Origin of the sequence: Aeromicrobium sp. Leaf291 (assembly GCF_001423365.1) — a bacterium.
Taxonomy (GTDB): Bacteria; Actinomycetota; Actinomycetes; order Propionibacteriales; family Nocardioidaceae; genus Aeromicrobium.
This window is the reverse complement of record NZ_LMNM01000002.1, coordinates 56980-113282: the sequence shown is the minus strand read 5'-3', so window position 1 is coordinate 113282 and position 56303 is coordinate 56980. Positions and strand designations below refer to the sequence as shown.

The following is a 56303-nucleotide window of genomic DNA, read 5'->3' as shown; positions in this document are numbered from 1 at the left end:
ACGTGGTCGGTCTGGGCGACCTCGAGCGCGGAGGCGAACGCCTGCTTCGCGTCCGCGTCGGTCATCGATCCGCCCGAGGGAGCCTGCGCCACGATCCGCGCGATCGCGCCGTCGGTCGAGGCGTCGGGGCTGCGGTCCTTGATCAGGTCGAACGCACGACTGGACTCGGTGTTGGGCAGCTCGAAGGAGTTCGACGTCGGCCCCGAGAGGGTGAGGGCCCCCACGCCGCCGAGCGCGAGCAGCGTGACCCACACGCCGATCACCCGGAACCGTCGCCGGAAGCTCCACCGACCGAGCCGGTACAGGTGCCAGGCCATGAGCGCCCCTCTCTCGGGCGGGGCCCGAAACCTCGTACTGAAAGTTTCTCCCATCTTCGCACGAACACCCGGTTCGGGCTATTCTCCTGCCATGGGGCTGCGTGAGATGAATGCCACACGGACGCGAGAACTGCTCGCCGAGACCGCGATGGCCCTGTTCGTCGACCGCGGCTACGACGCCACGACCATGGAGGACGTCGCGCACGAGGCCGAGGTCGGCATCTCGACCGTGTACCGCTACTTCCCCTCGAAGGAGCAGCTCGCCACGGCGTTCCTCGGCGACCCCGGTCTCATGGCCGACGCGTTGGCCGCCCGTCCGGACGACGAGGACCCGGAGCTCTCGCTCGGCCACGCCCTCACGGCCTTCCTCGAGCACACTCGACGCGCCAACCGACACGCCGACCGGTTCCAGGAGCTCGTCGCCACCAACGCACGGGTCCGCGGTCGTGTCATGGAGTGGCTCGCGGAGTCCCAGGAGCGACTGTGCGAGGCGCTGGCCGCACGTCACGGGGTCGAACCCGACGACCTCGCCGTGGGCGCCACGGCCTGGCTCGCGATCTACGTGCTCCTCAAGACCGACGAGCAACCCGGGGACGGACGGACCGCGAGCGAGGTCGGACGCGACGTGATGCGGCGTCTGGCCGCAGGACCCCTTCGCGCACCGCTCGCCCCCGACGCCTGACCGGTTTGGCACGATCGATCCGTGACCACGCCCCAGACCGGTGGAGAGCCCAGCCTCCCCGAGGACGCCGCGCCCGGCCCGGCGCAGGACGCCGTCGCGCTGCTGCTCGATCAGTGCGCACGGACGTCGGCAGGACGACACACCGATCCCGCGCTCGTGGCCGCCGTCGTGGGCGTCGAGCGAGTGGCGGACCTCGTCGGGTCCCGCGACACGCAGACGCTGCGTGCCGCCGTGACGGACGGTCTGGCGGGGCCGCGGGACTCCGACCTCGGTGCGCTCCTAGTCCAGCTCCGACAGTCGATCGCCCTGGCACTCTCCAGGCCCGGCCCCGACTGGAAGGCGGACGCGACGGTGCTCAATCCCGCCACGGGCGGCCATCACGTCGCCACCGACCTGGACGTGCTCCGCACCGCGACCCGGGCCGCGACGCTGTCGTACGGAGCAGCTCCCTACTACCGGGACCGCTACGGTCGCCGCGGCGCGCAGTTCTCGGTCTCGGACTCCGCCTGGATCGCCCACCTGGCCGATGCGCCGCGCGAGACGGCAGCGCACCAGGTGACCTGGCTCAGCACCATGCTGACCCACCGCGGCATGCCGACCTGGCTCATGGAGCGCCACCTCGCGACGATGGTCGACCAGCTCGGCGGGGCGGGGCTCGCGGTCGGCGCCCTCCCCCACGCGCTCACCGTGCTCGCGGCCCGTCGACGAGCCGCGGTGGACGACGACCTGCTGGAGCAGGCGGAGACCTGGGTCCGGGAGACCGTGGTCGCACCGCCGACGGCACCGACCGGGCGGCTGGTCGCGGCGGCCGTGGCCGACGTCCGGTCCGGCGTCGCCCCCAGCTCCGCTCCCCTGATGGACTGGCTGACCCACGAGGACCGCGCGGACACGGCCGACGCCTCCGCCCTGCGCGTCGTCCACGACAGGGTCGCGGCTGCTGCCGGGACGAGAACAGGAGAACTCCCATGACCGCGTTCGGACCCGAGGTCGTGGCGGCGGTGCTCGAGCACATGAACGCCGACCACCGCGACGACAGCCTCACCATCGTGCAGGGCCACGCCGTCCGGCGCGCGACGTCGGCGACCATGACCGGGCTCGACGCCGACGGAGGCGACTGGAGCGCGGTGGTCGACGGCGTGCCCGTTCCGGTGAGGGTCCCCTGGACCGAGCGCGCGGTCGAGCGTGCGGACCTGCGACGCGAGATCGTGCGTCTGCACGACGCAGCACGCGAGCAGCTCGACGCCGGCTGAGCCGTGGTGGGGCAGGATCGGGCCGTGGACATCCGACCCGAGCTGCTGGAGCTGCTGGCCCGACGCGCCCTCACCGAGGACGCGGCACGCCCCGAGGCGGTGGAGCGGCTGCACGCGCGCGGCGGGCGCACGGCCCGCGAGAACGTGGCCGCCCTCGTCGACCCCGGCAGCTTCGTGGAGTACGGCCGCTTCGTCACGGCGGCGCAGAGCGACCGCCGCAGCGACGACGACCTGCTCGACCGCACCGTCGCCGACGGGATCGTCGGCGGTCTCGCCACGATCGACGGCCGAGCCTGCGCCGTGCTGTCCTACGACTACCTCGTGATGGCCGGCACCCAGGGGATGCGCGGCCACGCCAAGACGGACCGGCTCCTCGACGTCGTCGCCCGGCTCGGCCTGCCGACGGTCTTCTTCGCCTCGGGCGGCGGGGGCCGGCCGGGCGACACCGACATCCCCCTGGTCTCCGCGCTCGACGTGACCACCTTCGCCGCGTGGGCCAGGTTGTCGGGCCGGGTCCCCCGCGTCGCCGTGGTCGACGACAACTGCTTCGCCGGCAACGCCGTGGTGGCGGGCTGCGCCGACCTGGTGGTCGCCACGTCCCGCGCATCCCTGGGGATGGGCGGTCCGGCGATGATCTCCGGCGGTGGCCTCGGCGAGGTGGCCGCGGCCGACGTCGGCCCCCTCGACGTGATGACGGCGAACGGGGTGGTCGACGTCGTGGCCGACGACGACGAGGCGGCCGAGGTGGCTCGCGACCTCCTGGGCTACTTCCTGGGTCCCCGCGAGGACTGGTCCGCCGCAGACCAGACCCCGCTGCGGGACGCGGTGCCCGAGGGCGAGCGACGTGCCTACGACCTGGCGCCGATCCTCGAGACGATCTTCGACGACGACAGCGTCCTGCCGCTGCGGCCGGGCTTCGCCCCCGAGCTGTGCACGGCGCTGGCCCGCCTGGAGGGGCGCACGGTCGGCGTCCTGGCCAACGACACGCGGCACGTCGCCGGGGCCGTCACCGCCGACGCCGGCGACAAGGCGGCCCGCTTCCTCCAGCTGTGCGACGCGCACGGGTTCCCGGTCGTCTCGTTCGTCGACACCCCCGGGATGATGGTCGGCCCCGAGGCCGAGCGCACCGGTCTGGTGCGCCACACGTCGCGGCTCCTGGTGGCCGGGGCGTCGCTGCAGGTGCCGATGATCGGCGTGGTCCTGCGCCGGGCCTACGGCCTCGGCGCGCAGGCCATGCTCGGCGGAGGACTGCACGAGCCGCTCATGACCGTGGCCTGGCCCGGAGCCCACCTCGGCGCCATGGGGCTCGAGGGAGCCGTGCGGCTGTCGATGCGCAAGGAGCTCGAGGCCATCGAGGACGAGGCGGAGCGTGAGCGCACCGTGCGCGAGCTGACCGCGCTGGCGCAGGCCCACTCCGGAGCCCTGAACGTCGCACGGCACGCCGAGCTCGACGACGTGATCGACCCTGCCGAGACGCGGGGGTTGCTGGTGCGGCTGGTCGACGCGGCTGTGCGCGACGGACGGCTCGTCGGGTCCGGACGCACCGTCGACACCTGGTGACGGCGGTCGTCGCGGCGAGCTCGGGTCGAGACCCCGGGGCCGACCGGTCCGATGCCGGCCGGCCCCTGCGCTCGCGTCCGCCGGCGGCGTGGCTCAGCCCTTCACGCACAGCAGCGTGGTGAGCCGCGCCTCGACCGACACGAGGTCGGTCTGCGCCGCGATGACGGACTCGAGGTCCTTGTAGGCCGCGGGGATCTCGTCGAGCACCCCCGCGTCCTTGCGACACTCCACCCCCGACGTCTGGCGGGCCAGGTCGTCGATGGTGAAGGTCTTGCGGGCCCGGGTGCGCGACATCGTGCGTCCCGCCCCGTGCGAGGCCGAGCAGTAGCTGCGCTCGTCGCCGAGCCCCCGCACGACGTACGACCCCGTCCCCATCGACCCGGGGATGAGCCCCAGGTCGCCGCGGCCTGCCCGGATCGCTCCCTTGCGGGTGACGACCAGGTCCACGTCGTCGTACCGCTCCTGCGCCACGTAGTTGTGGTGGCAGGAGATCTCGCGGTCGTACCCGACCTCGCGGCCGGCGCGACCGAACCAGGTCGAGACGACCTCGCGGACGAGCGCCATCATGACCGCGCGGTTGCGGGCCGCGTAGTCCTGCGCCCAGTACAGGTCGCGCAGGTACGCGTCCATCTGCGGGGTGCCGGCGAGGAACACCGCGAGGTCGCGGTCGGGCAGGTCCAGGTTGTGGTCCAGACCCTTCGCGGCCGCGATGTGGCGCTCCGCCAGCTCCTTGCCGATGTTGCGCGACCCGGAGTGCAGCATGAGCCAGACGCGCCCGGTGTCGTCGGACGTCACCTCGATGAAGTGGTTGCCACCGCCGAGCGTGCCCATCTGCTTCATGGCCTTGGCCTCGCGGTCCTGCACCGCGTCGTGGAGCCCGCGGAACCCCGCCCAGAAGCCGCGCCAGTCCCAGGCCGTCCCGCGCCCGTCCGTGCGTCCCCGGCCGAGGCCGAGGCGGTCGACGTCGGGGGCGACGTCGTGGGCGTGGAACCCGACCGGGACCGCGCGCTCCACCGCGTGGCGGAGCGACCGGAGGTCCTCGGGGAGGTCCTCGGTGGTCAGGTCGGTGCGGACGGCGGTCATGCCGCAGCCGATGTCGACGCCCACTGCCGCCGGCGACACCGCGTCACGCATCGCGACGACGGAGCCGACCGTGGCGCCCTTGCCGAGGTGCACGTCGGGCATGACGCGCAGACCGTGCACCCAGGGCAGCCGCGAGATCGTGCGGAGCTGCTCGAGCGCTGCGGGCTCGACGTCCTGCGGGTCGGCCCACATGAGGGTGTCGGCGACGGCGCCGGGGAGCGTCGTCGGGAATCCGGAGGCGTCGGCTCCGGGGGTGCTCGTCGTGGTGGTCATGGTGGTTCGCCTCCTTCGGCGGTGGTGAGGTGCTGGTGTCCTGCTGGTGGTGCTGGTCTCCCCAGGACGACTCGAACGTCCGACGTCCCGGCTCGCGACCGGGCCCTCTCTCCAGCTGAGGTACGGGGAGGTGGCGGGTCGCGACCCGACGACGTGGTGCAGACGTCGTCAGGCCGCGGCCGTCTTCCTGGGCCTGCCCCTGGTGGGGACCGCGTCCAGGGGGGTCCCCTCGGCGAGGAGGACACCGCCCCACACGCCGCTCTCGGCGCGTGCGGTCCCGAGGCCCAGGCAGGTGTCCCTGAGCGCACACGGCGCGCAGACCGCCTGCGCCGCGGCGAGCCGGGCGTCGTCGGTCGGGAAGAAGAGGTCGGGGTCCTCGTCCTCGCACGCCCACCCCGTGACCCCGTGGCGGGGCGTCGGGTGCGCGAAGGCCGCGACCACGCCGTGCGTGGTCAGGACCGACGTCGCTGCGGACTCGGTGCGCAGCGACACGGTCCTGGCCCGTGTCCTGCGGTTCTGTGTCGTCATGTGCTGCCACCTCCTCGGTGGTCTCGGGTGTCGTTCAACTGTGGGAATGGGGATGGAAGGGGGATGGGGTGTGGGGACGGAGCGGTCCGGACATGCAGAAGGGCCGCCCCGGCGAGTCCGTGCGACTCGTGGAGCGGCCCTGTGCCGGGTGCGGGTGGCACCTAGGTCACGGGTCGCTCCTGGAGCAGCTCGTCGTTCTCGGGTCGCTGGATGGACGGCATGCCCTTCACCACGACGGCAGCACCGAGCACCCGGACGGCCGAGGGGCCGAACGAGCCGTGGCTGCTGCGGTACGTGGTCATGGAGGGTCCTGGTGCGAGGTGGTCGGTGCGACGCCCGGGTGAGCGTGCAGGACCACGGTAGAGGTCGGCGTGCACAGCCGCCAAGCGATTAACGCCCCCTACCGACGACACCGTCCGACGACCGGTCCGTCGGGCCGGGTCGCGCCCCCGCGCCTAGGCTCGAGGCATGGCCACCCTCGTCCTCGTCCGGCACGGTCGCACCACCGCCAACGCCTCGGGGGTGCTCGCCGGCCGCACGCCCGGCGTGCTCCTCGACGACACGGGCCGCGAGCAGGTGGCGCGCACCGGCGAGAGGCTCGCCGTCGTCCCGCTCGCGTCCGTCGTCTCCAGCCCCATGGAGCGGTGCCGTCAGACGAGTGCGGCGATCCTCGAGCGGCAGTCCGGCTTCCCCGCCGCGCCCGTCGAGGACGCCATCAGCGAGTGCGACTACGGCGACTGGCAGGGGCGACCGCTGAAGGAGCTGGCCAAGGAGCCGTTGTGGTCCACGGTCCAGTCCCACCCGTCCGCCGCCGTCTTTCCCGGCGGTGAGTCCCTCCCGGCCATGCAGGCGCGTGCGGTCGAGGCCGTGCGGCGTATCGACGCCGAGGTGGAGGCCGAGCACGGCGCGTCCGCGGTGTGGGCCGCCGTGAGCCACGGAGACCTCATCAAGGCACTGCTGGCCGACGCGCTCGGCATGCACCTGGACCTGTTCCAGCGCATCCAGGTGGACCCCGCCTCGATCTCGATCGTGCGCTACACCACGTCGCGGCCCTACGTGCTGGCGCAGAACACGCACGCCGGTGACCTGGGATGGCTCGTCCCGAAGAAGCAGGAGACGTCGACCGACGCGGTGCCCGGCGGGGGTGCCGGGCCCGGCAGCGGGCAGAGCGCGGCCGCCGCTCCCGAGGACCTCGACGACGGTCCCGCCGAGCTGGCCGGGCCCGGCCGGTCCTGACGTCGTGCCGCACCCAGCGACGTCTGGGGTCGGACCCTAGAGTGGTGGCATGGCCACCATCGTCCACGGATTCGACTGGCCCGACCGCTTCGTCGTCGGGACCGTCGGCACCCCCGGCTCCCGCACGTTCTTCCTCCAGGCCCGCTCCGGGGCCGACCTCGTCAGCGTGGCGGTCGAGAAGGAGCAGTCCGCTGCCCTCGCCGACCGCATCGACGAGGTGCTCGACGAGCTGATGGCCGAGGACGGCAACCCGTTCTCCGTCCCGACCGTGGCGCCCGACGGGCTGGCCGACCACGAGCCGCTCGACGAGCCGGTGGCGGAGCAGTTCCGTGCCGGTGCGATGGGGCTGGGCTGGGACCCGTCCACGGCCCAGATCGTGGTCGAGGCCTTCCCGGTGCTCGACGTCGAGGCCGAGGCCGACGAGGACGGCGTGGTCGAGATCGATCCGCCCGAGGCCCTCGTCGTGCGCATCCCCGTCGGCAGTGCGCGGGCGTTCGCCAAGCGCACCCGCGAGGTCGTGTCGGCCGGGCGGCCGCTGTGCCCCTTGTGCCAGACGCCGATGGACCCGTCCGCCGACCACGTCTGCGAGCTGCCCGACGAGTTCCGGTGAGCGACGCCACCTCCGTGGACGAGCCCTGGGCCGAGGAGTCCGACCTCCTCACCGGTGAGCTGGTGCTCACCGGCCGCGTGATGCCGGCGTCCAACGCCACCTTCGTGGGCACCATCGGCGACGTCGACGTCGTCTACAAGCCGGTCTCCGGCGAGCAGCCGCTGTGGGACTTCCCCGACGGCACGCTCGCGGAGCGCGAGGTCGCCGCCCACCTGGTCTCGGAGGTCACGGGATGGCAGGTCGTCCCGCTCACCTGGCTGCGCGACGGACCGCACGGCCCGGGCATGGTGCAGCTCTGGCAGACCGTGGACCCCGCGCAGGAGGCGGTCACGATCGTCCCGGCCGGCACGCTGCCCCCGGGCATGCTGCACGTGTTCGACGGGTACGACGGACGCGACAGGCGTGTCTCGCTCGTCCACGAGGACACCCCCGCCCTGCGGCGCATGGCCGTCCTCGACGTCGTGCTCAACAATGCCGACCGCAAGGGCGGGCACGTGCTGGAGATGGCCGACGGACACCGGCACGGGATCGACCACGGGCTCACCCTCCACGCCGACCACAAGCTCCGGACGGTCCTCTGGGGCTGGCTCGGGGAGCCGCTCGGCGAGCAGGAGCTCGACGGCGTCCGGCGCGTGCGCGCGTCGGTCGACGACGAGACCGACGGCCTCGGCGCGGTCCTGTACGACCTGCTGAAGGTGGCCGAGGTCGAGGCGCTCGCCGCACGCTGCGACCTCCTGCTGTCCGAGGGCACCCTGCCCGCCCCGTCGGGTCCCATGCCCGCCGTCCCCTGGCCCCCCTTCTAGGAGGTGGCTCCCGTGGAACCTCGCCCTGACACCCTGCTCGTGGGCTGCGGCCGGCTCGGCGCCGACGTCGGCCTGCGGCTCGCCGCCCTCGGCCACCGGGTGGCCGGCATCCGTCGCAACGCCGACCTGGTCCCGGCACCGATCGTCGGCGTCGCCGCCGACCTGGCGCAGGGGACGCCGGACCTCCCTCCGCTCGACCTCGCGCAGCTCGTGGTCGTCCTGACCGCCCGACCCCGCACCGAGGAGGCGTACCGCGCCACCTACGTCGATGGGATGCTGCGGGCGCTCGACGCCGTGGAGGCCCAGGGGGCGCTGCCGCGTCGCGCCGTGCTGGTGTCCTCCACCGGGGTGCACGCCGACGCCGACGAGGTCGTCACCGAGGACACCCCACCCGATCCGGGCGACGGACCCAGCAGGATGCTCCTCGAGGCCGAGCGGCGCTTCGCCGAGCGTCTGCCCACCGGCACGGTGCTGCGTCTCTCCGGGCTCTACGGGCCCGGGCGCGCCCGCATGGCCGACCAGGTGCTCGCCGGGGAGGTCGGCGACCTCCACCGGTGGACCAACCGCATCCACCGCCACGACGCCGCCACTGCCGTGGTGCACCTGCTCACCCGCGTCGACGACCCGGCGCCGGTGTACCTCGGCACCGACGACGAGCCCGCCCTGCGCGGCGACGTCGCCGCCCACCTCGCCGGTCTGCTCGGCGTGGACCCGCCCGCCGCGGTCGACCCGGCTAGGGGTCACGGCAAGCGCATCTCCAACGCGCGGTTGCGTGCCACGGGCTGGATCCCGCGGTACCCGACCTTCCGAGAGGGCTACACCGCCTGAGTCGTCAGGCTTGCTGGAGCTCGACGCGGTTGCCGAACGGGTCGAAGGAGTGGAACCGCTCGACACCCGGGATCTCGCCGTCCGAGCGCACGCACGCGTGACCTGCGGCCTCCAGGACGGCCTCGACCGCGACGAGGTCGTCGACGAGGAAGGCCGGGTGCGCCTTGCGGGCCGGCGCGAACGGTTCCTCCACCCCCAGGTGCAGGACCGCCGAGCCCGACGTGAACCAGCACCCGCCCCGGGCGGCGAGCACGGGCGGCTTCGTCTCCTCCGTCATGCCGAGGAGCACGCCGTAGAACCCCCGGGCCGCGTCCTCGCCCCCGGTGGGGATCGCGACCTGCACGTGGTCGAGTCCGATGATCGTCATGCGCCCTCCCGATGGTCCACCGCTTCGCCGCCACCATCCTGCCCGACGGTCCGGCGGCGCTCGACCTGCCGTGCCACGTGACCCGTCCTAGCGTGGAGGGGTACCCATCCCCACGCTCGAGGAGCCTCACGTGACCACCATCGCCATCGTCGGAGCAGGACGCGGACTGGGAGCGGCGGTCGCCCGTCGCTTCGGCCGGGAGGGCCACGCCGTCGCGCTGCTGGCCCGCAACGCCGAACGCGTCGACGCGCTCGCCGCCGACCTCCGGGCCGAGGGCATCGACGCCCGCGGCTGGGTCACCGACGTCCGCGACCCCGACTCCCTCGCCCGCGCCCTGGAGCAGGCCAACGAGACGCAGGGCCCCATCGAGGTGCTGCAGTACAGCCCACTCCCCCAGAAGTCGTTCCTGCGGCCGCTGCTGGAGACCACCGTGGACGACGCGCGCGGCGCGATCGAGTTCTCCGTCTACGGCCCGCTGGCCGCGGTGCACTCGGTGCTGCAGAACATGCGGTTCGTCGGGAAGGGCACGGTGCTGTTCGTCAACGGCGGCACCGCCGTGCGTCCCGCGCCGAAGTTCGCCGGCACCTCGCTCTCGTTCGCCGCGCAGTCGGCGTACGCGCAGATGCTGCACGACACGCTCGCACCCGAGGACATCCACGTCGCCCAGCTGGTGATCCCCGGAGCGATCGAGGAGGGTCACCCGCAGAAGGACCCGGAGGTCCTCGCCGAGACCCTCTGGTCGATGCACACCCGCCGCGACGAGTTCCGCGTCTTCGCCACCGAGATGGACGACGAGGTCAGGGAGACCGCCACCTGATCCCGCCTCGACGAGCCGCCGTCTAGTGGCAGTGCGAGCCCTGTGAGGACGCGTCGCCCTCGGCGTGGCACGACGACGACGTCGCCGGCTCGACGTCGAGCGAGGGGTTGCGGTCGAAGAACCCGACGGGCTTGAGCCAGAAGGAGACGATGTCGGCCGGCATCACGGGCCAGTCCTCGGGGCGCGTGATGTGGTGGATGCCGAAGACGTACCAGAGCACCACGTCGGTGTCGGTCGTCGAGCGGCCCTGCTGCACCCACTCGGGCAGGCCGTGGTCGTCCTTGCTCTGGTTGACGAACTCGCCCGCGGGCCAGCGCTCGTCGGCGTCGTGCGGGGTCACCCACACCGTGTGGCCGATCACCTGGGCCCGTTGGAACACCGGCGACTCCGGGTGGAAGAACGACGGGATCGCGCCGCCGGGCACCAGCTTGTAGGCGACCGGGGTGCCCAGGCCGTTGAGCGACCGCTCGTTGACGACCTTCCAGGCCCGCTGGCTCTCCCACCTGAAGTCGTCGTGACCCTCGACGGCGATCGGCGTGCTGACCTGCCGGATGCCGAGACCCAGCGGGTTCTCGGGTCCGATGGGGTCGATCACCGTCTCGCTGCGCTGCACCGTGTTGGTGCGGCCGTCGGGCTCGAGGTCGAGCCGCGCGACGAGGAAGTGCTGGTGGTACGGCGCGTACGTCCGCTCGTCGACCAGGGTGCCGTGCGGGTGGGCCTGGCCCTCCTCCACGTGCGTGACGACCATGATGCCGGTGGCGCGCACCTCGCACTCGATGTTGCCGTCCTCGTAGAACCGCCAGTAGACGATGTACTCGTAGTTGGCGACGGTCACGTGGAACGAGACCACGAACCGGCGCTGGCGGCGGACCTCGGCGCCGGAGTCGTGGTCGACGTGCTTCCAGCCGATCGCACTGTCCTCCTCGTGCAGGCAGATCGCGTTCGTGATCGTGTACGGCTCGCCCGCGCTGTCGTGCATGACGGCGTCGAGGTAGCGGATCTCGCCCAGGCAGTCGCAGCCGAGCTCGAGCGACTGGGTCATGAAGCCCAGTCCCCACTCGCCGATGTCGAAGGCGGTGCGCCGGTAGTGGTCGACGCTCGGGTCGCGGTAGGGGACGACCATCTCGGCGAAGCTCAGCTGGTGGGCCACCTGGCGCGTGCGGCCGGCGTCGTCGTAGGTGACGGCGTTGATGGTCATGCCCTCGCGGTGGTTGAACCCGACCCGCATGGTCCAGTTCTGCCACCGCAGCTCGTGCCCGTCGACCTCGAAGCCGATGCCCTCGGGCTGGGTGATCTCGAGCGGCTTGCGCGGCGGCCGGTGGCCCTTCAGCCGGTCGGGCACGTGGCGAGGCACGTACTCGCCCATCACGTCGGGCCGCGACACGGTGTGCGTGTCCTCGATCGCCAGGAGCTCCATCGTGTTGATGTCGATCACGCAGTGCAGGCCGTTCACGGGACCGGCGTAGGGGTTGGCGCCCTCGGCGGCCCTCACCCAGGTGTCGGACCAGCCGATGCGCCGGTCCTTCCACTGCTCGGGCATCACGGCGTCGCCGTAGGTCCAGGTGTCCATGAAGACCAGCGAGAGGTCGGTGATGCCCCGCTTCGCCAGCGCCGCGATCACGTCGGGGTGGGCGCGCAGGGCGGCGTCGGCCTCCTCCCACTCGTCCACGGTGAAGTTGGCCTGCACACCCGGCACGTGCTCGAAGCTCAGCACGGCGTCGGCGGAGAGGTCGACCCGGCCGCGGAAGGTCCGGTTGGTGGCCTGCTCGAGGCAGAGCACCTCCACGACCCGGGCGGGGGCGGTGCCGTCGGCGGCGTAGATGTCGAGGTCGGCCTTGGCCGGCTGGAGTCCTTCGATCGAGCAGTAGCGCCATCCCTCCCCCACGCCGTGCTCGGCGGAGAGCAGGGCCGTGGTCGCGCGGAACTCGTCGGACGTGAGGGGATCAAGCGGATGGGTCACCTGCTGATCATCTCCCTCTCGGGGGGCACCTGACCAGGATCTCGTGGCGATGTCACCGGATCGTCACGGATCCCGTGCTCGCCGAGGGGGCTGCGCGACGCCGCCGGCCGGGCCCCTGGGCCCTCGACACGACGCGGAGCCCGGGTGGATCCAGGACCGATGCGGGACCGCGGGCCCTCCGTGACGGGCCGGGACGGGACCTAGGTTCCAGGTGTGTCGATCTCGGGCCCTCGCCGCCATGTCCTGCCAGCCTTCCTCCAGCGGGCCACCGCACCTCCCCCGCGCGCACCGCGCGGGCAGGGGACCCTCGAGGTCGTCGGCGTCGTCGTGCTCGCCGCGGTGCTGGTGGGTGCGGGCGTCACCGCGGTGCACGCCAAGGCACCCCAGGTGACCACCACGGTCCGGTGCGCCATCGCGAAGGTCCTCGCGGCGGCCGGGGGCGGCGCGGCCTGCGCCGACGGCGAGCAGCCGGGCGGGGACGGTGAGCAGCCGGGCGAGGGCGGCGACCAGCCGGGTGGTGACGACCCGGTCGATCCCGACACCCCGATCCTCAACCCGGAGGACCCCTCCGACCCGCGCTGCAAGGACGCGCAGCCGTCGAGCGGACCCATCGACGGCGAGCACCCCACACTCGTGCAGGTCGGCTGCCGCAACCTCTACGTGCCCGAGGACTGCCAGACCGAGTGGGACGCCTACCGCACGGCGACGGAGGGCGCGGCACGCGCCAAGACCGCCGGAGCACTCGGCACCTGCGTGGGAGACACGTACGACCGGATCGAGCCGCCGTGCGTGACGTCCTCCAACAGCGAGGTCGACCGCTCCGAGGTCCGCATCCTGTTCGTGAAGTTCGGCAGCTCGGACGGCATGCTCGTCGAGGACCTCGGCGACGGAAGGGTCCGGGTGCACCTCCTGGAGGGCACCGAGGTCGGCGGCGAGGTCTCCGGCAGCGGCAAGGGCATCGACTTCAGCGTCGGCGGTGTCACCGGGTACGAGAAGGGACAGACCTACGAGTTCCACGACATGGAGAAGGCCCAGGAGTGGCTCGACTGGTACCAGCAGTACCGGACCATCGACGCGAACGTCCAGGGCCTGATGCAGACCAGCACCATCTGTCCCCGACCCGGGCAGTGCCCACCGAACCCGTACCACGTGCAGCAGGCGCAGAAGCTCATGGAGCGCAAGAAGGAGCTGCAGGAGACCGAGCCGGAGCACCACGACCTCGCGACGTCGTCGGTGCGGTCATCCAAGGTGAAGGTCTCCGGCGGCGTCAGCTTCCCCATCTCCACGTCCAAGGGCAAGGGCTCGGGAGGCATCACGCCCGGCATCTCCGGTGACTACACCGGCGAGGTCCAGGTCGAGCAGCGCGACTGGGCCGACGGCAGCTTCACGGCGTCGTACAAGTCCACCGACCTCGGCGGCTTCCTCATCGGCGTGAAGGCGGGCGGCAAGGCGACGAAGGACAAGAAGGGCGGCAAGGACGGCGAGCAGGAGGACCGCGGCGGGGCGAAGGGCGGCGACGCCCTCGGGGCCGAGTGGGCGGGCAGCTCCTCGACGTCGGTCACCTGGGGGCCGGACGGCAAGCTCGGCAAGCTCATCGTCACCCTCGACGACCAGGCCCTCGACAGCATCAACCGCGCCGGCATCGACCTGTCCGTCGCCCTGCCCTACGGGTTCGGGCTCAGCGGCGCCTACGAGACGAAGAGCAAGGAGGGCAAGGCCACCGTCACCGAGATGATCCTCGACTTCGACCAGCACCCGGAGCTGCGTGACGAGCTGGGCCCCCGGATCGACGAGATGTTCCCCCGCGACAAGGACGGGAACCTCAAGAAGGGCGACGTCGACGTCGAGTTCGACGACGAGGTCGAGCAGACCGACGGCGGCGACCCCGTGCAGGACGTGCTCGACGAGAAGGCGAACGTGCGAGACCTGGAGTACGACGTGGCCGAGACCGAGGAGACCGGCTCCGTCGGGGTGGACTTCGTGGGCATCGACCTGTTCAAGGCCTCGTGGAGCCACGTCGAGTCCCAGAAGGACCTCACGGGGTCGTCGTTCGAGATCACCGACGTCACGGGCACGCGGCAGACGGTCAGCCCGGCCCCCAAGTGCAAGGCGCTGCCGTTCACCCAGCCCGACGACTACTACACCGGCGAGTTCTCCGACCCGCCCGTCGCCCGGATCTGAGCGCTTCCGCCCCGGTCCTCGGGGCGGGAACGCCAGTGGATGGCGCCGATCGACAGCATCCGCAGCTGCGTGGTCGTCATCCGGGCGACCTCGCGGTCAAAGGCGGCGGTCCGTGGACCCTGCAGGAGCCGTTCGGCCGCCGCGACCATCGCCGTGACGATGAGGTCCGCCGAGGTGCGCAGGTCGTCGTTCGACCAGTGCACGGCGCCGGGCAACCTGGCGAAGTCGGTGGCGATCTCGGCCTCGAACAGGTCGAGCTCGTGCCGGATGGCGGCGCGCACCCCGGGCACGCCCCCCACTCGTTCACGGCTGATGAAGCCGAAGTGCGCCGGGTCGGACCGGACACGCTCGACGAGGACGTCGACGGACTGGCCGATCACGCCCCCGACCGACGGCGCCGCGCTGCGCACGTCGCGGATCATGCGCCGCAACGACGAGAACGACTCGTCGACGAGGGCCAGGCCGAGGTCCTCGGCCGAGACGAAGTGCCGGTAGAACGCCGTGGGGGCGATGCCCACCTCGCGGGCCACGTGCCGCAACGACAGGGCCGAGAGAGAGCTCTGCTCGGTGAGCACGAGGGCCGCGTCGAGGATGGCGCGACGGGTGCGCTCCTTGCGCTCGGTGCGCGTGGGCAGGGCGTCGGGCTGGTCCTCCATGCGGCCGAGCGTACCTGTGTCGGTGGACACGTGACCACCGTTGCCCCCGCCTGACCTGCGCAAACACGCGACGTGCCTGCCGTCACAGGGGCAACACGTTGACATTCGGAGTGTCACATACCGACAGTTGGTGGACAGGTGTCCACTAACGCACCTCGACCCGACCCCGAACTGCGAAGGACCGACCATGACGGCGACCGCCACGACCGGCCTCCCTCCGCTCGCCCAGCGCGTGCTCGGCTCGCGCCTGCTCGCGTCCCTGACGTCTCCGCACGGCGTCGACCACTACCTGCGCCAGGTCAACCCCATGTGGGCCGCGACCGACGTGCGTGCCCAGGTCGTGGACGTGAAGCGCGAGACGGACGGCGAGCACCCGGTCGCCACGCTCACGCTCGAGCCGACGAGCACGTGGCGCGGTCACCGCTCCGGCCAGTACGTGCAGGTCGGACTCGAGATCGACGGCCGTCGCACGACCCGCTGCTTCTCCATCTCCTCGGCCGCGTCGCTCCCCGGCGAGCAGTTCACGATCACCGTGCGCGCCCACGAGGAGGGCGTCGTCTCCAAGCACCTCGTGCGCGAGGCCCAGCCCGGCCTGATCCTCCACCTCAGCCAGGCCGAGGGCGACTTCACGATGCACGAGAGCGCCGCGACGCCGACCAACAACCACCTCGTGATGATCTCGGGCGGCTCCGGCATCACCCCGGTCATGTCGCACGTGCGGACGCTCCTGCGCGACGGGTACGACCACCACGCGCAGCGCAAGGTCACGTTCGTGCACTACGCCCGCTCCCCCGAGGACCAGATCTTCGCCGATGAGCTCGCCGAGATCGCCGCCAACGACAACGGCGTCACGGTGCACCTGCGCTACGGGCCCCACCTGTTCGACCCCGAGGAGCTGCGGCTCATGGTCGGCGACTTCACCGACCTCGACACGTGGGTGTGTGGCCCGGCCGGGCTCGTCGAGCTCGTCCAGGAAGCCTACGGCGACTCGCCGCGCCTGCGGCTGGAGTTCTTCAAGCCGCCGGCGTTCGCCCGCGAGGAGGACGCCGAGGGCACCGTGGCGTTCAACGTCGCCGGCTCCACCGTCGCGAACGACGGCTCGAGCCTGCTCGAGCAGGCGGAGGCCGCCGGCCTGACGCCGGAGTTCGGCTGCCGCATGGGCATCTGCTTCTCGTGCGTCTCGCGCAAGACCGAGGGCACCGTCCGCAACATCCTCACCGGCGAGACGTCGTCGCTGCCCGACGAGGACGTCCGCATCTGCGTGTCCGCGCCCGTCGGCAGCTGCGCCGTCGACCTCTGACCTCACGACCCGCCTCCACGACCTCGTCGAAAGGAACCGCCATGACCACGATCCCGTTCGTCCCCCGCCTGAAGAAGTCCAGCACCCGCGCCTCCGCCCCCAAGGTCCCGAACCTCACCCCCGAGCAGCTCGAGGACTTCGGCAACGAGATGGACGCCCTGCGCCAGCGCATCCTCGCCGACCTCGGCGAGGAGGACGCGACCTACATCCGCAACGTCGTCAAGCGCCAGCAGCAGCTGGAGGTCGCCGGTCGCGCCCTCTTCTACGTGCCCCCGGCCTGGCCGCTCGCCGTCGCCGCGCTGAGCCTCTCCAAGATCCTCGAGAACATGGAGATCGGCCACAACGTCATGCACGGCCAGTACGACTGGATGGGCGACCCGAACCTCAGCTCGCGCATCTACGACTGGGACAACGTGTGCCCCGGCGAGCAGTGGAAGTACAGCCACAACTACATCCACCACACGTTCACCAACATCCTCGGCAAGGACCGTGACATCGGCTACGGCATCCTGCGCATGGACGAGGACCAGCCGTGGCACCCGTACTACCTCGGCAACCCGGTCTACGCCGTGCTGCTCATGCTGTTCTTCGAGTGGGGCGTGGCGATGCACGACCTCGAGGTCGAGAACATCGTCAAGGGCAAGCGCAAGATCGAGGAGAACGCGCACATGCACTCCGCGATCATGAAGAAGGTGAAGAAGCAGGCCCTGAAGGACTACCTGGTCTTCCCCGCGCTCACCGGTCCGCTGTTCCCGCTGACCTTCGCCGGCAACGTCACCGCCAACCTCATCCGCAACGTGTGGGCCTTCAACATCATCTTCTGCGGTCACTTCCCGGCCGGCGTCGCCACCTTCACCGAGGAGGAGTGCGAGGACGAGTCGCGCGGGCACTGGTACTACCGTCAGCTGCTCGGCTCGGCCAACATCAGCGGCGGCGACCTGCTCCACATGCTGTCGGGCAACCTGTCGCACCAGATCGAGCACCACCTGTTCCCCGACATCCCGGCGCGCCGCTACCGCGCCATCTCGGTCGAGGTCCAGGAGATCTGCGAGCGCTACGGCATCGAGTACAACACCGGGCCGCTGCACAAGCAGCTGTTCAGCGTCGCGAAGAAGATCTGCCACTTCGCCCTGCCGGACCGCAAGCCGAAGGCGACCGAGCCCGAGCGCGTGGACGTGCCCGCGGCCGCCTGACCGTTCCCCGACACGACGCCGTCGCCCCACGTGGGCGGCGGCGTCGTCGTGTCGGCTCACCCGTCCCCACCGCGGTCTACGCTGCGGGCATGGCACACAAGATCGCGTCGATGCCGTTCGGGTCGGTGTACCCGCACTACGTGACGAAGGTGGAGAAGAAGGGCCGCTCCGTGGCCGAGCTCCACGAGGTCGTCACGTGGCTCACCGGCTTCGACGACGACGCGATCGCTCGGCACCTCGAGGCCGGGACGACCTTCGAGGACTTCTTCGCGGCCGCGTCGCTGCACCCGAACGCCTCGCTGATCACGGGCTCGATCTGCGGCGTGAAGATCGCCGAGATCGAGGACCCGCTCATGCTGCGGGTGCGCTACCTCGACAAGCTCGTGGACGAGCTGGCCAAGGGCCGCCCGATGGAGAAGGTGCTGCGCACCCCCTGACGCCGCACGGGGGTGGCGCCCCTGTCCCACCCGCCGGACGCACGATTCTGCCTTTGCGCGCGAGACGCCGAACGATGCTGCGTTCGTGACGGGATCCCGTCGCGGACGCAGCATCGAACCGGCTTTCGCGCGGGAACGCAGAATCCTGTGTCGTGGCGCGGGCGACCCGCTACCGCAGGGCGGCCGCCAGGTCCGACTCCGGCACGGTCGGCAGCATGAGTCGAGAGCCCGACCCCTTCCCGATCGTGACGGTGTTGAGGGCGGGGATCGATGGGAGCGACAGCGCCGACTGCCCCACGAGGGAGACCTGGATGCGGTGCCCTGCCTTGAAGCGGTTGGCGATCGGCCACAGCTCCACGTGGTAGTCGCGGGCGGCGCCGGGGAGCGCGAGCCTCGGGTTGCTGTAGTCGCCGTAGGGCTGCACCAGGTTCCCGTCGGAGTAGAGCGACTTCTCCTCGACGACGCCCGGGAACGCCGAGTTGAGCCGTCCGACGGTCATGGGGTGGGTCGTGCCGTCGGGCCAGACGTCGGAGACCACGGCCCAGATCGGCGTGGAGACGCCGCTGGTGGAGAGTCGGACGTCGAGCGTGCCCGGACCGATGGCCGTCACCGACTCCTTCAGCGGGGCCGACGTGAAGGTGAGCCCGGTCAGGTTCGTCAGCTTCATGTCGGTCAGGAACGGGATCCACGTGGTGAGCTGGTTGAGCGGTGCGCCCAGCGTGGAGATGGTGTGCGGATCGACCTGCGTCGGGAGCGACGTGAAGGCGGCGTACGACTGCCGACTCGTCGTCGCGTCGGGCTCGATCGTCAGGCTGCCGTCCTTGGGCGAGGCGCTCGTCCCGGCTCGCTTCGCGGACAGGGAGAGCGGCGTCCACGACGTTCCTGGCAGCGGCCACGACGACCCGTCGTAGCGGAGGAACTGTCCGTCCAGGAACTGCTCACGACCGCCGTCGGCCACGAGCATCTGCACCGCCGGCTCGTCCTCCACGCCGTTCTGGACGCCGAGCACCCATCGGTCGAGCCACTTGTCGATCTGCGCGGCACCGTGATCGGTCCCGCGCGGGGCGCCGTCGTGGGCACCGACCACGAGCAGCTGCGCCGGCGTGCCCTGCGCCTGCAGCTGCTGGAACGCCTGGTAGTCGCCGCGCGGCTCGACGTCGAAGACGCCGTCGATGAGGAGCGTGGGCACCTCGTTCGCGTCGCCGCGGAACCCGCGCTCCTTCCAGTAGGTGTTCAGCGTGGGGTTGAGCAGTCCCGCACTGAGTCCGGAGCCGAGCAGCCCGAGCACGGTCTCGGTGCCGGACAGCGGGTCGCGGGAGAGACGCTGGTCGGCCTGGACGAGCGCGAGGCCGCCGATGGCCGAGAGCACGGCGAGTCCGGGGACCGAGTTGGGGACGCCGCCGGGGACCAGCAGGTCGCGGTACAGCTCGAACGTGCCCGACCGCATGACGGCGGCCTTCACGCACGGCAGCTCCTGGTGCTGGGAGTTGAAGTAGGTGATCGCGCTGGCCGAGAACCCGACCACGGCGAGACGGCCGTCGCTCCAGGGCTGGGAGCATGCCCACGCGAGGGTGTCGCGCACGTCGCGCTGCGTCTTCGGCCCGAGGACGTCGAACCCACCGCCGCTGTCACCCGTGCCGCGGATCTGGACGGTGAGGAAGTTGTACTCCTCCCCCACGCTGAAGCTGGCCCCGCGCTCGCCGTAGGGCGTGAACTCGACGACCGTCGGTCGCGCCTGCAGGGGCGCAGCGCCGCTGACCGCCGCCGCGAGCGACGCGCCGGTGCTCGTGGTCACCCGCACCTTCGTGGTCTCGGGCTCTGCCTCCGCGGCGTTCGCCGGCGCGCCGAGCGCTCCCAGCACGAGCGCGGTGGTGGCGGCGACGAGCAGTGACCGGGAACGAGTGACCATGGGGACCTCCAGATAACTGGTGCGTCCGTACCAGTAACAGACCAGTACGTGTGTACCAGTTCTCGGCCGTCCTGCCAAGACCTTCGTTCAGACCGGGTCCCCCGCGGCACGTCGTCGCACCATCGCCAGGACCCCGGCGTCAGCCCGGAACACGATGCCGCGCACTCGCCCGTCCTCGATCGTGAAGTCGAAGGCGACCTTCGCCTCGCCGCGGTGGATCCATGCAGCGCCGGGACGGTCTCCGACGAAGACCGGGAAGGCGGCGTGCGCCCCACCCCGGAAGAAGCCCGCGACGTCGCCGGCACCGTCGAGCCGGCTCGGCGTGCCCAGGGCCACGGCCGCGGCGTCGCCCTCCACGACCACGCCCGGGGCGAGCAGCTCGAGCAGCCGCTCGAGGTCTCCCTCCTTCGCCGCCGCCATGAACGCGTCGACCACCTCCCAGGCGGCGAGCCGGTCCTCGGGCACGGGCGCGCTCACCTTCGCCCGTGCCCGCGAGGCGAGCTTGCGCGCCGCGGCCGGGGTCGTGTCGAGCATGGCGGCGATCGTCGCGAAGTCGAAGGCGAAGCTGTCGTGCAGCACGAACGACACCCGCTCGGCCGGGGTGAGCCGGTCGAGCACCACCTGCAGCGCGATCCCGACGGTGTCGGCGAGCACCACCTCGTCGACCGGGTCGGCCACCGTGCCGCCCGGGCCGACGTCCTCCACGGGGATCGGCGTGCGCGCTCGGAGCCGGTCGAGGCAGAGGCGTGACGTGACCGTGGTCAGCCATCCCGGCAGGTTGTCGATCGCCTGCTCCGTGCCGTGCAGACGCAGCCACGCGTGCTGGACCACGTCCTGCGCGGCGTCGTGGTCGGAGAGGATGCGCGCAGCCAGCCGCAGCAGCCGCGGGCGTTCGGCCTCGAAGGCGGCGGTGAGGATGTCGTCGGAGGGCACGTCGTCACACTTTCGTCGTCCGGATCGTCACCACCATGACGCACGCCGGACCGAGCGTGTGACACGACGACCCACTTCCCCGGCGGGAGGTGCTGCGAAAGGATGGACCCATGAAGAGCATGACGTGCCAGGACCTCGGCGGACCGTGCGACCTCGTGCACTCCGGGGAGACCGCCGACGAGGTGATCGTCGCTCAGGACGCGCACCTGAAGGAGCGCGAGAAGGCGGGGGACGCCGCCCACCAGCCCGCCCGTGACGACATGAAGGGTCGCTGGCGCCGGCCCCGCAAGTCGCTCGGCTGGTACAACGACGTGAAGAAGCGGTACGCCGAGCTGCCCGACGACCCCGCCTGAACCGACCCGAACGTCAGGTGCGGGCGGCCACGACCTCGCGGCCGCGGGTGGATTCCGCGAAGCGCGCCACCATCGTCCGCAGCTCGTCGGCCCCGACGTTCGCGCCGAACGGCTCGGTGCCCGGCTCCAGCCGGACTCCGTCGGCCAGTCCGCCGATGACGACAGGGTCGAAGCCCAGGTCGTCGACCAGTGCGGCCACACGGGAGACGGCGTCGGCGGAGTCGCCGGCGACCGCGATGGCTCGACGTCCGGGCGCACCTGCGGGCAGGGCGCCGTCCTCGAGGTCGTGGTAGCCCATGTGGTTGAACGCCTTGACGACGTCGGCACCGGCGAGGAACGCCTGCACGATCTCGCTCGTGGACGTGCGGGGGTCGGTCAGGTCGTCGCGCACGCCGTCGACCTCCCACCAGTAGTTCATGGCGTCGACCACGACCTTGCCGACGAGCGCGGCCACCGGGATGGACCGGTACTTGCCGAGCGGCAGGGCGAGGACCACGAGGTCGGCCCTGGCCGCGGCGTCGGCGGCGGTCGTGGCCACGGCGCCGGGCGCGAGCACGTCGACCGTCAGCTCGATGTCCTCGGCAGGACCCGACCCCGCGACGAGGACGTCGTGACCGGCCGCGACGGCGAGCCTTGCCAGCACCGTGCCGACCTTGCCGGCGCCCAGGATGCCGACGGTGGTCACGCCTGCACCCCCGCCGGAACCACGGCGTCGGCAGCGAGCAGCTCGCGGACACGCGGGATGACCTCGGTGCCGTAGAGCTCGACCGAGCGCAGCCGGTCGGCCGCCGGCGTGGAGCCGGTCGTGTAGATCATGTCGAAGCGACCGACCCCCAGCGTCCTGATCGCGGCCGCCATCTTGGTCGCGACCGTCTCCGGGGAACCCAGGTAGAGGGAGCCGTGCTCGATCTCGCGCTCGTAGTCGCGCGGTGTGACCGGCGGCCAGCCGCGGTCGCGGCCGATGCGGTCGCGCGACGCCTTGAAGTGCGGCCAGGCGATCTTCGCGGCGGCCGCGTCCGTGTCGGCCACGAAGCCCGGCGAGTGCATCCCGACCGGGTGCGCCGTGGTTCCGAACTTCTCGGCAGCCCGGCGGTACAGGTCCAGGTAGGGGGCGAAGCGGTCGGCCGGTCCGCCGATGATCGCGATCATGAGCGGCAGGCCGTACTTCGCCGTGCGGACCACCGACTGCGGCGACCCACCGACCCCGACCCAGGTGTCGAGGCGTCCGGAGTCGGTCTTGGGGTAGACGTCGGCGTCCGCGAGGGCGGCGCGCGTGCTGCCGCTCCAGGTGACGGGCTCCTCCTTGAGCAGCTCGGCGAAGAGCTCGATCTTCTCCTCGAAGAGCGTGTCGTAGTCGGCGAGGTCGTAGCCGAACAGCGGGAACGACTCGGTGAACGACCCACGACCCAGGATCACCTGGGCGCGGCCGTTCGAGAGCGCGTCGAGGGTGGCGAACCGCTGGAACACCCGAACCGGGTCGTCCGACGACAGCACGGTGACGCCCGAGGCGAGCTTGATGCGCTCCGTCCGGGTGGCGATGCCGGCCAGCACGGTCTCCGGGCTGGAGATCGCGAAGTCGGACCGGTGGTGCTCACCGAGGGCGATCACGTCGACGCCCACCTGGTCGGCCAGCACCGCCTCGTCGACCACCTGACGGATCGCGTCGGCGTGCGAGAGCAGCTCACCGTCCGCGCCCTGGGGGATGTCGCCGAAGGTGTCGAGCCCGAAGACGACGTCATGGGTCGCTCCGGTGCTCGAGGAGGTGCTCGACGTGATCGCGTCGTGGGAGTGGGTCGTCATGGCGGCCGCCTTCCGGTTCGAGGCCAATGTAGTTCAACGTTCATCTACTTCAAGGTCCGACCCTCCCCCACTATTCCCGGTCGCATCGTGCGAACGCCTGCGGCCCGACCGCGACCCGTCGTACCGTTCTCGTCCATGCCGAGCGATGGGAGTGGCTCATGGCATCAGGTGACGTCGTCGCGGGCAGGCACCGTGCGTCGACCAGCGACACCGACAAGCGGATGCGCCTGCGCTACGCAGGGACCTGCAGACTGTGCGACGCACACCTGCCGGCGCGCGAACCAGCGATCTACGAACGGTCCAGCAGGACCGTGCGCTGCATCGACTGCTCGGCGTCCGGACCGGCGCAGCCGCCGGCCGTGGCGGCGGCTGCGGCCCCGCCAGCCGCTCAGGACGTCGAACCGTCCGACGTCGCACCCGGATCGGCCGGTGCGTCCGCACGCCGTGAGCACGAACGCCGCCGGTCCAACCACGAGAAGCGACTGCGCGAGCGGTGGGGCCGGCTCGGTGGCCTGGCGGTCGCACTGTCGAGCGAGCCCCAGAGCACCGCGGCCTGGTCCAAGGGCGCCGTGGGCGAGGAGCGTGTGGGCAGGATGCTCGACGACCTCGTCGACCGCGGCGTGCTCGCGCTCCACGATCGTCAGGTCCCCGGGTCCCGCGCGAACATCGACCACCTCGCCGTCACGGCAGCGGGGATCTGGGTGATCGACGCGAAGCGCTACACCGGGCGACCTCGACTCAGGGTCGAAGGGGGCGTGATCCGTCCTCGCGTCGAGAAGCTGTACGTGGGGAGCCGCAACTGCACCCGTCTGGTCGACAGCGTGCTGAAGCAGGCCAGCCTCGTCCGCGATGTCGTCGGCGACCAGGTTCCCGTCCACGCGGCCCTGTGCTTCGTCGAGGCCGACTGGCCCCTGATCGGGGGCGACTTCGTCACGCGCGACGTACGGGTGGCGTGGCCGAGGCGGCTCTCCGCGGCGCTGACGAGCGACGCCGGTGCCCCGATCGACCAGCACGACGTGCGGCGCCGGCTCGCGGAGGTCTTCCTTCCGGCCTGACCTCCAGGACTCAGGCGTCAGCGGGCCGTCGAGCGACCAGGGCGGCCGTCACGACGACGATCACTGCGGCCGCGACCAACGCGGCCACGAGCACTCCCGTGGTGCCGTCGGCGTCGCCGGTGACGGCGATCCCGACCATGGCCCAGGTACCGGCCGCGGCGTAGGCCACGATCCCATCAGTCCGCACGAGCACGGCGAGCAGCACCACGGCGGCGACGACCAGCACGACCAGCTGCCAGGGCAGCTCGTCCGCCTCGACGAGCCCGGCGTCGACCATCGCCGTCGAGACGTTGAGGAAGAACGCGGCGGTGACCCAGCCGGCGTAGAGACCCACGGACGCACGTGTGAGCACGGAGAACCATCCCGGCTCGAACGTCGAGCGCGCCGTGGTGAGCACGGCATCGATCGCGGCCACGAACATCACGAGCAGCGCACCGGCGGTCGCCAGGCTGCTGTCGAGTCCCGCCAGCACGATCCACACCGCTCCGCCGAGGTACAGCACCGTGAGATCGACCTGCAGACGTCGCGGAACCGCGTGCGCGCCTCTCACCAGCACGGCGACGGACTGTGCGATCGCGAGTGTGTAGATCACGCCCCAGATCGAGAACGCCCACCCGACCGGAGTGATCAGCAGCTCCGGGCCCGACCCGGCTCCGGGCGAGCTGCCCGGTCCGTTGATCGTGACCACGGGTGCCACCACCTCGAGGATCGCCGCCGCCAGGACCGTGAACGCCAGCCAGCGCTCCCCGCCGTGAGTCGTCACCGACCTCGTGTCATTCGTCGTCACCATGTCTCGACAGTACGGACGAATCGAGGGTTCAGCGCGTCGTGCGCACGCTCAGGGCCGACCTACCGATACCGGTCCGGACGGGCTTGGAACGCTGGCATCGGCGTGGATCGGCCCGTCCATCTGGCCGAGCCGGCGACCGCTGCCGCCCCGACGCACGGCCACCAGCTCCGCTGCGATGCTGAGCGCCGTCTCCTCAGGCGTCTGGGCACCGAGGTCGAGTCCGAGGGGCGAGCGCAGTCGCGCCAGCTCCGTCTCCGTGACGCCTTCTTCGCGCAGCCGCCCCATCCGCTCGTGGTGCGTGCGTCGCGAGCCCATCGCCCCCACGTACCCGACGCGGGGCAGGCGCAGTGCCTGCTGCAGGACGGGCACGTCGAACCGCGCGTCATGAGTCAGCACGCAGACCGCCGTCCGCGCATCGACACGACCCGCCGCCGCCTCTTGCTCGAGGTAGCGGTGGGGCCAGTCCACGACCACCCGGTGTGCCTGCGGGAAGCGCTCGGCCGTGGTGAAGACGGGGCGCGCGTCACACACCGTGACGTCGTAGCCCAGGAAGCGGCCGGCGCCCGCGAGGGCACCGGCGAAGTCGACGGCTCCGAAGATCAGCAGACGCGGGGCGGGTGCCCACACCTGCACGAACGCTCGGACACCGGTCTCGAGCAGCGAGCCGTCCGCACCGCAGTGCACCTGGCCGGTGGCACCCGTCGACAGCATCGCCCGCGCCCGGTCCACGAGCGTCCGCTCGAGGTCGGGACCCAGCGTGGTGCCGTCGGGGACCACGTCGGGGAGCACCACGATCCGCGTGCCCACGGCTTCGGGATCCGGATGCTCCAGCACGGTCACCAGGGCCGAGGCGGTCCCGGCGGCGGCGCGCTTCGCGAGCTTCTCCAGGTCGGCGGCCACGTCGAGCCGCTGCACGAACACCTCGATCCGTCCGCCGCACGTGAGCCCGACGTCGAACACCTCGTCGGCGGCGAAGCCGAAGGTGCGCAGGCTGGGCGCACCCGTGGCCAGGGTGTTCTCGGCGAGGTCGAACACGGCGGCCTCCACGCACCCGCTGGAGACCGACCCGGCGACCTCCCCGTCGACCGAGACCACCATGGCCGCACCGGGGAGTCGAGGAGCCGACCCCGACGTGCCCACCACCGTGGCGAGGGCCACGGGTGACTCGTGCGCCCAGCGAGCCGCGCTCGCGAGGACGTCGTCCGCGACGGCCACGGCTACCGCATCAGCTTCTCGCCGGCGCGCACGGCCTCGCGGATGCGCGTGTACGTGCCGCAGCGGCAGACGTTGCGGATCGCGTCGAGGTCGTCGTCGGTGACGGCGCGGCCCTCGCGCTTCACCTTCTCGACCAGCGCGACGGCCGCCATGATCTGACCGGGCTGGCAGTAGCCGCACTGCGCGACGTCGCGCTCGACCCACGCCTGCTGCATCGGGTGCAGGTCGTCACCGGGCGTCGTGTCGGCGAGTCCCTCGATCGTGGTCACCTCGTCCGAGGCCGAGAGCTTGTCGACCGGCACGGCGCAGGGGTTGAACGCCTTGCCGTTGAGGTGCGAGGTGCAGGCCTTGCAGACGTTGATCCCGCAGCCGTACTTCGGTCCCGTGACGCCGAGGACGTCGCGCAGCACCCAGAGCAGGCGCACGCCCTTCTCGACCTCGACGGTGACCTTCTCGCCGTTGAGCTGAAAGCTGTAGCTGGGCATGAAGGGCTCCTCAGGAGACGAAGTCGAGGCCGTTGGTCGGCGACGCGGGGACGGGTGGGACGAAGGACTTGGGCTCGAAGTGGAGCGGGTCGCGGAAGTTGATCGGGAACTCGGTGGGCATCTCCCCGGTGGCTCGCGCGTAGGCGCACGCCACCGCGGCCGCCGAGGCTGCGACGCCCGCCTCCCCGATGCCGCCGGGCTCCGTGCTGTCGGACTCCATGACCTCGCAGACGAACTCGAGCGGGGTGTTCCACTGGCGGGTGTAGGCCGAGTTGTCCCAGCTGGCCTCCAGGAAGTGTCCGTCGACGAGGTGGTTGCCGTAGGTGAGGACCTGCGACATGCCGTCGCTGAAGCCGCCCATCATCTGGGCCTCGATGCCGAGCGGGTTGATGGCCAGGCCGCAGTCGACGACGATCGTCGCCTTGGTGACCCGGGGTCCGGTGACCGCGTCGCGCACCTTCCGGTTCACCGTCCCCGGCCGGCAGTCGAGCTCGACCACCACGGCGGTCGCGCCCTTGTACTCCTTGTGGATCGCGACACCCTGGGCCGTTCCGGCCGGCATCGACTTGCCCCACTCCCCCAGCTCGGCGGCACGGTCGAGCACCCGTCGGACGACGCCGCTCTTGGTGTACTGACGCCGGAACGCGACCGGGTCCTTCTTCAGCCGGTTCGCCAGCTGGTCGACGATCAGCTCGTTCGCCACCCGCACGTCGGGCGAGTAGATGTTGCGCACGGAGCTGGTGTTGAACCGGGTGAAGTCGTAGTTGGTCTCGTTCAGCAGCTGCGTGGTGACGCCGAAGTTGTACGGGATCTCCTGCGTGAGCAGGAAGATCGTCTCCGAGAACCCCAGGTTCGCCAGGCCGGTCGGCAGGGCCGCGACCTCCGCGGTGAGGCGTTCACCGAGGCCGTGGGTGAAGTCGCAGGTGACCGACGTGTGGCGCTGCTCGAAGGTCGCGATGCTCTCGCCCAGCACCGTCGCCCGCACGCGCGACGTCGACATCGGGTGCACCCGACCCTGCCGCGGCTCGTCGGCGCGGTGCCACATGAGCTTGACCGGCACGCCGAAGGCCTTGGAGACCTCCGCGGCCTCGATGGCACCGTCGCTGAACAGCTTGCGGCCGAACGAGCCACCGCCGGTGACGACGTTCACCTTCACCTTGCCCTGCGGCAGACCGAGGACCTTGGCGATCTTGGACTGCGCGTCGATGGGCGACTTGAGGCCGCTCCAGATCTCGGCGGAGCCCTTGCGGACGTCGGCGATCGCGCAGTTCGGCTCGAGCGCGGACCCGCTGCGGAAGTGGAACGTGAAGCTGCCCTCGACCGTCGTCGCCCCGAGGGCCGGCACGGCGAGCGGCAGCTCGGCGGCCTTGAGCTCGGCCAGGATGTCGTCGGCCTTCTTGCCCGGCACCGTGCCCTCGCTCCACTCGACGTCGAGGGCGCGGACGGCGTCGATGCACTGGCCGAAGGTCTTGGCGCGCACGGCCACGCCCGTCGGCACCACGCCCACGTGGGTGACGCCGGGCATGGCCTTCACCTCCGCGGCGTTGCGCACGCTCTTGGGCTTGCCGTTCAGGTCGGGTGCCCGGCACACCATGGCGGGCAGGGCGTCGGGGACGTCGAGGTCCATCGCGAACTTCTTGCGCCCGGTCACGGCGTCGACGGCGTCGATGCGGCGTTGCGGCGTGCCGACGACGGACCGCTTGGGGGCGTCGTCGAGGTCGACCTCCACCTCCTTCGTGGTCGGCGAGGCGGCCTTCGCCGCGGCCTGGCCGTACGTGACGGACGAGCCGAGCGAGTCGAAGATCGCGCCGCCCTTGGTGGTGAGGCTGCTGACCTGGGCACCGAGCAGGATCGCGGCGGCGTCGAGCAGGGACTTGCGGGCCACCGCCGCGGCCACCCGGATGGGCGTGTAGGTCGAGATCGTGGTGTTCGAGCCGCCGGTGAGCTGGTTGAACAGCAGCTCGGGTCGGGCGGGGGCGAGGGTGACGTTGACCCGCTCGAGCGGCAGGTCGAGCTCCTCGGCGATGATCATGGCCGTCGAGGTGGTGATGCCCTGGCCGACCTCCATGCGCGGCAGCGCGAAGGTGGCGTCGCCCTTCTCGTCGATCTCGATGGCGATCAGGTTCGACGTCGGGAGCGCACAGTGCGTCAGGAAGTCGTTGAGGTCGTAGATCTCGGGGATCTGCGGTACCGACGGCAGCGGCAGGGCGGCTGCCGGCGACGCGCCGAGGCCGAGGTCGGCGGCGACCACCAGTCCGGCGCTGCCGACGACGTAGCCGAGGAAGCGTCGCCGGGTGGTCCGACCGGGAGGCGCCGGTCGTGCCGCTGCATCCGGTTCCTGAGCGTGCGGTTCCGGGGACTGCGGGGTGCGGTCGTGGGCGGACGGGGACAGCTCGTGCGGGACGGTCACGGGTTCACACTTTCGTCGGGGCTCTGGGGGGGCTTTGAACGAAGGCGGGGGAAGCATCACCGTGACACAGGTCACCGCACCGCGCAGATCAACCTGCGACCGGATCTCACGAATCGGACCGATCGGACCGGTTCTACGCGTCGAGGCCCGATGCCGTGTCGACGTCACGGCCGCCGGCGAGGTCGCCGCACTCCACCTCCGCGGCACCCCCGGACCGCAGGTACTCGCGCGCGCCCGCGTCGCCGCCCGCGGACGCGACGATCCCGGCCCAGTGGTCTCGACCGACGAGCACCGGGTGGCCGGGACGGGACGAGTAGCTCGCCCGCGCGAGGGCCCCTGTCCAGACCCCCGTCGCCGCGAGCCGCCTGACCACGTCGGGTCCGACGTCGGGCAGGTCGACCAGGTGGATCAGGACCGCCGTCGCCGTCGAGTCCCCCACCGCACGCAGCCCTGCACGCAGCGAGGCCGACATGCCCTCGTCCCAGCGGCGGGCGACGACGACGTCGGCGTCGTCGGGCACCAGGGCTCGCGCCTCCTCGGCCGCGGCCCCGAGGACCACGGTGACCTTGCCGCATCCGCCGTCCCGAAGCACCCTGACCGCGCGCTCGACCCACGGCACGCCGTCGTCCCCGCGGACGAGAGCCTTCGGACGTCCCATCCGGCTGCCGGCGCCGGCCGCGAGCACGAGACCGTGAGGTCCGTCCGGCTCGTCGTGGTCCACGCGCTCCTCCTGCTGCGTGCGAGCGTGCCCGGTCATGGCCGCCCTGGTGCGGGCCGACGGTACGGGCGCGCACGGCGATCGGCAAGAGCAACGAGCGGACGCGAGTTCCCGTTCTGGGAAGTCATGTCTCTCACGTCGTCGCACTCGTGCGCGGCGAGCATCCGTCGGTCAGGCTGGCGTCATGATCACGTCGCGCCTGCCACGGTCGGTGTCGGCCTGGCGGCCACTCCTCGCCCCCATGGTGGTGCTGCTGGCCTGGGACGTGGGCGTGACCGTCGCTTTCTCGGCGGGGTGGATCGAGTTCCGCGGCATCACGATCCAGTACACGCTCTACGGCACCGCCATCGCGCTGTTCCTGGGCTTCATGGTCAACGCCTCGTACGCGCGCTGGTGGGAGGCGCGGACCCTGTGGGGCAGCATCGTCAACCACTCGCGCAACCTCGCGCGGGAGGCGACCACCCTCCTCGACCCCGCGGGCCGCGACGCCCGTCCCGAGCTGATCGACGAGGTCGTCCGCGCGCAGATCGCCTACGTGCACTCGCTGCGCACCTCCCTGCGGCAGCAGGACGCCCCGCCCGAGATCGACGCCTACCTCGCCCCCGACGTCGCGGCGCGGGTGAAGAGCGCCAGCAGCTCGCCCACGGCCACGCTCTCGTACATCGGTCGCCTCGTGGCCGAGGCTCACCGTCGCGGCATGGTCGACGACGTCGCCAGGGTTCAGGTCGAGTCGACCCTGAGCACCCTCACCGACGCCCAGGGCGGCCTCGAGCGGATCAAGAAGACCCCGCTCCCCGTCCAGTACAGGCTCCTGCCGGCCTTCTTCGCGCGCACCTTCTGCGTCATCCTCCCGTTCGCGATCTACAAGGACCTGCAGTGGTGGACGCCGATCGGGTCCGGTCTCGTCGGCATGATGTTCCTGCTCGCGGTGCAGGTCGGTCGCGACCTCGCCGACCCCTTCGTCGACCGCGTCCACGACGTGCCGATGACCGCCATCTGCCGTGGCATCGAGATCGACCTGCTCGAGATGATCGGTGAGGACGCGCCCGCCGCCGTCACGCCGGTCGGGCAGGTCCTGTGGTGAGCTGATCGGTACGACGCCGCAGGGACGCGAGCCGGGACGCCGAGTCGTCGGCAGCAACCGCACCTGACGCCGTCGATCGCGCGCCGTCCTGCGGTCAGGTGCTCCGGTCGGCGCGATGCGCGCTGCGAGCTCGCAGCAGCCCGACGAGGTCGCGCCGCGTGCGCCTCCCCTCGGGGATCGCCCGTGTCATCCAGACGTGGAACATGCTGGTCGTCTCGTGGACGTGGACCAGCACGTCGGCCGTCCGCGCGCGGTCGGCCAGTCGCTCGACCGCGGGCCGCAGGATGTCGCGGTCACCAATCAGCACGTCCACCGGCGGGAGGGCGTCCAGCGGGACGCGCTGCGGGCTCACCACCGGGTCGGACGGCTCTCGTGGCGCGGCCCACCACCGGCCGGCGGCGCGCAGACCCGACTCGGCCAGCATCGGGTCCGACGCCTCCAGGTCCTGCACCTCGTGCTCGTCCAGCGTCGCGTCGAGCCAGGGAGAGAGGCACACCACGCCCGCCACCGCAGGGCCACCCTCGTCCGCCAGGAGCCGGGCGACCACCAGGGCCATGGCACCCCCGGCCGAGTCCCCCATCAGCACGAGCGGCAGGTCCGCGGTCCCGACCTGGCGGGCGATCGAGCACAGACGGGGCACCACCTCGTCCACCGTCGCGTCGGGTGCGAGGGGGTAGCAGGGAACCACCACCTCGGCCGGTGCCCGGACAAGGGCTCGGACGAGGCGCCAGTAGTCGGCCGTCAACGGGTGCACGTACCCGCCGCCGTGCAGGTAGAGGACGCGGACCCGCGGCGTCTCCCGTCGGGGCGCCGCCGTCCACACGGTCATGCCGCGCAGGTCGCCGCGGCGCACGCGCCGACGCAGTCGGGTGAGCCTCGTCGGGGGGACGTCGCCCTCGCGCTGGCGACGACGTGCCGTACGAAGGGTCCGCTCGGCGCCTTCGAACGCCTCCTTGTCCCGCCGCCACCACATGCCACGCACGTAGAGCCGCGAGAAGGGATGCAGGGGTCGGTCGTCGACGTCCCACGTGATCATGGCTGCTCAGTCTTGCGCGCCGGGGCGGGACCCGCCAGTCCGCCCGATGACGCCTCGGAGACGGGCCGAACCTCTGGCCGTGCCGTCGAGTCCTGCAGACTGCGGGCATGACCTCCGAGGACGACGCTGCCCCCGGCCCCGACCGCGACCCGGACGTCGGCCAGGACCCCGACCAGGACGAGGAGTCCGACAACAACATCGCGATCGGGCTCGCCCTCGGCGCGCCGCTGGGCGTCGCCATCGCTCTCGTCACCGACAACTGGGGCCTGCTCGGCATCGGCATCGCCCTGGGCCTGCTGTTCGGCGTAGCGATGGGTCGCTCGGGCGACGACGACGAGGACGAGGGCTCAGCAGACCGGTAGACCGACGGCCGAGCATCGCCTCAGTGGGCGTCGATGAACTCCCGCAGCACGCGTGCGAAGCGGTCCGGGTCCTCCAGGTGCGGGAAGTGTCCCGCCCCCTCGAACATCTCGACGCGGCAGTCCGGCAGCTGCGCCTCCACGCTCCGTGCGTGCGACGCGGGAATCATCCGGTCCTTCGACCCCCACACGACCATCGTCGGCACGGGCAGCGCGCCGTCGAGGTGGTCGTGGGCGCTGATGCTCTGCCCCCCGATGTCGATGACGGCGCGCGTGGTGGACAGGAACGCGCGTCGGCTCTCCGCGTCCTGCAGCGAGCTGAAGCCGCGCCAGACGGCGCTGACGTCGGCGCCGGGCTTCCACCCGACCTTTGACGCTCCCCGGCCCAGCGCCTCGACACGGGACAGCACCGGCGCGGACGCGACCACGCTCAGCACCTGCGCGGCGCCCGGCAGGGTCGCGGAGCGCAGCAGCACGTTGACCTCGCGTCCCAGGCCGCCGCTGGAGACCAGCACCAGGCGCTCGACCCGCTCGGGGAAGAGGTAGAAGAACTGCATCGCGATGCCGCCCCCGAGCGAGTGACCCACGAGCGTGACCCGGTCGACGCCGAGATGGTCCAGCAGGTCGCGGAGAGCCGCGGCGTGCGCGCTGAGCGAGTAGTCGCCGAGCGGCTTGGCCGAGTCCCCGTGCCCGAACAGGTCGGGCACCACGACCCGGTGGTCGTCGTCCATCCGGTCCACCAGGTGCTCCCACTGCCGCTGCGACCCCAGGATCCCGTGGATGAACAGGACCACCGGGCCGGAGCCGGTGTCGACGTAGGAGAGGTCGTGGCCGTGCAGCCGGACGGTCTGCGGCTTCATGCGTGCCATGGGTCCACCACGATCGGGTCGTCGGACGGGACGGACCCACGGTAGGCGCACCCCGACGGTCATGCGCACCGAACCTCGGGCACGGTCACCGACTCGTACTTTCGGTCAGGTCAGGACTGGCCGTCGAACCGATACGCGCAGGGCGCGGGGCGGCGAGTGTTGACGGCATGATCACCGTTGAGTCCCTGACCCGGAGGTATGCCGGCTTCACCGCCGTCGACGACGTCTCCTTCACCGCCCGGCCCGGCCGCGTGACCGGCTTCCTCGGTCCGAACGGCGCGGGCAAGTCCACGACCATGCGCGTCATGGTCGGTCTGACCGCCCCCACGTCCGGCTCCGCCACCATCCACGGAGTCCGGTTCGCCGACCTGCCCAACCCCGGCCTGGAGGTGGGCGTCCTCCTCGACGCCTCCGCCCAGCACGCCGGCCGCACCGGTCGCGACATCCTCACGATCGCCGCAGCCACCATGGGCCTGCCCCGTGCTCGCGTCGACGAGATGCTCGACCTGGTGAGCCTGAGCTCCGTCGAGGCCGAGCGCCGGGTGCGCCACTACTCGCTCGGCATGCGCCAGCGGCTCGGCATCGCCACGGCCCTGCTCGGCGACCCCTCGGTGCTGGTCCTCGACGAGCCCGCCAACGGGCTCGACCCCGCCGGGATCCGCTGGATGCGCGACCTGCTGACGGACTTCGCCGGCCGCGGCGGCACCGTGCTGCTGTCCTCGCACCTGCTCCACGAGATCGAGGTCGTCGCCGACGACCTCGTCGTGATCGGCCACGGCAGGATCGTCGCCGCCGGCCCCAAGGAGGAGCTGCTGGCCGCGGCCGGGACGCTCGCGCGGTCGCCGTCGCCACGCGATCTCGTCCGCGCGCTCGAGCGGGCCGGGATCCCCAGCACCCTCGCCGGTGACGGCTCGGTGCGCACCGATGCCGACGCCGCCCGCGTCGGGGCCGTGGCCGCGGCCGCCGGCGTCGCCCTCACCGAGCTCCGGTCCGCCGAGGGCGCCAGGCTTGAGGACATGTTCCTCTCACTCACGGCCGACACCCAGCGCGAAGGAGCTGCAGCATGACCGCCACCATCGTCTCCCCGGCCGCCACCCCGGCCCGCCGGAGCGTCCGACCCATCCCCGCACACCGACTCGTCACGGTCGAGCTGCGCAAGATGTTCACGACACGCTCGGGATTCTGGTTGCTCGTCAGCATCGGCATCCTGTCGGTGGTCTCGGCCGGGTCGGTCGTCGTCGTGGCGCCGGACAGCGACGTCACCTACGAGAGCTTCACGCGGGCGAGTGGATTCCCGATGTCGGTGATCCTGCCGATGATCGCGATCCTGGCCGTCACGAGCGAGTGGAGCCAGCGCAGCGGGCTCACCACGTTCACGCTGGTGCCGCACCGCGGCCGCGTGATCGGCGCCAAGGCGGTCGCGACCCTCCTGGTGGGCGTCGGTTCCGTGGCCATCGCCTTCGCGGTGGGAGCACTCGCCAACGTGGGCGGCTCGGCCCTCGCCGGGGTCGACACCGCGTGGAACGTCTCGTGGGTCATGGCCTCCCAGATGCTGCTCTTCAACCTGATCGGCATGGCCGTCGGCTTCACCCTGGGTGTCGTGCTGCGCAGCTCCGCGGCCGCGATCGTGGGCTACTTCGTGGTGTCCTTCGTCCTGCCGGGCGTCCTGCTGCTCCTCGCCCAGGTGCGCCCGTGGTTCGCGGACCTGCAGCCGTGGGTCGACTGGAACGACACGCAGGTGGCGCTCCTGGAGGGCGCCATGGACACCGGCGAGGAGTGGGCCATGCTCGCCTCGACCACGACGATCTGGATCGTCCTCCCGCTCCTGGTCGGACTGCTCACCTTGCGCCGCTCCGAGGTCAAGTAGGACCTGGCCCGAACGCGTGAGAACGCCCCCGCCGGACCCGGCGGGGGCGTTCGGCGTGCCCGGCACTCGTGGCCGAGGGCGGCGGTGCGCTAGTCCCGGACTCGGCCGGTCTCGTAGGCCCACATTGCGACCTCCACCCGGTTCCGGGCACCGAGCTTGGCCATGAGGCTGCCGATGTGGGTCTTCACCGTGCTGAGGCTGATGTGCAGCTCGCCCGCGATCTCAGCGTTGGTGCGACCTCGCGCGATGGTGAGCAGCACCTGCTCCTCGCGTTCGGTGAGCGGGTCGATGGGCTGTGCGGGAGGGATGGCCCGACCGGTGCCCGCGAACGTCGACAGCAGCCGGCGGGTGATGCTGGGCGAGATGAGCGAGTCACCGCGGGTGGCTGCACGGATCGCCTCGCCGAGCAGCTCGGGTCCGGCGTCCTTCAGCAGGAAGCCGGTGGCGCCGGCCGACAGCGCACCGTGCACGTACTCGTCGAGGTCGAAGGTGGTGATCACGACGACGGCGACCGGGTGCTGGACGCCCGGCCCGGCCAGCAGACGGGTCGCCTCGACGCCGTCGAGGACGGGCATCCGGATGTCCATCAGGCACACGTCGGGACGGAGCTCGCGGGCCAGGCGCACGGCCTCCTGGCCGTCGCGCGCCTCCCCCACGACCTCGATGCCCTCCAGGGTGCCGAGGATCAGGCACAGTCCGGTCCGCACGAGGTCCTGGTCGTCGGCGACCAGCACCCGGATGCTCATGCCGACCCCTGCCGCGGCAGCGTGGCGCTGACCGCCCACCCGCGATCGGGGCAGGGGCCCGCCTCGCACGTGCCGCCCAGGAGCAGGGCGCGCTCCTTCATCCCGGTGAGCCCGAACCCCGTCTCAGGACCGAGCTCGGCCGTACCCGGGTCGCCGTCGTCGCGGACGACGAGGCTGATGGTCGAACGGTCGCCGGCGACGCGCACGTCGACGACGGTGGCGTTCCGGGCGTGCCGGAGCGCGTTGGTGACCGCCTCCTGCGCGATGCGGAAGACGGCGGCGTCGATGGCCGCCGGGAGGGTGGCGACGTCACCGGACACCCCGATCTCGACCCTCGGTCCCGCGGGCGAGGCCCCGGAGAGCCGGTGGAGGTCGGCGACGCCGGGCTGCGGGGCGTAGTCGACCGGAGCCTCGTTGCGCAGCACACGGACCATCGTCCGCATCTCCGCGAGCGTGCGCGAGGCCTCTTCCTCGATGACCTCCAACGCCTCGAGCGGCGCCGACGGGCTGGTCGCCGCTAGAGCACGCCCTGCCTGGGCCTGGACGGCGATGGCCGAGACGTGGTGCGCCACCGTGTCGTGCAGCTCGCGCGCCAGCAGGACGCGCTCCTGCGACTTCACCTGCTCCACCCTCCGCTCCCGTGCGCCGTGCTGGGTGCGGACGGCCCACCCCAGGGCGAAGGAGGCGACGAGGACGCCGATCCCGCCGACCGCGTCGGCCATCCCGGTCCAGCTGGTCAGGACCGCCGTCGTGGCCGCGCCCAGGATGACCGCCAGCCCCGCGACCGCCTCCCGCCCCGAGCCCCACCGGAAGAGCGAGTAGGGCAGCAGCAGGACGTAGAGCATCGTGTAGACGTCGAGCGTCGGTGCGTCGGTGACGAACAGCCCGACCTGGAGCACCGCGACCACCCCGAAGACCGTCCCGACCACGGCCAGCGGGTGAGTACGACGCCACAGCAGCAGCGGGGCCAGTCCGAGCGTCACCACCATCGACAGCACGGGCAGCGTGAGGTCCTCGCGCAGCAGGCCCTCCAGCACCCCGAAGATCGCGATGGAGCCCAGCAGCGCCCAGTCGCGCCACACCCGCGCCGGGGGCGCCGCGGGTCGGGACTCGGCCAGGACGGACTGCAGTGGGTGGCTCACAGACTCAGCGTAGGGATCCGGGGGCGGCAGCGGACCGTCCGAAAGGTTGAACCGACGTCATCAGGTCTGCGGGATCGGTCCGCTCGTGCTGGGATGGGAAAGGAGTCCCTCAGCAGACCTCGACGACCGGAGATCACGTGTCACCTCGTCCCCGTTCCTCCCGTTCCCTCCGCTCCCGCGTCGCGGTGGGCATCGGCGCGATCGCGCTGGCTGCCACGCCCGCGCTCGCCGCTCCCGCTGCGGTGGCCAGCGAGCCGGGCCAGCACGGCGCCCGCCAGGCGTTCCCCGACCGCATCGAGCTGCCTGACAACTTCCAGCCCGAGGGCATCACCATCGGTCCCCGAGACCAGGCCTACCTGGGCTCGCGCCTGGACGGCGACATCCTGCGCGCCGACCTGCGCACGGGCCGCACCACGACGATCAGCCAGGGCCCTGGCACCGCGTCGGTCGGCCTGAAGATCGACCAGCGCGGCCGCCTGTTCGTGGCCGGCGGTCCTTCCGGCACCCTGCGGGTGGTCGACTCGCGCTCCGGCGCGCTGCTGCGCACCTACCAGCTGGCCACGGGTGAGTCGTTCGTCAACGATGTGCTGATCTCGGGCGACACGGTGTGGGTGACCGACTCACGCCGCGCGACCCTGTTCCGCCTCGACCTCGGCCGAGGTGGCGCGCTACCCGCTGCAGCCACCGCGCTGCCCCTGACCGGCGACTGGGTCCAGGCGCCGCCCGGCACCAACGCGGCGAACGGCATCAGCGACACCCCCGACGGCTCGGCCCTGCTCGTGGTCAACAGCTCCGACGGCGGCCTCTACCGGGTCGACCCGCGCACCGGTGCGACGACGAGGGTCGACCTCGGTGGCGCGACCCTGACCAACGGCGACGGCCTGCTGCGCGAGGGACGCACCCTCTACGCGGTGCAGAACCGGCTGAACCAGGTCGCCGTGGTGCAGCTGTCACGCGATGGTCGCTCCGGCACCCTCCGGAGCACCATCACGAACGATGACTTCGACGTCCCGACCACCGTCGCACGCGCGGGCCGCTCGCTCTACCTGCCGAACGCGCGGTTCAGCACGCCGCCGACCCCCACCACGGAGTACTGGATCACGCGGGTCGACGCTCCCCGCGGTCGCTGACCGGCAGCACGCGACCCCGGGCGTCGCGGGGCACCACCTGATCGTCGACGGCCCCGGCAGACCATCCGGGGCCGTCGACGTTCTCGGGCCCGAGGAGACCAACGGGACCGCTGAACCTCAGGTCAGGCCTGGTAGCCGGTGGGCCTGACCACCCGTGCGGGGACGCCGGCCACGATCGTGTCGGCGGGCACGTCGCGGGTGACCACGGCGCCGGCGCCCACCACGGCCCCGTCGCCGATCGTGACACCGGGCACGACCGTCACGCCGGCCCCGAGCCAGACCTTGCGCCCGATCACGACGGGTGCCGGCACCATCGAGGCTCGGAGCGCCGGGTCCATGCCGTGGTTCAGCGTCGTCAGGGTGCAGCCGTGGCCGATGAGCGAGCCGTCCCCGATGGTGATGCCGCCGGTGTCCTGGAAGCGGCAGCCGATGTTGATGAAGACGTCCTTGCCGAGCGTCAGGTTCTTGCCGAACTCGCTGTAGAACGGCGGAAACACGACGACCGAGTCCTCGACCGGGCGGCCGGTGAGCCGGGCAAGCAGGTCCCGGACCTGCTCCGGCGTGCGGTAGGCGCCGTTCAGCTCTGCGATGACGGCCAAAGCCTCCTGGGAGGCACCGTGCATGAACTGGTGGTGCTCGGAGCCACCGATGATCTCGGCTCCGCTGTCGACGTGGTCGAGGAACTGCTTCAGGTCCATGACCTCGAGCCTGCCCCGTGCGGCCGTGTCGGAGAACGCCTCAGGGGGGTGCTGTCTGTACCCCCGACAAGACGGACCTTCCCCACGCACCAGGTCCGCGCTCCACTGGGATGGAACACCCACCGACCAGAGAAGGACATCCGATGAAGGCGACACTCATGCACGGCGCCGGCGACGTGCGCATCGAGGACGTGCCGGACGCGGCCATCAAGGCGTCGACCGACGCGCTGGTCCGCATCACGACCTCCTGCATCTGCGGCAGCGACCTGCACCCCTACGGCTCCATGCCGGCCAACGGCAGCCCCGCCCGCATGGGCCACGAGTTCATCGGCGTCGTCGAGGACGTCGGGTCGGCGGTCACCACCGTCACGAAGGGCGACCTCGTCGTCGCCCCCTTCGCCATCTCCGACGGGACCTGTGAGTTCTGCCGCGAGGGTCTGCACACCTCCTGCATCCACGGCTCGTTCTGGGACACCCTCCCCGACGAGGGCGGGCAGGCCGAGGCCGCGCGAGTGCCGTACGCCGACGGCACCCTGGTCAAGCTTCCCGTCGCGCCCGACTCCGCACTCATGCCGTCGCTGCTGACGCTGTCGGACGTGCTCGGCACGGGCCACCACGCGGCCGTCGCCGGCGGTGTCACCCAGCGCACCAGCGTGACCGTCATCGGCGATGGCGCCGTCGGGCTGCTCGCGGTCCTGTCGGCCAAGCGCCTCGGCGCTGAGCAGATCATCCTGATGGGTCGTCACGAGACGCGCACCGACCTGGGCCGCGAGTTCGGAGCCACCGACGTCGTCGCGACCCGCGGAGAGGAAGGCATCGCGGCCGTGCGCGACCTCACCCACGGCCACGGCACCCACGTCGTGCTCGAGGCGGTCGGCCACATGCCTGCCTACGAGCAGGCGGTCGGCGTCGTCCGGCCCGGCGGCACCATCAGCCGCGTCGGGGTGCCGCAGTACGAGGCCGCCCCGGTCGGCTTCGCGAGCCTCTTCGGAGGAAACGTCCGCCTGACCGGTGGCCCCGCTCCGGTGCGCGCCTACATCGAGGAGCTCATGCCCGACATCCTCGACGGCACCATCGAGCCCGGCAGGGTCTTCGACACCACCACGGACCTCGACGGCGTCCCCGACGGCTACCGCGCCATGGCCGACCGTCGCAGCCTCAAGGTCCTCGTCAACCCCTGACCCTCCCGACGCAAGGAACATCATGCAGATCACGCGCAGCAGCCTCGCCACCGCCAAGGGACCCGCCGACTGGTTCACCGGCGACGTCTACATCGATCCCGTGGCGGCGGCACCCCCGCCGTCCCGCGTCTCGGCGAACCTCGTGCACTTCACGCCTGGTGCCCGCACGCACTGGCACCGCCACCAGCTCGGCCAGACGGTCTTCGTGACCGAGGGAGTCGGCCTCTGCCAGCGCCGTGGGGGACCGGTCGAGGTCATCCGTCCCGGTGACCGCGTGCTGTTCGAGGCCGACGAGGAGCACTGGCACGGTGCCGCGCCGAACCGGCTGATGGTGCACCTAGCCATCAACGAGGCCGACGACGACCACGACGCCGTGCACTGGCTGGACCCGGTCACCGACACCGAGTACCTCGCAGCGCCGGAGCAGCAGCGATGAGGGTGTCGCTCGTGCTGCTGGTCGCCGGGGTCCTGACTGCGTGCTCGAGCGCGGAAGGCCCAGCCTCCCCGTCGTCCGCCCCGGCCCCGTCCACGAGGGCACCCTCCGGCGCACCGTCGGAGGCGAGGTCGGAATCCGAGGACACCGGGACCCGGATCCGTATCGGGTTCGAGGGTGGCCAGGTCGAGGCGACCGTGCTGGACACCCCGGCCGGCCGCGACCTCGTCGCGCAGCTGCCGCTGGAGCTCGACATGAGCGACCACGGCGGCGTCGAGAAGACCGGTCCCCTGCCGCGGGAGCTCTCGACCGACGGGGAACCCACCGGTGCCGACCCGGACGTGGGCGCACTCGGCTACTACGCCCCGTACGGCGACCTCGTCCTCTACTACGGCGACCAGTCCTACTTCGACGGCATCGTGGTCCTGGGCAGGATGGAGGAGGGATTCGACGCGCTCGGCCGCATCGACGGGAACGTCAGCGTGCGTGTCGAGGCCCTGGAGCAGCCATGACCGGATGCGGGGAACGCCCTCCCGCGTCGGCGTACGGTGGGCTGGTGGACAACCGTTCCGACATCAGGGAGTTCCTCGCGACCCGCCGCGGCCGGCTCACGCCGGCCGAGGTGGGCCTGCCTGACGCGGGCCGGCGCCGCCGGGTCCCAGGTCTGCGCCGAGAAGAGGTCGCCGTCCTCGCTGGAGTGAGCACCGACTGGTACACCCGGCTGGAGAAGGGCCACATCAAGGGCGTCTCCGAGGACGTGCTCGATGCCGTGGCGCGAGCACTGCGGCTCAACGCGGCCGAGCGGACCTACCTCTTCGACCTCGCCCGCGTCGCACGCGCCCGTACGAGCGCGCCGCGGCCCAAGGCACGCCATAAGGTGTCGACCGAGGTGCAGTGGATGCTGGACTCGATGTCCGGGTCCGCGGCGTTCGTCGCCGACGGACGGCTGGACATCATCGCTTCAAACCCCCTGGCGCGAGCGCTCTATTCACCCGTCTTCGAGCACGACCCCGTACGGCCGAACATCGCGCGGTACCAGTTCCTGGATCCATCGGCCACCGAGCTCTTCCCCGACTGGAACGGCGCCGCGAACGTCACGGTCGCCCTCCTGCGCACCGAGGCGGGTCGCGACCCCGAGAGTAAGACGATGCGCGAGCTGGTCGGTGAGCTGTCGACCGTCAGCGAGGAGTTCCGCACGCGATGGGCCTCCCACGACGTCAGGCTGCACGTCGCCGGCCGCAAGCAGTTCAACCATCCCGCGACGGGGGTCATCGACGTGGCCTACCACTCCATGAACCTGTCCACCGAGGGCGCGCGACTGCAGGTCATGACCGTCTACACCGCCGAACCGGGGAGCCCGTCGGAGGAGCGACTCAGGCTCCTCGCGAGCTGGGGCGCCAGCACGACCGCTCCTTCGTCGACGCGGCCCTGAGGGCGTCTGACAGCAAAGCGCAGCGCGACCCAAAGGGGTCCGCGCAGCACGTCTCGACATGGTCGACGGCCTCGAGCCAGCGCCCATAGCCACCGGCACGCGTCCTACTGACGAGGGACGGCCGCGCGTGACGAAGGCCCCGTCACCGTCTCGGTCAGGGGACCTTGTCGCGGCACCGGGGAAAGGGTGCGTGACGGCGCCTTCCCGCCACGAGTCACCGCCGTGGATCCTGCACGCCACCGAGGGCACCACCGGCTCCGTGAAGACGCACAACGTGAACTGACGACCGAGACCGGTCGATCGGCGCACCAGGCGTCGACACCCTCGTTCGTCACCGAGAACGTCGGACTCGAAGGCTCAGAGAGCAGCGTAGAGCGCCTCCTCGAAATCCACGTACATCTTCCACGCGTCGTCTTGGGCGATGAACGGCAACGAGTTCGTGTAGATCGAGGCGGCGATGCCGGTAGCGCGGTCGATGAAGAAGTGAGTGTTGAACAGCCCCGCCCAGGCACCGGTGCCGGCTCTGCGCCGTCCGGGAACGTCCTCGGTGTTCAGCAGCAGACCGTAGCCCCACTTGTAACCCCGGCCGGCGTACATCGTGTCGGTGATGGCAGGGTCCGCAGTCGGGATTTCGGCCGGGAAGTCGATCTCCCCGATCTGGTTGCTGAAGGCGGCGTCGACCGTCGCCTGGCTGAGGATGCGGGCGCCGTCGAGCTCACCGCCGCGCAGGAGGGCTCGCTCGAAGCGGATGTAGTCGCGCGGGGTGGAGTACAGCCCGTGTCCCCCGGCATACCACTCAGGCGACTGGTTGAGGATCTCGCCGGCTGAGACCCATCCGCCGTCCTCCCCCCGCACATGCACCGTCACCGCGTTGGCGTAGCGGGCCTCGTCGAGGATGAACGCGGTGTCCGCCATGCCGAGTGGGCCGGTGATGTTCTCGCGGATCACCACGTCCAGCGGCGTCCCCGCGACAGCCTCCACGACGCGGCCGAGCCAGTCAGTGTTGATGCCGTAGACGTACTGCGTGCCCGGGTCAGCCACGAGCGGGGCGTTGAACGCCTCCATCGTGCCGGGCACGACGTTCGGCACGCCAGTGGCCGCCTCGTACGTGACGAGCTGGTCGTTCCAGAACCAGTAGCCGAGACCCGAGGTGTGGGTCACCAACTGGTGGACGGTGGCCTTGCTGGCGGGATCACGGAGGATCGGCTCGTCGCCGTCGAAGCCATCGAGCACCTTGACGTCGGCGAACTCCGGCACGTACTGCTCGACGGGAGCGCTCAGGTCGAGCTGGCCGCGCTCCACCTGCTGCAGGGCGGCAGTCGTCGCGACCATCTTGGTCATCGACATGATGCGGAAGTGCGTCGACGTCGTCACCGGGTCGTCGGACTCGCCGGCGATCCGGACACCCGCACCGCCCTCGTAGAAGACGCCGTCGGCGTCCGCGGCGATGGCCGCGACGTGCGGCACGGCACCCCCCTGGACGGCGTCCTGCAGCACCCGGTCGATGCCGCTGCCGTCGATGTTTCTGGTCATGATGACCTCCAGTTGGTTCGGGTCCACGATGGCGTCGAGGACGGTGTCCCCCGTCACACTTGCCGGTCGGCGGCGCGATCGGAACCGACAGCGCGACGCAGATCGGCACCCCGGGCCCGCCAGGTGGCGGGCCAGCCCCTCGTCATCCGCCGAACCATGGCCAGCGACCTCGCGTCGGGGGTAGCCTCCGTGCAACACGACCAGGAAGGAGACGGTGATGCCAACCTCTGGCTTGGCACGACCGGCCTTCGATCCCGAGCTGAAGGCGGGGCTCTCGGTGGTGGGTGGCATGTTCCCGCCGACGATCACCCCGGACTTGATCGACTTCATGCGTACGTCCTATGCGTCCCCACCGCTGGGGGACCTTCTCCGCGACCGCGGCATCGAGCGCCAAGACCACACGTGCCGCGGCCACCAGGGGGACCCCCTGGAACTCTCGGTCCTACGGCACCGTGCCGCGACCGGCCGCGTGCCCGTCGTGGTCTATGCACATTCGGGTGGACTGATGTTCGGAGACCGTTTCAGCGGCATCGACCTCGTGCTGGACTGGGTCGACGAGCTGGGCGCAGCGCTCATGACCGTCGAGTACCGCCTCGCGCCGGAATGCCCTGACCCCTACGGCCGGGAGGACATGTATCAGGCGTTGCTGTGGCTCGCGGACCACGCCGAACAGCTGCAGGTTCGCACCGACCGCATCATGGTGGCGGGGGCAAGTGCCGGCGGCGGCTTGGCTGCGGGTCTTGCCCTGGCCGCTCGCGACCGGAGCGGACCCAGCCTCTGCGGGCAGGTGCTCGACTACCCGATGCTGGACGACCGGTGCAGCACGCCCTCGACCTCACAGTTCGATGGAGTCGGGGTGTGGGACCGGATCAGCAACATCACCGGTTGGGACGCGCTGCTGGGGGATGCCCGAGGGTCGACGACGGTCTCGCACTACGCTGCCCCGTCCCGCGCCACGAACCTCGCCGACCTCCCCCCCGCGTTCATCGACGTGGGCGCGGCGGAGATCTTCCGCGACGAGGCGATCGACTACGCCAACGGCATCTGGCGCGCAGGGGGCGACGCCGAGCTGCACGTCTGGTCAGGCGCCTTCCATGCCTGCGACATCTTCGCTCCTCACACGACCGTGGGCCGCAGCATGATCGCAGCCCGGAACTCGTGGGTGGAGAAGATCCTTGCCGACTGACCACTCCCGACCGGCGGAGGCGAGCTAGGTGCAGGAGCTCCTCGGGCGCATCGCGCGGCTCGACCCGAGTGCGAGCCTCGGCCTGCGCGTCATCGCCTGCTTCGACGAGCTCGTCGTGGGCAACGTCAACACCCGAGCGCTCCTTGCCGCCGCCGCTTCCCTCGCCGCTTGCCCGGCCGGCTTCCGCCAGCGTTCCCCCGCGCGGACCATCCGCATCACCCCCGACGGACACCACGTGCCATCGGGGGCGCCCCCTCCCTCACCTCGTCCGGAGATGGTCTCCGCACCGGCGGGCGACCTGGAGGTCTGGCTCGAGCGGGAGGGGGCGGCACAGCCGAACGACGCCATCATCCTGGAGCGCCTGGCCTTGGCGGTGCGCATCCGTCACGGGCACGGGCGCCGCGAGTTCGACAACCGTCGGCACTTCGGGCTGCTCGTCGACGAGTCGGTCACGGAGAACCAGCGCTGCGTCTCGGCCACCGCCCTCGGCTTGGACATCGACCGTGACTACCGCGTCGCGGCCGCACCTCTGTTCGCCGTCTGGGACGCTCATCCCTCCGGACCCGAGGACGTCGTCCCGACCCGTTTCGGACCCATCCACGCAGTGGTCGTCCCGGCAGACGCCGGCTCCGTGGCGGCCAGCCCCTGCGGCGTCGGGTCCGCTACCCGACCCGTCGACCTGCACCGCTCGTTCCGCACCGCCCTCGTGGCCCTTCGGCTGTGCGAGCCACCGACCACGGGCCTGGTGCACGCCGACGACCTCGGCGGCCTCGTCGGCCTGCTGGCGGACACTGGTGACACCACGACCAGCCCAGACGTCGAGCGCCTCGCCACCGTCCTGACCCACCCCTGGGGACTGCCCACCGTCCAAGCCATCATCAGCACCGGCACCGTCCGCCAGGCCGCGCGCGCGGCGGGCGTCCATCACAGCACCATGCAGGACCGCATCGACACCATGGAGCAGACGCTCGACTTCGACCCCCTCGACGGCTTCGGCCGGACACGGCTGGGCACCGCGCATCTCATGTGGCGCCTGCGCACCTCCCACGTGCTCGAGCTGCCGCCCCCTCACTGACCCCGGTCCTCCAGCCGCGGACGGCATCGGCACTGCCTCGCCGAGGGGAGAGCACCGCCCCTGGTGTCGTCGAACGTCAGGGCTACGGCTCGATGTCGCGTCCACCCGGCGAGAGATCGGCTGCGCATGGCGAAGGCCCCCTCACCGTCTCCGGTCAGGGGGCCTTCTCGTGGTAGCGGGGACAGGATTTGAACCTGTGACCTCTGGGTTATGAGCCCAGCGAGCTACCGAACTGCTCCACCCCGCGTCGCACTCAGTACTTTACGGCACGGTGAACGCCGATCCAAATCGGGGGGTGCGGTCTCGGGTCGCCACTCTCATGATCGCCTCGTACCGTGGGGTGCGGAAGGAGGCGACGTGATCGCAGATCGCTACGAGCTCGACCGTGAGATCGGTCGGGGCGGTGCCACGAGCGTGTGGGTCGCGCACGACACCGTGCTCGGTCGTACCGTCGCGCTCAAGCGCCTCGGTCACGCGCCCGGCTCCTCCGAGATCGATGCCGCCCGTGCCGAGCGCGAGGCGCACCTCGCCGCGCGCGTGCACCACCCGAACATCGTGGCCGTCTACGACATCGCCGACGACGACGAGCACACCTGGCTCGTCATGGAGTACGTCGACGGACCGACTCTCGCCGACCTGTGCGACGGCATGCCGCTGGAGGCCGACCGCGCCGCCCGCCTGCTCGCCCAGGTTGCCGATGCGCTCGCCGCCGCGCACGACGCCGGCATGATCCACCGCGACGTCAAGCCCTCCAACGTCTTCGTCGCCGACGGCGACGTGGCCAAGCTGGGCGACTTCGGCATCGCGCGCCGCGAGATCGACGAGGCGCTCACGCGCACCGGCCTGATCACCGGCTCCCCGGCCTTCCTCTCCCCCGAGATCGCCCGCGGGCGCACCGCCACCACGGCGAGCGACGTATGGGCCTTCGGGATCACCGCGTTCCACGCCGCCACCGGGTCCCCGCCGTTCGACGTCGCCGACGACGACCCGATCACGGCCGTGCAGAAGATCCTGGACTCGGCCACGCCGATCCTCCCGGCCGACCACCCGCTGGCTCCGGTCGTCGCGGCCACCATGCAGCAGGAGCCCGACGAGCGGGCCTCGATGCGCGAGGTGGCCGGCCTGCTGCACGACATCGTCCACCCCGGCGCACCGCGCCGGTCGGCGCTGGCCGACCTGCTGATCGACCACGTCTCCCGCGACGACTTCGCCGACGACCAGCCGCCGCGACCCGCGCCCGCGAGCATCGCGCCGGTGCGATTCACGGCTGCCACGGAGCTCACGGCGCCGCCCGACTCGACCGTCCGGCGCGACCCCCACGCCACCCGGGTCACGCCGCTCCCGGCGCCCGAGCAGCCGAGCCGGGGCTCGCACGCCGCTCCCCCGCCGATGTGGCGCGACCGCCGCTTCGCACTCGCGGCCGCAGCCGCCGTCGCGGTCCTGGCCTCGGCGGTCACCGGCGTGGCCCTCAGCTCCGGCGGTGACGACGGCTCCAGCACCGTCGCCTCGGCCGATGGAGGCGAGGGCTCCGGTGGGGAGTCGACGTCGCTGGCCGAGCGGCTCGAGAAGTTCGCCAACACCTACGTCACGACCGCCGCCGGCGACCCGCGCAAGGGCTTCGAGCTGCTCACCACCGAGTACCAGCAGGCCAGCGGTGGGCTCTCCGGCTACGAGAGCTTCTGGAGCAAGGTCGAGGACGTGCGCGTCGAGCGCGTCTCGCCCGATCCCGAGGCCATGCGCGTCACCTACATCTACTCCTACCTCTACGAGGGCAGCCGGCGCACCGAGACCGTGACGCTCCAGCTCACCAAGGACGGCTCCAGCTACCTCATCGACGGCGCCGAGTCGATCTGAGGCCCGCCGGGCACCCTCAGGGCTCGAGCGTCTCGCGGGCCAGCACCGAGTTGGGCCGGAACGACACCGGCTCCCCCCGCCGCGCGGGCCTGACCAGGTCGAATCCCGCCGTCGTCACGAGCACCCAGCGTCGCGGACGCTCCGGGCGGCCGAGTCGCTGACGGACCTCGCCCGCCACCTCCCGGGCACACGCCTCGTGGCAGGGCGGGAACGCGAACTCACCGTCGAGCGCCTCGTCGGACGAGCCGACGAGTGCGATCGGTCGAGCCAGCGTCGACCCGCACACCCCGCAGATGCGGCTCAGGGCGCACCGGATGGCCCGCTTCTTGACCACCTGGTCGTGCGAGCCGACGCCCTCGTCGTCGACGCAGGCGAACGGCAGTGCCGCGCCGTCGACCACGGGGCCCCTCACGACGACCGTCGGACCGCTCACTGGGCAGCGGCGGTGCTCGTCCACCGCCCCAGCTCGTGGCGACGGCCCGGACGCTCGTCGTCGCGGCGACGCCCACGCGGGACCGGGGGCGGCGTGGCGTCGTCCTTGGTGCGGCGGTTGGGCAGCGACAGCTTCATGATCGTGCGCAGCACCTGTCCGTACTGACGGTGCAGCGGACCGGTCGTGTACGGGATGCCGTAGCGCCCGCAGATGTCTTGCACCTTCTCGGAGATCTGCGCGTAGCGGTTGCTCGGCAGGTCGGGGAACAGGTGGTGCTCGATCTGGTAGCCCAGCTGCCCGCTCATGATGTGCAGCAGCTTGCCGCCCTGGAAGTTCGCCGAGCCGAGCATCTGGCGCAGGTACCACTCCGCGCGCGTCTCGTCCTCGAGCTCCTCCTCCGTGAAGTGCACGGCCCCGTCGGGGAAGTGCCCGCAGAAGATGATCATGTACGCCCACACGTTGCGGATGATGTTGGACGTGAAGTTCGCCGTGAGGGTGCTCATGAACGCCGGGCCGGTCAGGGCCGGGTACACGACGTAGTCCTTGAGCGCCTGCTTGCCGACCTTGTCGCCGATCTGCTTGAGCTGACGCTTGAGCAGCTTCGGGTCCTTCTCGCCCTTGCGGATCGCCTCGATGTCGAGGTCGTGCAGCGCCACGCCCCACTCGAAGAACATCGCCAGGAGCGCGTTGTAGATCGGCTGCCCCAGGTTGTAGGGCGTCCACTTCTGGTCGCGGCTCATGCGCAGGATGCCGTAGCCCACGTCGTTGTCGTGGCCGAGCACGTTCGTGAACTGGTGGTGGATGTAGTTGTGCGAGTGCTTCCACTGCTCCGCGGGCTGGGTGGTGTCCCACTCCCAGCTGCTGGAGTGCACCTCCGGGTCGTTCATCCAGTCCCACTGACCGTGCATCGTGTTGTGGCCGATCTCCATGTTCTCCAGGATCTTGGCCGACGACAGCAGTGCCGTGCCGAGCAGCCAGGCCGGCGGGAACATGCTGGCGAACAGGGTGATGCGCCCGGCCGCGGCGAGGCGACGCTGCAGCGTGATGATGCGCATCACGTAGTCGCGGTCGCCCTGACCGCGATCGGCCTCGACCTGGGCGCGGATCTCGTCGAGCTCGCGCCCGATCGCCTCCACCTCCTCGTCGGTCAGGTGGGTGTACTCGCGGACGTCGGCGTAGGCCATGTGTCTCTCCTCAGATCTTGAGCGTGCAGTCGGTGGCGGCGACGCTGATGCAGGTCTGCACGTACTCGCCCTCGGTGTGCTCGTCGCCGCTGCGCAGGTCCTTCACGCGACCGGACAGCAGCGGGACGTCGCAGGTGTGGCAGATCCCCATGCGGCAGCCGAACAGCATGTTGACGCCGGCCTTCTCGCCCGCCTCGAGCAACGTCGTGGCCCCATCGGCCTCGATGCTCTTGCCGGTGTCGCCGAAGGTGATGGTGCCGCCCTCGGCGTCGGTCTCGGTGGCGCCGAGCGTGAAGCGCTCGACGTGCAGCTCGTCCTCGCGGCCGAGCTTCTCGTAGTGCTCGACGATCGCGTCGAGCATGGGCTGCGGACCACACGCCCACGTCTCGCGCTCCGCCCAGTCCGAGCAGATGTCGCCGAGCTGGTCGGGGGTCAGGAAGCCGTCGGTGTCGGTGAACCGCTCGTAGAACGTGAACGACTCCCGCTTCTGGGCCAGCTCGCGCAGCTCGTCGAGGAACATCATGTCGTCCTCGTCGACCGCGGAGTAGGCGAGGAAGACGTCGGGCATGGAGTCGCGGCGGTCGAGGGTGCGCAGGATCGACATCACCGGGGTGATGCCGCTGCCGCCCACCACGAACAGCACGCGCTCCGGCGGCGGGTCCGGGAGGACGAAGTCCCCCTGCGGCGACTCGAGCCGCACGATGGTGCCCGGCTCGAGCCCGCTCACGAGGTGCTCGGACAAGAAGCCCTCGGGCATCGCCTTGACCGTGATGGCCACCGTGCCCTCGGAGCGGACCGGGGCCGACGACAGCGAGTACGAGCGCCAGTGGAAGCGGCCGTCGATCTCGACGCCGATGCCGATGTACTGGCCGGGGTGGAAGTCGAAGGACCAGCCCCACCCGGGCTTGATGACCAGGGTCGCCGACCGCTCCGTCACCTGCTCCACGCGCTCCACCCGGCCGCGGAGCTGACGTGCGGACCACAACGGGTTGATGAGCTTGAGGTAGTCGTCGGGGTGCAGGGGCGTCGTGAGCGCCTTGCCGACGCTGCGCACCCGCCGCAGCACCGGCGACTTCTCGATCAGTGAGTCAGCCACCTCGGACCTGCCTCCCCCGCACCTCGCGGACGCCAGTCGATCGACGCACTGTGGTGTGCGTCACGGCGAGCGTACGTCCGTTCCGGACGACGTGCGCGTCTTCGTCGCCGACCCGTCCCACAGAGTGAGAACACGAGTTACCACGTGCACGATGAGAATGTGCACGTTCGAGTTGCGACGATGAACGCACGAGCAAGAATTGAACACGTTCAGAGCGCACGATCCCCGACACCCACGGAGGCACCAGCATGAGCACGCTCGAGTCCAACGGCATCCAGATCGAGTACACCGACCACGGCGGCGACGGTCGACCGGTCGTCCTGATCCACGGCTGGCCCCTGAGCGGCGCATCCTGGTCCGAGCAGGTACCCGCCCTGACCGCCTCCGGCTACCGCGTCATCACCTACGACCGTCGTGGGTTCGGCGCCAGCGACAAGCCCGAGACCGGCTACGACTACGACACCTTCGCCGAGGACCTGGCCGGGCTGCTCGAGCAGCTCGAGGTCACCGACGCCACGCTCGTCGGCTTCTCGATGGGCGGTGGCGAGGTCGCCCGCTACCTCGGCGCCCGCGGGTCCGAGCGCATCCGCTCGGCCGTGTTCGCCGCTGCCGTCCCGCCGTTCCTGCTCAAGACCGACGACAACCCCGACGGCGGCCTCGCCCAGGAGGACGTGGACGGCATGAAGCAGGGCGTCGAGTCCGGCCGCGAGGGGTTCCTCGACGGGTTCACGACCGACTTCTTCAGCGCGAACGGTGAGCTCAAGGTCACCGAGGAGCAGCGCCAGGAGGCGATCGCCCTCGTCGAGCCCGCCAGCACCACGGCGATGCTCGGCTGCATCGACGCCTTCGGCACCACCGACTTCCGGGCCGACCTGGAGAAGATCGACGTCCCGGTCCTGGTGGTCCACGGCGATGCCGACGGCATCGTCCCCTTCGAGGTCTCCGGCAAGCGCACCGGCGAGACGGTCAAGGACGCCACCGTCCACGTCGTGGCCGACGGCCCGCACGGGTTCAACGTCAGCCACGCCGACGAGCTCAACCGCGTGCTCCTGGAGTTCCTGCAGCGCTGAGACCCGCAGGACCCCGCATCCGAAGCCCCTTCCGTCCACACGGGAGGGGCTTCGTGCCGCCTGCGGACCATGGTGACGATCCGGTGAAGTGGCGTTGCGAGCGCCGAGTGCCTCTGGCGCACCCGGCCGTCCGGGGTGAGACTGGGCAGGCACGTCACGCCCCACGGGCGGACGCGCCTCGTCCCACGGGGGGACGCCGGGCCTCGGCCCGGATGTAGAGAGGACGCACCACCTTGCGCACACGTCGCACACCTCTGCTCCGAGCAGGAGCAGCATCCACCATCGCCCTCGCCCTCGCCGTCACCTCGGCGAGCACGGCGGGCGCCGCCACCGACGATCCACGGGCCAAGCTCGACAAGGCTCCCGAGCGGACCGTCCAGACCGACGAGGTGAAGGACGCTCCCGCGTCCGACAAGCTCGGCCAGGCCGACCGCGAGCTCCTCGCCGACGCCCGCAGCGACGGCGCGAAGCGCGTGACCGTCATGATCGCTACCGAGCGCAAGGCCACCAAGGCCGTGGTCGACTCGTTGGAGTCCGCCGGCGCCTGGGTCGGCCGGGTCGACGACAAGCTCGGCTACGTCCGGGCCAGCGTCCCCACCTCCCGCGTCGAGAAGGTCGCCGCGCTCTCCAAGGTCGACGCCGTCGACCTCGACGAGACCATCCCGATCGACGACCCGCAGCCCGGCAAGACCTCCACCGCCGGCTCCGCGCCGTCCACGGCGCCCGGCAAGGGCACCCCCGACGCCAACCCCTACATGCCCACCCGTGAGACCGGCACCGTCGACTTCAAGAAGAAGAACCCGAGGTACGACGGCCGCGGCGTCACGATCGGCGTCATCGACTCCGGCGTGGACCTCGACCACCCGGCCCTGCAGAAGACGACCACCGGCGACCGCAAGATCGTCGACTGGGTCACCGGCACCGACCCGGTGCTCGACAGCGACGGCACCTGGCGCCCCATGGTCACCGAGGTCAGCGCCGCTCCGACGTTCTCCTACGCGTCGGCCACCTGGACCGCGCCGCGCTCCGGCGACTTCCGCGTCAGCCGGTTCAGCGAGAGCATCACCGCCGGCAGCGAGCCGGGCGGCGACGTGAACCGCGACGGCGACACGACCGACCAGTTCGGCGTGCTCTACGACACCTCGACCAACGACATCTGGGTCGATGCGAACCAGGACCGCACCTTCACCGACGCCGAGAAGATGCGCCCCTACAAGGAGGCGTTCCAGGTCGGCCACTTCGGCACGGACACGAAGGGCACCGACGTCGTCGAGTCCATGCCGTTCGTCGTCGAGTTCCGCGAGGACGTGAGCCTCGCGCCGTACGGCCTGCCCGGCACGGCCGACTTCGTCAACATCGGCATCGTCGAGGACGCCCACGGCAGCCACGTGGCCGGCATCGCCGCCGCGAACTCGATGTTCGGCGGCGACATGGACGGTCAGGCCCCCGGCGCGAAGATCGTGTCGTCCCGTGCCTGCACGTGGGGTGGCGGCTGCACGTCCGCGGCCCTGCTCGACGGCATGGTCGACCTCGTCACCAACCGCGGCGTCGACGTGGTCAACATGTCCATCGGCGGGCTGCCGGCGCTCAACGACGCCAACAACGCCCGCGCGACGGTCTACGACCGGCTCATCGACGACTACGGCGTGCAGCTGTTCATCTCGGCCGGCAACAGCGGCCCGGGCCTCAACACGATCGGTGACCCGTCGGTCGCCGGCAAGGTCGTGAGCGTCGCCTCCTCGATCTCCAAGGAGACCTGGAAGTCCAACTACGGCTCGGTCGTCTCGGCGCCGCTGGCCCTGCACCCGTTCTCGTCGCGGGGACCGACGGAGTCCGGCGGCTTCAAGCCGAACATCTCCGCACCTGGCTCGGCGATCTCGACGGTGCCGCAGTGGCTCAAGCAGCCCGACCTCGCCGAGGCCGGCTACACGCTGCCCGTCGGGTACGCGATGTTCAACGGCACCTCGATGGCGTCGCCCCAGGCCGCCGGCGCCGCAGCCGTGCTCCTGTCGGGGACCTTCGCCAAGGAGATCCCCGTGACCCCGAAGCGTCTGCGCGACGCCCTGTACAGCGCGGCCAAGCCCTTCAAGGGTGAGTCCGTCGCCGGTCAGGGCACCGGCCAGCTCGACGTCGCGGGTGCCTGGAAGCTGCTGCAGAAGAAGGCGACCACGGCCGACTACACGACCGACGCACCGGTCTGCACCCCGCTGTCGGACTTCCTGGCCAAGCCGGGACGTGGCACGGGCGTCTACAACCGCTGCGCCGCGGGTGAGGGCGGACAGGTGCTGAAGAAGGCCAAGGCCTACAACGTGAAGGTCACCCGCACGTCGGGCACGGCCAAGTCGGTCAAGCACCGGGTGAGGGTCGTCGGCAACGACGGCACCTTCAAGGCGCCCAAGACGATCTCGCTCGCCAAGGGCAAGGCCGCCACGCTCAAGGTCACGGCCACCACGAAGAAGCAGGGTGCCCACGCGGCCATCGTCGAGATCGACGACCCGGCCACCCCGGTGGTCGACCACCGCGTGATGGTCACGGTCGTCCAGTCGTCGGCCCTGGCCAAGCCTGCGTTCTCCCAGGAGAGCCGCGGCACGGTCGAGCGGAACCGTTCCACGTCGTACTTCGTGACGGTCCCCGAGGGCTCGAAGGCCCTGCAGGTGAACCTGTCGGGCATCGCGACCCGCAGCCAGACGCGGTTCATCGCGATCAACCCGTACGGCGTGCCGGTCGACTCGACGGCGTCCACCGCCTGCTACACCAACTTCAGCGACGCCAAGGCCTGCAAGCCGACGTCGCGAAGCTACGCCGACCCGCTGCCGGGTGTGTGGGAGATCGAGGTGGAGTCGCGCCGCACGTCGCCGCTGCTCGAGAACCCGTTCACCCTGACGGCCGCGGCCCAGGGCATCACGGTCGAGCCGGCAACCCAGGACGTCGCTCCGGCGGCCGACGGTGGCCCGATCGACCTGGCCTGGACGCTGAAGAACGAGTTCGGCGCCGTGGCGGTCACCCCGCGCGGCGGCGACCTGGGTAGCGCCCTGTCGGAGCGCAAGAGCATCGACGACGGTGACCAGCAGTCGTACGAGGTCGAGGTGCCCGAGGGTGCCTCGAGCCTGACGGCGACGATCGGCAGCACGTCCGACGCCGGTGCCGACCTCGACCTGACGGTCCTCGGACCCGACGGCTCGCAGGCCGGTCAGTCCGCCGACGGCGACTCCGAGGAGTCGGTGACCCTCGAGGCGCCCGACGCCGGCACCTACACCGTCGTGGTCGACGGCTACGCGGTGCCGACCGGCACCACGGAGTACGACTACCTCGACGTGTTCTACTCCGGCGGCCTCGGCACGCTCGACGTCGACGGTGGCGAGCTCCAGCTGGCTCGCGGTGCCACCGCGGAGGTGACGGGGTCGCTGACCGCGACCGCGGAGCCCACGAACGGGCGTGTCCTGTTCGGCGAGATGCAGGTCGTCTCGTCCGAGGGCGCGGTGCTCGGCAGCGGGTCGGTGCGGGTCACCGGCTCGGAGCCCGAGCCGACACCGTCACCGACGCCGTCCGCCACGGGCTCGACCGCTCCGGCGGCACCGGCGACGGCGCAGCCGCTGAAGCCCAGCCCGGGCACGGCCGAGCAGGAGTAGCGCTCAGCCCCGCTCGACCTCGACGACGACGAGCACCGGTCCCTGCTGGCAGGTGGTGGTCGCGTCGGGGTCGGGCCGGCCCTTCACGGTGACGCGGTCGCCGGCCTCCAGGCCGGCGACCGCACCCGTGAGCACCCAGGTCCGTCCGGGAGCGGCCAGCGTGAGGCACCGGTCCTCGGGGGACCGCTCGACGACGCCGGTGACGCGCTGGCTGCCACCCGGCGGCTTCGCCGTGAGCGTCGGGTCCTCGGGGATCGGCGTGGTGGGACCCCTCTTCCCGGGAGTCGTCTCCTCGGGGACCGGGTCGTCGGGGTCGGGATCGGTCATGGAGCATCCCGCCGGGACGAGGACGATCCCGAGCACGCCGACCGCCAGCCCGGCGCGGGCGAGCCACCCGTCGATCGTCACGGTCTCGCTCTCGGCACCAGCGCGAAGACTCGAGCCGGGAAGCCCGAGCCGCCCTGCGGCTTGGGCCACGCCGCCACGACGAGCGCACCGGCCGGCGGAACCTGGTCGAGGTGCGCCATGAGCTCGATCTGCCAGCGGTCCTGCTGCAGCAGGTACAGCTCGAGGCCGTAGTCACCGGCCGACGTGGAGCTGCCCGGGTCGGTGTCGGTGGTCTCGTGGCCGACGGCGGCCACCCCCACCCGTTCGACCAGGTGCTCGAGCACCTCGCGCGACCATCCCGGGTAGTGCGCCACGCCCTCCTCGTCGCGGTTGGCCATCGCGTCGTCGTCGGGCCACCGGCGGTGCCAGTCGGTCCGCAGGGCCACGAACGAGCCCTCCGGGACCGGGCCGTGCGCGTCCTCCCAGGCCTCGACGTCCTCGAGCCTCACGACGGTGTCGGGGTCGTCCACGACCCGCTCGGAGACGTCGATGACGACGAGCGGCAGGATCATCTGCTCGACGCCGATGAGGTCCAGCGTCCGCGCACCGTCGACGAAGTGCGAGGGCGGGTCCACGTGGGTGCCCCACTGCCCCACCAGCTCGTAGCGGTGCACGGCGAACCCGTCCCGCTCGACCTCGAAGACCTGGCTTCGCTGCTCGTCGGGGAAGACCGGGAAGTGCGGCTGGCCAGGATGGAAGGCGTGGGTCAGGTCGACGGACGCGCACTCCTCGCGCAGCCGGGCGTGCAGGTCCCACCACGGATACCGACTCATCGGTCCAGCCTCGCACGACAGTTCCCTCGGTGCCAGGCGCGAGGGCGGTCGGCTCGGGCTGCCGTCGACCACACCGACGCACCCCCACGCACGGGACGACCCCGGGCCCCGCACGGCGGGCCCGGGGTCGTCTCGTCGTCACTCCTGGTTGCCGAGCGCGTCCTGCGCGTCCTGCACCGCAGCGTTCATCTGGTCGATGCGGCGCTGGTACTCGGCGAGGTCGCCCTCCTCCAGAGCCGTCTGGGCGGCCGAGTAGGCGGCCGAGGCGTCCTCGAGGTACTCCTGCGTGGTCTTGCCCTCCGTGGCCGGGGCGTCGCCGCCCCCGCCACCGGCGCCACCGCCGGCCTCCTCCTCGTC

Annotated in this window: 57 protein-coding genes and 2 tRNA genes (2 of these 59 only partly in view); 29 read left to right on the top strand and 30 right to left on the bottom strand. The window is 71.4% G+C overall.

Features of this window, described 5'->3' with window-relative positions; all coding sequences use genetic code 11:
* Window positions 1-317, bottom strand: partial view of an MMPL family transporter gene (locus ASF35_RS10315; RefSeq protein WP_055966778.1) — the start only. It extends 1918 nt beyond the left edge of the window; 317 of the gene's 2235 nt are visible here — the first part of the coding sequence; it begins with the start codon at window positions 315-317; its stop codon lies off the left edge, out of view.
* 91 nt (window positions 318-408) lie between these two features.
* On the opposite strand from ASF35_RS10315, the gene ASF35_RS10310 reads away from it, so the two are divergent.
* Genes ASF35_RS10310 through ASF35_RS10295 form a run of 4 tightly spaced genes read left to right on the top strand, consistent with a single transcriptional unit; the run spans window position 409 to window position 3809 of the window.
* A complete protein-coding gene (locus tag ASF35_RS10310; RefSeq protein WP_055966776.1) occupies window positions 409-999 on the top strand; it encodes a TetR/AcrR family transcriptional regulator in 591 nt (196 codons plus the stop codon).
* Between the two features lie 21 nt (window positions 1000-1020).
* Window positions 1021-1968, top strand: coding sequence for a hypothetical protein (locus ASF35_RS10305; RefSeq protein ID WP_055966773.1), 948 nt, complete (start codon window positions 1021-1023; stop codon window positions 1966-1968).
* Window positions 1965-2249 carry a DUF2470 domain-containing protein gene (locus ASF35_RS10300; RefSeq protein WP_055966770.1) on the top strand — a complete coding sequence of 95 codons (285 nt, stop codon included), beginning with the start codon at window positions 1965-1967 and terminating at the stop codon, window positions 2247-2249. The genes ASF35_RS10305 and ASF35_RS10300 overlap by 4 nt, the downstream gene beginning before the upstream one ends.
* Window positions 2250-2273: 24 nt before the next feature.
* Window positions 2274-3809: an acyl-CoA carboxylase subunit beta gene (locus ASF35_RS10295; protein ID WP_200914531.1), complete on the top strand. Its 1536-nt coding sequence runs from the start codon at window positions 2274-2276 to the stop codon at window positions 3807-3809.
* Window positions 3810-3902: 93 nt separating this feature from the next.
* Here the strand turns inward: ASF35_RS10295 and ASF35_RS10290 are convergent, their stop codons facing one another.
* From ASF35_RS10290 to ASF35_RS18040, 4 genes are all read right to left on the bottom strand, one after another.
* On the bottom strand, window positions 3903-5165 hold the full coding sequence (locus tag ASF35_RS10290; protein WP_082480761.1) for an RtcB family protein: 1263 nt from the start codon (window positions 5163-5165) through the stop codon (window positions 3903-3905).
* Window positions 5166-5218: 53 nt separating this feature from the next.
* Window positions 5219-5295: transfer RNA gene (locus ASF35_RS10285), tRNA-Arg, on the bottom strand.
* Window positions 5296-5333: 38 nt separating this feature from the next.
* Window positions 5334-5693, bottom strand: a complete 360-nt coding sequence (locus ASF35_RS10280; RefSeq protein ID WP_055966767.1) for a WhiB family transcriptional regulator — start codon at window positions 5691-5693, stop codon at window positions 5334-5336.
* A gap of 161 nt (window positions 5694-5854) precedes the next feature.
* On the bottom strand, window positions 5855-5995 hold the full coding sequence (locus ASF35_RS18040) for a hypothetical protein (RefSeq protein WP_156364742.1): 141 nt from the start codon (window positions 5993-5995) through the stop codon (window positions 5855-5857).
* 166 nt (window positions 5996-6161) lie between these two features.
* Between ASF35_RS18040 and ASF35_RS10275 the strand changes: the two genes are divergently transcribed.
* From ASF35_RS10275 to ASF35_RS10260, 4 genes are read left to right on the top strand one after another with little or no spacing between them, the layout of a single operon-like run.
* Complete coding sequence (locus tag ASF35_RS10275) at window positions 6162-6929, top strand: histidine phosphatase family protein (RefSeq protein WP_055966762.1); 768 nt, start codon at window positions 6162-6164, stop codon at window positions 6927-6929.
* A gap of 49 nt (window positions 6930-6978) precedes the next feature.
* A complete protein-coding gene (locus tag ASF35_RS10270; protein WP_055966760.1) occupies window positions 6979-7539 on the top strand; it encodes a DUF3090 domain-containing protein in 561 nt (186 codons plus the stop codon).
* Entirely contained in the window at window positions 7536-8342 is an 807-nt protein-coding gene (locus ASF35_RS10265) for an SCO1664 family protein (RefSeq protein WP_255354064.1), read from the top strand. Before ASF35_RS10270 ends, ASF35_RS10265 begins: the two co-directional genes overlap by 4 nt.
* 12 nt (window positions 8343-8354) lie before the next feature.
* On the top strand, window positions 8355-9170 hold the full coding sequence (locus ASF35_RS10260) for an SDR family NAD(P)-dependent oxidoreductase (RefSeq protein WP_156366926.1): 816 nt from the start codon (window positions 8355-8357) through the stop codon (window positions 9168-9170).
* Between the two features lie 4 nt (window positions 9171-9174).
* Here ASF35_RS10260 and ASF35_RS10255 read toward each other — a convergent pair whose 3' ends face one another.
* Window positions 9175-9537, bottom strand: coding sequence for a VOC family protein (locus tag ASF35_RS10255; protein ID WP_055966757.1), 363 nt, complete (start codon window positions 9535-9537; stop codon window positions 9175-9177).
* Between the two features lie 130 nt (window positions 9538-9667).
* Here ASF35_RS10255 and ASF35_RS10250 point away from each other — a divergent pair, with 130 nt between their 5' ends.
* Window positions 9668-10354: an SDR family oxidoreductase gene (locus tag ASF35_RS10250; protein WP_055966754.1), complete on the top strand. Its 687-nt coding sequence runs from the start codon at window positions 9668-9670 to the stop codon at window positions 10352-10354.
* A gap of 22 nt (window positions 10355-10376) precedes the next feature.
* Here the strand turns inward: ASF35_RS10250 and ASF35_RS10245 are convergent, their stop codons facing one another.
* Window positions 10377-12314 (bottom strand): primary-amine oxidase, encoded by a 1938-nt coding sequence (locus ASF35_RS10245; protein WP_055966752.1) that lies wholly within the window; start codon window positions 12312-12314, stop codon window positions 10377-10379.
* Between the two features lie 213 nt (window positions 12315-12527).
* On the opposite strand from ASF35_RS10245, the gene ASF35_RS10240 reads away from it, so the two are divergent.
* On the top strand, window positions 12528-14495 hold the full coding sequence (locus tag ASF35_RS10240) for a hypothetical protein (protein ID WP_055966749.1): 1968 nt from the start codon (window positions 12528-12530) through the stop codon (window positions 14493-14495).
* Here the strand turns inward: ASF35_RS10240 and ASF35_RS10235 are convergent.
* Window positions 14453-15151 (bottom strand): TetR family transcriptional regulator, encoded by a 699-nt coding sequence (locus ASF35_RS10235; protein ID WP_082480760.1) that lies wholly within the window; start codon window positions 15149-15151, stop codon window positions 14453-14455. The genes ASF35_RS10240 and ASF35_RS10235 overlap by 43 nt on opposite strands.
* Before the next feature lie 187 nt (window positions 15152-15338).
* Here ASF35_RS10235 and ASF35_RS10230 point away from each other — a divergent pair, with 187 nt between their 5' ends.
* The 3 genes from ASF35_RS10230 (at window position 15339) to ASF35_RS10220 (ending at window position 18081) form a co-directional block, all read left to right on the top strand.
* On the top strand, window positions 15339-16451 hold the full coding sequence (locus ASF35_RS10230) for a ferredoxin reductase (protein ID WP_055966747.1): 1113 nt from the start codon (window positions 15339-15341) through the stop codon (window positions 16449-16451).
* Between the two features lie 41 nt (window positions 16452-16492).
* Complete coding sequence (locus tag ASF35_RS10225) at window positions 16493-17644, top strand: acyl-CoA desaturase (RefSeq protein WP_082481862.1); 1152 nt, start codon at window positions 16493-16495, stop codon at window positions 17642-17644.
* 89 nt (window positions 17645-17733) lie between these two features.
* Window positions 17734-18081: a DUF2200 domain-containing protein gene (locus tag ASF35_RS10220; RefSeq protein ID WP_055966744.1), complete on the top strand. Its 348-nt coding sequence runs from the start codon at window positions 17734-17736 to the stop codon at window positions 18079-18081.
* Between the two features lie 169 nt (window positions 18082-18250).
* Here ASF35_RS10220 and ASF35_RS10215 read toward each other — a convergent pair whose 3' ends face one another.
* The gene (locus ASF35_RS10215; RefSeq protein WP_055966741.1) at window positions 18251-19990 is read right to left on the bottom strand and encodes a CocE/NonD family hydrolase; all 1740 of its coding nucleotides are present in this window, start codon (window positions 19988-19990) and stop codon (window positions 18251-18253) included.
* 87 nt (window positions 19991-20077) lie between these two features.
* Entirely contained in the window at window positions 20078-20923 is an 846-nt protein-coding gene (locus tag ASF35_RS10210) for a sigma factor (protein WP_235499143.1), read from the bottom strand.
* A 110-nt stretch (window positions 20924-21033) separates the two neighbouring features.
* Here ASF35_RS10210 and ASF35_RS10205 point away from each other — a divergent pair, with 110 nt between their 5' ends.
* Window positions 21034-21276 (top strand): hypothetical protein, encoded by a 243-nt coding sequence (locus ASF35_RS10205; RefSeq protein ID WP_055966737.1) that lies wholly within the window; start codon window positions 21034-21036, stop codon window positions 21274-21276.
* Between the two features lie 13 nt (window positions 21277-21289).
* Here the strand turns inward: ASF35_RS10205 and ASF35_RS10200 are convergent, their stop codons facing one another.
* On the bottom strand, window positions 21290-21961 hold the full coding sequence (locus tag ASF35_RS10200) for an NADPH-dependent F420 reductase (protein WP_055966733.1): 672 nt from the start codon (window positions 21959-21961) through the stop codon (window positions 21290-21292).
* Window positions 21958-23076: an LLM class flavin-dependent oxidoreductase gene (locus tag ASF35_RS10195; protein WP_082495474.1), complete on the bottom strand. Its 1119-nt coding sequence runs from the start codon at window positions 23074-23076 to the stop codon at window positions 21958-21960. The genes ASF35_RS10200 and ASF35_RS10195 overlap by 4 nt, the downstream gene beginning before the upstream one ends.
* A 311-nt stretch (window positions 23077-23387) precedes the next feature.
* Here ASF35_RS10195 and ASF35_RS10190 point away from each other — a divergent pair, with 311 nt between their 5' ends.
* Complete coding sequence (locus tag ASF35_RS10190; RefSeq protein ID WP_235499142.1) at window positions 23388-24131, top strand: nuclease-related domain-containing protein; 744 nt, start codon at window positions 23388-23390, stop codon at window positions 24129-24131.
* 10 nt (window positions 24132-24141) lie between these two features.
* Here the strand turns inward: ASF35_RS10190 and ASF35_RS10185 are convergent, their stop codons facing one another.
* The 5 genes from ASF35_RS10185 to ASF35_RS10165 form a co-directional block, all read right to left on the bottom strand.
* The gene (locus ASF35_RS10185; RefSeq protein ID WP_055966731.1) at window positions 24142-24921 is read right to left on the bottom strand and encodes a hypothetical protein; all 780 of its coding nucleotides are present in this window, start codon (window positions 24919-24921) and stop codon (window positions 24142-24144) included.
* A 48-nt stretch (window positions 24922-24969) separates the two neighbouring features.
* Window positions 24970-26136 (bottom strand): XdhC family protein, encoded by a 1167-nt coding sequence (locus tag ASF35_RS10180; protein ID WP_235499141.1) that lies wholly within the window; start codon window positions 26134-26136, stop codon window positions 24970-24972.
* Window positions 26137-26138: 2 nt separating this feature from the next.
* The gene (locus tag ASF35_RS10175) at window positions 26139-26621 is read right to left on the bottom strand and encodes a (2Fe-2S)-binding protein (RefSeq protein ID WP_055966728.1); all 483 of its coding nucleotides are present in this window, start codon (window positions 26619-26621) and stop codon (window positions 26139-26141) included.
* 10 nt (window positions 26622-26631) lie between these two features.
* The gene (locus tag ASF35_RS10170; protein WP_235499140.1) at window positions 26632-29031 is read right to left on the bottom strand and encodes a molybdopterin cofactor-binding domain-containing protein; all 2400 of its coding nucleotides are present in this window, start codon (window positions 29029-29031) and stop codon (window positions 26632-26634) included.
* Between the two features lie 133 nt (window positions 29032-29164).
* Window positions 29165-29788: an NTP transferase domain-containing protein gene (locus ASF35_RS10165; protein WP_082495472.1), complete on the bottom strand. Its 624-nt coding sequence runs from the start codon at window positions 29786-29788 to the stop codon at window positions 29165-29167.
* Window positions 29789-29933: 145 nt separating this feature from the next.
* Here ASF35_RS10165 and ASF35_RS10160 point away from each other — a divergent pair, with 145 nt between their 5' ends.
* Entirely contained in the window at window positions 29934-30833 is a 900-nt protein-coding gene (locus tag ASF35_RS10160) for a bestrophin family protein (protein WP_082480758.1), read from the top strand.
* A gap of 94 nt (window positions 30834-30927) precedes the next feature.
* On the opposite strand, the gene ASF35_RS10155 is transcribed toward ASF35_RS10160, so the two are convergent.
* A complete protein-coding gene (locus ASF35_RS10155) occupies window positions 30928-31869 on the bottom strand; it encodes an alpha/beta hydrolase fold domain-containing protein (RefSeq protein WP_055966725.1) in 942 nt (313 codons plus the stop codon).
* Window positions 31870-31976: 107 nt separating this feature from the next.
* Here ASF35_RS10155 and ASF35_RS10150 point away from each other — a divergent pair, with 107 nt between their 5' ends.
* On the top strand, window positions 31977-32231 hold the full coding sequence (locus tag ASF35_RS10150) for a hypothetical protein (protein WP_055966723.1): 255 nt from the start codon (window positions 31977-31979) through the stop codon (window positions 32229-32231).
* Between the two features lie 20 nt (window positions 32232-32251).
* On the opposite strand, the gene ASF35_RS10145 is transcribed toward ASF35_RS10150, so the two are convergent.
* Complete coding sequence (locus tag ASF35_RS10145) at window positions 32252-33097, bottom strand: alpha/beta fold hydrolase (protein WP_055966720.1); 846 nt, start codon at window positions 33095-33097, stop codon at window positions 32252-32254.
* 167 nt (window positions 33098-33264) lie between these two features.
* Between ASF35_RS10145 and ASF35_RS10140 the strand changes: the two genes are divergently transcribed.
* Window positions 33265-34164, top strand: a complete 900-nt coding sequence (locus ASF35_RS10140) for an ABC transporter ATP-binding protein (protein ID WP_055966718.1) — start codon at window positions 33265-33267, stop codon at window positions 34162-34164.
* Window positions 34161-34964, top strand: coding sequence for an ABC transporter permease subunit (locus tag ASF35_RS10135; protein ID WP_055966715.1), 804 nt, complete (start codon window positions 34161-34163; stop codon window positions 34962-34964). The genes ASF35_RS10140 and ASF35_RS10135 overlap by 4 nt, the downstream gene beginning before the upstream one ends.
* A gap of 89 nt (window positions 34965-35053) precedes the next feature.
* On the opposite strand, the gene ASF35_RS10130 is transcribed toward ASF35_RS10135, so the two are convergent.
* Both ASF35_RS10130 and ASF35_RS10125 read right to left on the bottom strand, forming a co-directional pair.
* On the bottom strand, window positions 35054-35710 hold the full coding sequence (locus ASF35_RS10130) for a response regulator transcription factor (protein WP_055968473.1): 657 nt from the start codon (window positions 35708-35710) through the stop codon (window positions 35054-35056).
* Complete coding sequence (locus ASF35_RS10125; RefSeq protein ID WP_055966712.1) at window positions 35707-36852, bottom strand: sensor histidine kinase; 1146 nt, start codon at window positions 36850-36852, stop codon at window positions 35707-35709. Before ASF35_RS10125 ends, ASF35_RS10130 begins: the two co-directional genes overlap by 4 nt.
* A 137-nt stretch (window positions 36853-36989) precedes the next feature.
* On the opposite strand from ASF35_RS10125, the gene ASF35_RS10120 reads away from it, so the two are divergent.
* Window positions 36990-37982 (top strand): hypothetical protein, encoded by a 993-nt coding sequence (locus tag ASF35_RS10120; RefSeq protein ID WP_055966710.1) that lies wholly within the window; start codon window positions 36990-36992, stop codon window positions 37980-37982.
* A gap of 122 nt (window positions 37983-38104) precedes the next feature.
* On the opposite strand, the gene ASF35_RS10115 is transcribed toward ASF35_RS10120, so the two are convergent.
* Complete coding sequence (locus ASF35_RS10115; protein WP_055966707.1) at window positions 38105-38680, bottom strand: DapH/DapD/GlmU-related protein; 576 nt, start codon at window positions 38678-38680, stop codon at window positions 38105-38107.
* 143 nt (window positions 38681-38823) lie between these two features.
* On the opposite strand from ASF35_RS10115, the gene ASF35_RS10110 reads away from it, so the two are divergent.
* The 4 genes from ASF35_RS10110 to ASF35_RS10095 are packed head-to-tail and all read left to right on the top strand — an operon-like array spanning window position 38824 to window position 41726.
* The gene (locus tag ASF35_RS10110; protein WP_055966704.1) at window positions 38824-39861 is read left to right on the top strand and encodes an alcohol dehydrogenase catalytic domain-containing protein; all 1038 of its coding nucleotides are present in this window, start codon (window positions 38824-38826) and stop codon (window positions 39859-39861) included.
* Between the two features lie 22 nt (window positions 39862-39883).
* Window positions 39884-40297 carry a cupin domain-containing protein gene (locus ASF35_RS10105; RefSeq protein ID WP_055966701.1) on the top strand — a complete coding sequence of 138 codons (414 nt, stop codon included), beginning with the start codon at window positions 39884-39886 and terminating at the stop codon, window positions 40295-40297.
* Window positions 40294-40806: a cyclophilin-like fold protein gene (locus ASF35_RS18520; protein WP_055966698.1), complete on the top strand. Its 513-nt coding sequence runs from the start codon at window positions 40294-40296 to the stop codon at window positions 40804-40806. Before ASF35_RS10105 ends, ASF35_RS18520 begins: the two co-directional genes overlap by 4 nt.
* Before the next feature lie 44 nt (window positions 40807-40850).
* On the top strand, window positions 40851-41726 hold the full coding sequence (locus ASF35_RS10095; RefSeq protein ID WP_200931754.1) for a helix-turn-helix transcriptional regulator: 876 nt from the start codon (window positions 40851-40853) through the stop codon (window positions 41724-41726).
* A gap of 357 nt (window positions 41727-42083) precedes the next feature.
* On the opposite strand, the gene ASF35_RS10090 is transcribed toward ASF35_RS10095, so the two are convergent.
* The gene (locus tag ASF35_RS10090) at window positions 42084-43589 is read right to left on the bottom strand and encodes a serine hydrolase (protein WP_200914529.1); all 1506 of its coding nucleotides are present in this window, start codon (window positions 43587-43589) and stop codon (window positions 42084-42086) included.
* Here ASF35_RS10090 and ASF35_RS10085 point away from each other — a divergent pair.
* Both ASF35_RS10085 and ASF35_RS10080 read left to right on the top strand, forming a co-directional pair.
* On the top strand, window positions 43549-44445 hold the full coding sequence (locus ASF35_RS10085) for an alpha/beta hydrolase (RefSeq protein WP_055968469.1): 897 nt from the start codon (window positions 43549-43551) through the stop codon (window positions 44443-44445). The genes ASF35_RS10090 and ASF35_RS10085 overlap by 41 nt on opposite strands.
* Window positions 44446-44473: 28 nt before the next feature.
* A complete protein-coding gene (locus ASF35_RS10080; protein WP_055966695.1) occupies window positions 44474-45520 on the top strand; it encodes a helix-turn-helix domain-containing protein in 1047 nt (348 codons plus the stop codon).
* Between the two features lie 170 nt (window positions 45521-45690).
* Here the strand turns inward: ASF35_RS10080 and ASF35_RS10075 are convergent.
* Window positions 45691-45767, bottom strand: a tRNA-Met gene (locus tag ASF35_RS10075).
* Between the two features lie 110 nt (window positions 45768-45877).
* Here ASF35_RS10075 and ASF35_RS10070 point away from each other — a divergent pair.
* On the top strand, window positions 45878-47374 hold the full coding sequence (locus ASF35_RS10070) for a serine/threonine-protein kinase (protein ID WP_055966693.1): 1497 nt from the start codon (window positions 45878-45880) through the stop codon (window positions 47372-47374).
* 16 nt (window positions 47375-47390) lie between these two features.
* On the opposite strand, the gene ASF35_RS10065 is transcribed toward ASF35_RS10070, so the two are convergent.
* The 3 genes from ASF35_RS10065 to ASF35_RS10055 are packed head-to-tail and all read right to left on the bottom strand — an operon-like array spanning window position 47391 to window position 50087.
* A complete protein-coding gene (locus ASF35_RS10065) occupies window positions 47391-47786 on the bottom strand; it encodes a hypothetical protein (protein WP_156364741.1) in 396 nt (131 codons plus the stop codon).
* A 17-nt stretch (window positions 47787-47803) separates the two neighbouring features.
* Window positions 47804-48991: a fatty acid desaturase gene (locus tag ASF35_RS10060; protein WP_055966687.1), complete on the bottom strand. Its 1188-nt coding sequence runs from the start codon at window positions 48989-48991 to the stop codon at window positions 47804-47806.
* 10 nt (window positions 48992-49001) lie between these two features.
* The gene (locus ASF35_RS10055; protein ID WP_156364740.1) at window positions 49002-50087 is read right to left on the bottom strand and encodes a ferredoxin reductase; all 1086 of its coding nucleotides are present in this window, start codon (window positions 50085-50087) and stop codon (window positions 49002-49004) included.
* A gap of 248 nt (window positions 50088-50335) precedes the next feature.
* Between ASF35_RS10055 and ASF35_RS10050 the strand changes: the two genes are divergently transcribed.
* On the top strand, window positions 50336-51157 hold the full coding sequence (locus tag ASF35_RS10050; RefSeq protein WP_055966684.1) for an alpha/beta fold hydrolase: 822 nt from the start codon (window positions 50336-50338) through the stop codon (window positions 51155-51157).
* Window positions 51158-51390: 233 nt separating this feature from the next.
* Entirely contained in the window at window positions 51391-54786 is a 3396-nt protein-coding gene (locus ASF35_RS10045; RefSeq protein ID WP_082495470.1) for a S8 family serine peptidase, read from the top strand.
* Window positions 54787-54789: 3 nt separating this feature from the next.
* Here the strand turns inward: ASF35_RS10045 and ASF35_RS10040 are convergent, their stop codons facing one another.
* From ASF35_RS10040 to ASF35_RS10030, 3 genes are all read right to left on the bottom strand, one after another.
* The gene (locus tag ASF35_RS10040) at window positions 54790-55194 is read right to left on the bottom strand and encodes a hypothetical protein (protein WP_055966682.1); all 405 of its coding nucleotides are present in this window, start codon (window positions 55192-55194) and stop codon (window positions 54790-54792) included.
* Window positions 55191-55946: a cyclase family protein gene (locus ASF35_RS10035; protein WP_055966680.1), complete on the bottom strand. Its 756-nt coding sequence runs from the start codon at window positions 55944-55946 to the stop codon at window positions 55191-55193. Before ASF35_RS10035 ends, ASF35_RS10040 begins: the two co-directional genes overlap by 4 nt.
* Before the next feature lie 138 nt (window positions 55947-56084).
* Window positions 56085-56303, bottom strand: partial view of a UPF0182 family protein gene (locus ASF35_RS10030; protein ID WP_055966677.1) — the 3' end only. It continues 2709 nt past the right edge of the window; only the last 219 of its 2928 coding nucleotides appear in the window; the start codon falls outside the window, past its right edge — the gene reads right to left on this strand; the stop codon is at window positions 56085-56087.

Bases quoted from the DNA above. Each gene is read 5' to 3' on its own strand.
- ASF35_RS10310 (WP_055966776.1), top strand. From the start codon at position 409: ATGGGGCTGCGTGAGATGAATGCCACACGGACGCGAGAACTGCTCGCC.
- ASF35_RS10300 (WP_055966770.1), top strand. From the start codon at position 1,965: ATGACCGCGTTCGGACCCGAGGTCGTGGCGGCGGTGCTCGAGCACATG.
- ASF35_RS10290 (WP_082480761.1), bottom strand. From the start codon at position 5,165: ATGACCACCACGACGAGCACCCCCGGAGCCGACGCCTCCGGATTCCCG.
- ASF35_RS10280 (WP_055966767.1), bottom strand. From the start codon at position 5,693: ATGACGACACAGAACCGCAGGACACGGGCCAGGACCGTGTCGCTGCGC.
- ASF35_RS18040 (WP_156364742.1), bottom strand. From the start codon at position 5,995: ATGACCACGTACCGCAGCAGCCACGGCTCGTTCGGCCCCTCGGCCGTC.
- ASF35_RS10275 (WP_055966762.1), top strand. From the start codon at position 6,162: ATGGCCACCCTCGTCCTCGTCCGGCACGGTCGCACCACCGCCAACGCC.
- ASF35_RS10270 (WP_055966760.1), top strand. From the start codon at position 6,979: ATGGCCACCATCGTCCACGGATTCGACTGGCCCGACCGCTTCGTCGTC.
- ASF35_RS10255 (WP_055966757.1), bottom strand. From the start codon at position 9,537: ATGACGATCATCGGACTCGACCACGTGCAGGTCGCGATCCCCACCGGG.
- ASF35_RS10235 (WP_082480760.1), bottom strand. From the start codon at position 15,151: ATGGAGGACCAGCCCGACGCCCTGCCCACGCGCACCGAGCGCAAGGAG.
- ASF35_RS10230 (WP_055966747.1), top strand. From the start codon at position 15,339: ATGACGGCGACCGCCACGACCGGCCTCCCTCCGCTCGCCCAGCGCGTG.
- ASF35_RS10225 (WP_082481862.1), top strand. From the start codon at position 16,493: ATGACCACGATCCCGTTCGTCCCCCGCCTGAAGAAGTCCAGCACCCGC.
- ASF35_RS10220 (WP_055966744.1), top strand. From the start codon at position 17,734: ATGGCACACAAGATCGCGTCGATGCCGTTCGGGTCGGTGTACCCGCAC.
- ASF35_RS10215 (WP_055966741.1), bottom strand. From the start codon at position 19,990: ATGGTCACTCGTTCCCGGTCACTGCTCGTCGCCGCCACCACCGCGCTC.
- ASF35_RS10205 (WP_055966737.1), top strand. From the start codon at position 21,034: ATGAAGAGCATGACGTGCCAGGACCTCGGCGGACCGTGCGACCTCGTG.
- ASF35_RS10195 (WP_082495474.1), bottom strand. From the start codon at position 23,076: ATGACGACCCACTCCCACGACGCGATCACGTCGAGCACCTCCTCGAGC.
- ASF35_RS10185 (WP_055966731.1), bottom strand. From the start codon at position 24,921: ATGGTGACGACGAATGACACGAGGTCGGTGACGACTCACGGCGGGGAG.
- ASF35_RS10175 (WP_055966728.1), bottom strand. From the start codon at position 26,621: ATGCCCAGCTACAGCTTTCAGCTCAACGGCGAGAAGGTCACCGTCGAG.
- ASF35_RS10165 (WP_082495472.1), bottom strand. From the start codon at position 29,788: ATGACCGGGCACGCTCGCACGCAGCAGGAGGAGCGCGTGGACCACGAC.
- ASF35_RS10160 (WP_082480758.1), top strand. From the start codon at position 29,934: ATGATCACGTCGCGCCTGCCACGGTCGGTGTCGGCCTGGCGGCCACTC.
- ASF35_RS10155 (WP_055966725.1), bottom strand. From the start codon at position 31,869: ATGATCACGTGGGACGTCGACGACCGACCCCTGCATCCCTTCTCGCGG.
- ASF35_RS10150 (WP_055966723.1), top strand. From the start codon at position 31,977: ATGACCTCCGAGGACGACGCTGCCCCCGGCCCCGACCGCGACCCGGAC.
- ASF35_RS10145 (WP_055966720.1), bottom strand. From the start codon at position 33,097: ATGGCACGCATGAAGCCGCAGACCGTCCGGCTGCACGGCCACGACCTC.
- ASF35_RS10140 (WP_055966718.1), top strand. From the start codon at position 33,265: ATGATCACCGTTGAGTCCCTGACCCGGAGGTATGCCGGCTTCACCGCC.
- ASF35_RS10135 (WP_055966715.1), top strand. From the start codon at position 34,161: ATGACCGCCACCATCGTCTCCCCGGCCGCCACCCCGGCCCGCCGGAGC.
- ASF35_RS10130 (WP_055968473.1), bottom strand. From the start codon at position 35,710: ATGAGCATCCGGGTGCTGGTCGCCGACGACCAGGACCTCGTGCGGACC.
- ASF35_RS10115 (WP_055966707.1), bottom strand. From the start codon at position 38,680: ATGGACCTGAAGCAGTTCCTCGACCACGTCGACAGCGGAGCCGAGATC.
- ASF35_RS10110 (WP_055966704.1), top strand. From the start codon at position 38,824: ATGAAGGCGACACTCATGCACGGCGCCGGCGACGTGCGCATCGAGGAC.
- ASF35_RS10105 (WP_055966701.1), top strand. From the start codon at position 39,884: ATGCAGATCACGCGCAGCAGCCTCGCCACCGCCAAGGGACCCGCCGAC.
- ASF35_RS18520 (WP_055966698.1), top strand. From the start codon at position 40,294: ATGAGGGTGTCGCTCGTGCTGCTGGTCGCCGGGGTCCTGACTGCGTGC.
- ASF35_RS10085 (WP_055968469.1), top strand. From the start codon at position 43,549: ATGTTCCCGCCGACGATCACCCCGGACTTGATCGACTTCATGCGTACG.
- ASF35_RS10090 (WP_200914529.1), bottom strand. From the start codon at position 43,589: ATGAAGTCGATCAAGTCCGGGGTGATCGTCGGCGGGAACATGCCACCC.
- ASF35_RS10060 (WP_055966687.1), bottom strand. From the start codon at position 48,991: ATGGCCTACGCCGACGTCCGCGAGTACACCCACCTGACCGACGAGGAG.
- ASF35_RS10050 (WP_055966684.1), top strand. From the start codon at position 50,336: ATGAGCACGCTCGAGTCCAACGGCATCCAGATCGAGTACACCGACCAC.
- ASF35_RS10035 (WP_055966680.1), bottom strand. From the start codon at position 55,946: ATGAGTCGGTATCCGTGGTGGGACCTGCACGCCCGGCTGCGCGAGGAG.